We start from the raw sequence: 57671 nt of genomic DNA on the forward strand, positions 1-57671 counted from the left end.
GATGGTCTCGATCCTCTCCGACTACCACCTGCATGCGATACGCACCGCATCGCCGTACGGAGTAGCTGCGAAGCACCTCGCGCGCGAGGATGCAAGTTCCATCGGCATCATCGGCAGCGGCCGCTATGCGCGGGCGATGACTGCGGCGACCTGCGCGGTACGTCCGATCCGGAAGGTAAAGGCCTACAGCAGGGATCCAGCGAACGTACGCGACTTCTGCGAAGTCATGCAGCGCGAGCTCGGCATCGAGGTCGAGCCAGCGCCGTCCGGACGTGAAGCGGTGCGTGGTACCGACGTGATGATCACGGCGACCTCGGGCAATGTCGTGGTCTTCGAATCGGGCTGGCTGGAACCTGGTGCGCTGCTGATGTCGCTCGCCCCCGGCGAGTTCGATCCGGAGACGATCCTGCGCTCGCGCGTGTTCCTGTCGAGCACCGAGCAGGTGCTCGGCGACGACCCGCCGCGCAAGCCGTTCTCGACGGTGCTGGCCGACGGCCGCTTCCGCGCGGAGGATGTCTGCGCCGAGGTCTGCGACGTGGTGGCGGGCAAGAAAACCGGGCGCGCCAGTCCCGAGGACATCATCCTCTACGAATCGCCGGGCATGGGCATCCTCGATGCCGCCATCGGCCAGTGGGTGTATGGCCGCGCCAGGAACAAGGGCCTGGGCACCGAACTGCCTTTCGGCGAGGCACTCGGCGGGCACTGACGCCCGCGCGCCGATCCGCCAGCCTGTGCCGCACCCGGGAAGGGGACACAAGACGCTGCACCGACAGGCCACGAGCGTCCATTGACGCTGTCGCTGCCCGACGCCTACACTGGACCAGCGATCTTCGTCGAGCGGCTGCGGATCGGCCGAACGGACACGGAGGCGCAACAGGGGGAGGCAACCAGATGGCCAGCAGCAACCGGCCACGCGCCTGCCACGCGGGCCCTGCCGCCGCCCTCGCGGCACTGGCAGCCTGCGCGAGCGGCGGCGCGTCGGCACAGGAGCGGTACCCGGCACAGCCGGTGCAGGTGATCATTCCGTATTCCGCCGGGGGCAACTCGGACGTGATGGGCCGCGCGTTCCTCGAAAACCTGTCGCGCGCGACGGGTGGACAGTTCGTGGTCGCCAATCGCGACGGTGCCGGCGGCACCATCGGTTTCGCCCAGCTCGCCACTGCACGGCCCGACGGCTACACGCTGGCGTTCGGTCCGACCTCGGCGATCAGTGCGGCGCCGCACCTGATGAAGAAGCTGACCTACGGGCTGAACGATTTCACCTACGTCTGCCAGGTGTTCGAGAACATCTTCGCCGTCGCGGTTGCACCGAAGTCGCGCTTGCGCACGCTGAAGGACCTGGTGGACGAGGCGCGCGCCCATCCGGGCAAGCTGTCCTACGGCAGTTCCGGCATCGCCAGCGTGGGCCATCTGTCCGGCGAGGGCTTCGCTCGCGAACTGGGCATCCAGTTCACCCATGTGCCGTTCCGCGGGGACGCGCAGACGGTGCCGCAAGTCCTCGGCGGCCAGATCGACTTCAGCGTGTCGGGCATGGGTTCGGCGGCGACCGCGCTGCGGCCGCTGGCGATCTTCAGCGACAGCCGGGTTCCGTTCCTGCCCGACGTACCGACCACGGCCGAACTCGGCCTGCCGGCGATCCCGCCCGGCTACCAGGGCCTGTTCGCACCAAAGGGGCTTCCAGCGCGGGTGCTGGCGGTGCTCGAGAAGGGATGCGCGGAGGCCGTCGGCTCCGACGCCTTCCGTGCGTTCGGGCTGAAGGCGAAGCAGAAGGTCGCCTACGTCGAAGGCGCAGGGTTCGCACAGCGCACCCGCGACGATTTCGAATACAAGCGCCGGCTGATCGGCGCACTGGGGATACAGCCGGAATGAGACCGTACACGAAGGGACTGCACGACCTGGGCAATGGCTGCCATGCCTGGCTGCAGCCGGACGGCAGCTGGGGCTACAGCAACTCCGGTCTGGTCAGCGATGGTGGCGAGACGCTGCTGGTCGACACGCTGTTCGACCTCGCGCATACGCAGGAGATGCTTGACGGCTACCGCTCGGCGGTACCTGCCGCGCGCACCATCGGCACGCTGGTCAACACCCATTCGAACGGCGACCACACCTTCGGCAACCAGCTGGTGGCAGGTGCACGTATCGTGGCCAGCCGCGCCTGCGCCGAGGAGATGGCGGCGCGCCGCCCGGAGGGACGCGCCGAGGTGATGCGCCGATGGCAGGACTTCGGCGAGTCTGGCCGGGCGGTACACGAACTCTACGGCGGCCGCTTCGACTGGACCGGGGTCGTGTACACGCCGCCCACCGATACCTTCGACACCGAGATGACGGTGCATGTCGGGTCGAAGGCGGTGGAGCTGGTCAACGTAGGGCCAGCGCATACCCGCGGCGACGTTCTGGTGCATGTGCCAGGCGACCGCGTCGTGTTTACCGGCGACATCCTGTTCATCGGTGGCCACCCGGCGGTCTGGGCCGGCCCGGTGTCGAACTGGATCGCCGCCTGCGACCGCATCCTCGGCTGGGACGTCGAGGCGATCGTACCCGGCCACGGGCCGGTCACCGACAAGGCCGGCGTCCGGCGGCTGCGCGACTACTTCGTGCATGTCGGCGCCGAGGCGCGCAAGCGCTTCGACGCCGGCATGTCCGAGGAGGATGCCGCCGCCGACATCTCGCTCGACGGCTTCCGGGGCTGGCTGGACGAGGAACGGATGGTGGTCAACGTGCATGCGCTGTACCGCGAGTTCAGCGAAGGCAGGGCGGCACCCGTATCCCACGATGAACTGCACGCCCGGATGCGCCGCTGGCGCGAGCGGCGCGCCACTGGCGGAGCTACACGATGAACCAGGCTGCAGACCTTCCCCTCGACGAGACCCATGACGCGGCCCGGCGCAGCTGGGTCGATTCCGCCAACGGCGACACGGTGTTCCCGCTGCAGAACCTGCCCCTGGGCGTTTTCACGCCACCGGGCGGGGACGATCAAGGCCCACGCGGCGGCATCGCGATCGGCGACCGCATCCTCGACCTGCGGGCGGTGGCCGGGCTCGACCTGTTCGATGGCGATGCCGGTGCAGCGGTGCTCGCCGCAGCCGGTTCCACGCTGAATCCGCTGCTTGCGCTCGGCAGCGTGCCGCGGCGTGCACTGCGCGCAGCCGTGTTCGCGCTGCTGTGCGAAGGCACGGAAACGGGGAACGCCGCCCGGCGCAAGGCAGGGGGGCTGCTGCACCCTGCGGCGGACTGCACGCTGCACCTGCCGGCTCGCATCGGCGACTACACCGACTTCTACGCCGGCATCCATCACGCCTACAACGGCGGTCTGCGCCACAAGCGACCGTCGCCGCTTCTGCCCAACTACAAGTGGGTGCCGGTCGCGTACCACAGCCGCGCGTCCTCGGTCGTGGTTTCCGGCACGCCGCTGAATCGGCCGAACGGACAGCGCAAGCTGCCCGATGAAGAGGCACCAACCTTTGGCCCGTGCCGCAAGCTCGACTTCGAACTGGAACTGGGCGCCTGGATCGGGCCGGGGAATGCACGCGGGGAGCCGATCCCGATAACCAATGCCGGCGAGCATGTGGCCGGACTGTGCATGCTCAACGACTGGTCGGCGCGCGACATCCAGGGCTGGGAGATGCAGCCGCTAGGGCCGTTCCTGGCGAAGAACTTCACCACCACCGTGTCGCCGTGGATCGTCACCACCGAAGCGCTGCTGCCGTACCGGATCGCGCAACCGCCGAGGCCCGAAGGTGATCCCCAGCCATTGCCTTACCTGTGGGACGGTCGCGACCAGGCCACAGGCGCCTACGACATCGCCATCGAGGCACTGATCCTCACGCCGGCGATGCGCGCGCAGGGCACTGCGCCGCATCCGCTGAACGCTAGCAACCTGCGCCACCTGTACTGGACGCTGGCGCAGATGGTGGCGCACCACACCTGTGGCGGCTGCAACCTGCAGCCGGGCGACCTGTTCGGCAGCGGGACGATCTCGGCGCCGGACCGCTCCGGTTATGGCAGCCTCGCGGAGCTGTCCGACGACGGCCGCACGCAGATCGTACTGCCCTCCGGCGAGACGCGCACTTTCCTGCAGGACGGGGACGAACTGATCCTGCGTGCCAGTGCGCGGCGCGAGGGCTTCGCCACGCTCGGCTTCGGCGACTGCAGCGGCATCATCCGGCCGGCACCGGGCATTGCATGACGCGCTGCCCCGGGCCAGAATGAGGTCGTCCATCGCCGACGGCGCCATGCAGAGTGCCACGGTACAACGGAGGAGAGTCCCCATGGCCCAACCGCGCGCTTCAAGCCTGCCTGCACGTCCGATCCCATCAGTGCTGTCCGTGCTGGCTTCGCTCGCCCTGCTGGCGCTGCCGGTGGCCGGGGCCGTCGCGCAGGGCACTGGCGACTACCCGAACCGCCCGGTGCGGCTGGTCACCGGTTCGCCCGGCAGCACCGCCGACATCAGCGCGCGACTGGTGGGCCAGAAGCTGGTCGAGCGCTGGGGCCAGCAGATCGTGGTTGACAACCGTGGCGGCGCGGGCGGGATCGTCGGTGCCGAGATCGCGGTGCGCTCGCCGCCGGACGGCTACACGCTGTTCAACGGCCATATCGGCACCCATGCGAGTCCGCAGTTCCTGTTCCGCAAGCTGTCGTACGACCCGGTGCGCGACTTCGCGCCGATCACCCAGCTCACGACCTCGGGTATCTCGCTGGTGGTGAACGCCTCGGTGCCTGCGAACAACCTGAAGGAGTTCCTCGCCTACGCGAAGTCGAAGGCGGGCACGCTGACCTACGGCTCCGCCGGCGGCGGCACCAGCAGCCAGCTCTCGGGGGAACTGTTCAACCTGATCACCGGCGCGAAGCTGGTGCACGTGCCCTACAAGGGCGCCGGCTTCGCGCTGACCGGCGTGGTCTCGGGCGAGGTTCAGTCGGCGTTCCTCTCGACCACTACTGCCGCGATCCAGGTCAAGGCGGGCAAGCTGCGGGCATTGTCGGTATTCAGCCCGGAGCGCTTCCCGGTGTCGCCGGAGATCCCGACCGCTGCCGAGCAGGGGTTCCCCGGCATCGACAGCACGGTCTGGTTCGGCCTGTTCGCACCGGCGAAGACGCCGCGTGCACTGGTGCAGAAGGTCAGCAGCGATGTCGGCGAGATCCTGCGCATGCAGGAGGTGCGTACCATCCTGCTTGGGCAGGGCGCCGAGCCCTCGCCGTCCACACCCGAGGCATTCGAGAAATTCCTGAAGAGCGAGATCGTGAAATGGGGCAAGGTGATCAAGGCAGCCGGCATCGAACCGATGTGAGCGCGCGCCAGGCGCGGAGGCCGGCATGAAGCCGGCTGCGTCCGGCGGCATCCGGCAGCAGGCCTATTCCTTCATCCAGCCGCTCGAAGGCTCGACCTGGCCAGCGCACCTGACCTTCGTGCCCACGCGCGACGAACTCTACGTGCCGATCGTGCTGCGCAAGCCGGATGGCGACGGTCCGTTCCCGGTGATCACGATGGGCCGCGGCGACGGACGCGGCGGCATGCCGCACGTGCTGGAGCAGGTACAACGGCTGCGCGCGATGCAGGATGCGCTGATCCGGCGCGGATATGCCGTCGTGTACGTGAACTACCGGCACGAGATCCCGCGCGCCTACGGCCAGGGGCCGGCGGTCGACATCGCCGACGACATCAGCGGCGGCGAGAACCTCGTCCGCAAGTCCGCCGCGACGCTCGACTCCGACGACCTCGCGGCGATCTGGCAGTACCTGCAAGGCCTGCCGTTCGTGCGGCCCGAAGCGATCGGCGCGATCGGCATCAGCCATGGCGGCGAGATGATCCTGAAGGCGGCGGCCGAGGGTGCGCCGCTCGCAGCCGGCGTGGTGGCCGAAGGCGCATCGCACGAGTTCCTGTCGGTGGACACTGGACCCTCCGCACCGCGTATCGCGGGCGAACTCCAGTACCACGATATCGACGTGGTGAAGCGCCATGCCGACAAGGCCGCGGCGATGGCCCGCATCGCGCGCATCCGTGCCCCGATGCTGCACATGGGACGCTACACCGACCACCTGCAGGGCATCTTCCAGCTGGCCCACGAATGGATGCAAGAGGCTGGCAAGGCCTCCGACTGGGCCTGCTTCGAACATCCGGAGCATGGCTACTGCCTGGTCTATCCGGGCGAGGACGGCAGCTTCGGTCCGGATCCGGTGCAGCGGCTGGCGTTCGAGCTGTACATGGAGTTCTTCGACCGCCACCTGAAGCCTGAAGTGCACCAGATGGTGGCCTGATGGACAGCACGAAGCCACCGATCCTCTTCATCAACAGCAACTGGAAGCCGTGCCTGGAGGCGCTGGAAGAGCGCTATGCGGTGCTCAACTACCGGGATGCGGCCGACCGGCCGGCGCTGCTCGCGAAGGCGGCACCGATGGTACGTGCCCTGTTCACCAACGAAGGCAGCTGGGAGCCGGCCCTGATGGACGCGCTGCCGGCGCTCGAGCTGATCGTGCTGGTGTCCAACGGCTACGAGAACGTCGACCTGGCGAAGGCGCGCACGCGCGGCATCCGGATCACCAACACGCCGGACGAGACCACCGGCGACGTCGCCGACCTGGCGTTCGCGCTGATGATGGCCACCGCACGGCGCATGACCTGGGCCGAGCGCTACGTGCGCTCCGGCGACTGGCGACGTATCGGACGCGCGCCGCTGACCCGCCGGGTGCATGGTCGCCGGCTGGGCATCGTCGGCCTGGGATCGATCGGCCGCGCGGTCGCCCGGCGCGCTTCCGGCTTCGACATGGACGTCTGCTACCACGGTCCCCGCCACAAGGCCGACGTGCCGTATCGCTACTTCGGCGACCTCGCGGCGATGGCAGCGGAAGTCGACTTCCTCGCGGTTACCTGCATCGGCGGCCCGAAGACCGCAGGCATCGTCGATGCCGCCGTGCTCGAGGCACTGGGGCCGGAGGGCATCGTGGTCAACATCGCGCGTGGCAGCTGCATCGACCAGGACGCACTGATCTCCGCGCTGCGCGCCGGCAGCCTCGGCGGCGCAGGCCTCGATGTCTATGCGCATGAGCCGGCCGATCCGGCCCCGTTCGAAGGACTCGACAACGTCGTGCTGACGCCACACTACGGCAGCGGCACCGACGACACGCGGCGTGCGATGAACGAGACCGGCTTCCGCAACCTGGCCGCCTTCTTCGAAGGCCGTCCGCTGCCGACGCTGATCCCGGAGTTGCGGCCATGAACCCTGGAGACACGATGAATACGCCACTTGACCCCTACGGCGTCAACGACGAAGGCGAGGACCTGCACCCAGATGCCGTGCTCGCGCGTGCACTTGCCCGCCGGGGCGACACCTTCGACGAGTTCAAGCTGCTGATCCGCGAGCAGTCCGCGACCTACGACCTGATCTCGAAGACCGCCGGTTACGTGCACCACTACACCGGCAAGACCGGCTCCGCGCAGCAGCTCTCCGGCGTGATGCGCGAGCTGATCACGCTCTGCCAGCTGTGCGCGAAGGGCGAACACCGGTTCTCGCCGAACCATGTGCGACGCCTCTACTGCCACGGCGTCACCAACAAGGTGATGTTCGAGGCCGCATCCGCGATGGCCCCGGTCACCGGCTGGACGACGATCGCGCACGTGGCCACCGCGATCATCACCGCGAACAAGCCCGAGTATCCGTTCGGCAAGATGCCGCCGGGCGGCGAACCTGCCGAGCTGGTGCCGTTCCCGGAACTGGACATCGGACGTGACCGTATCGCCGGCGATGCCGACGACAGCGAACTGGGCAAGGACGAGTATGCATACATCGCCAGCCTCGATCCCGACCTCGCCCGCGTGGCCGCGCGCTGGGTCGACCATTGCCTGAGCCAGGGCGGGCGCAACAACAGCGGTACCCGGCTCGGTCCGGGTGCACGCGAGCTGGTGGCGATCGCCGCCGCCTGTGCGCGTGGGGAGGTCGAGTTCGCCGCCGAACACATGCGGCGTGCCTACGACCATGGCATCAGCCGCGTGCAGGTGATCGAGGCCGTGTCCTGCGTGCTGCCGATGACCGGAGCGATGACCCTGAAGATCGGCGTGCGTGCGATGAAACTGGCTGACGCGCAATCGTGAACAGGGCCGTCGCGCATGGCCTGTCGCGTGCGCTGTGCGCGCTTGCCACCGCGCTGCCGTGCGCAGCGGCGCTTGCACAGGAATGGCCCGCGGCGCCGATCACCGTCGTCTCCCCGGTGCAGGCGGGGAGCGCGGGCGATACCTCGCTGCGGCTGGTGCTGGCGAAGCTGTCGGAGAACCTGAAACAGCCGGTCGTCGTCGAGAACCTGCCGGGCGCAGCCGGCATGATCGGCTACGACCGACTCGCTCGCGCAAAGCCCGACGGCTACACGATCGGCGGCATCAGCGACAGCACGCTCACCTACGTGCCGCTGGTGCAGGGACGCAAGGGCTTCAATGCCCTAGATGCGCTCGACCCGGTGACCCTGCTGTCGACCAGCACCTGGGTGCTGGTGGCGCACCCGTCGCTGCCGGTGCGCACGGTGAAGGAGCTGGTGGCGTTCTCGAAGGCGAACCCGGGCCGGCTCGACTATGCATCGGCTGGCATCGGCGGTTCGCACCATGTCGTGATGGAAGCGTTCAAGTCTGCGAGCGGCAGCAACCTGGTGCATGTACCGTATCGCGGCGCCGCCGCGGCGCTGGCCGACGTCGACGCCGGCCAGGTGCCGGTGATGTTCTCCGCCCTGTCGGTGGCGCTCGGCCGCATCCAGGCCAAGCGGCTGGTCGCTCTCGCAGTAGCCACGCCCGCGCGTACATCGCTGCTGCCGGAGGTGCCGACGCTGCAGGAAGCCGGGCTGCCCGGGTTCACCTTCTCGACCTGGACCGGGGTGCTGGTTCCGAAGGGGACGCCACCGGCGATCGTCGAGCGCCTTAATGCAGAGCTGGCAAGGGCGCTGAAGGACCCGGGCGTTGCCGGCAAGCTGTCGGCGCTCGGTGCGACGCCGCAGCCAGGGACGCCGAGGGCGCTGGCCGAACTGATCGAATCGACCACGAACCGGATGCGCAAGGTGATCGTGGAGGCGAAGATCCGGGCGGAGTGATGGGGATCCGTGTGGTATTCACGATGCTGCTCTGCATCTGGAGCATCGCAGCACCAGTACATGCGGCGGCAACCGCGAACATCACCCGCCTGCAACCCCTCGACTTCAAACCGTTCGAAACCGCACTCGCGCGCTTCACGCCGCAAGCGGCCGCGGAGGTCGACGCAGTGTTGCGGCATGCGACGATCCCGCAGGTTCAGGCAGCCATGGCCTCTGGCGGCCTTTCCTCGGAAACGCTCACGCTGTACTTCCTGGACCGCGTTCGACGTCACGATGAAAGACTGCGCACTTACCTCGAGCTGAACCCGGCCGCGCTCGACGAAGCACGCGCCGCCGATGCGCGGCGCAAGGCCGGCCGATCGCTCGGACCGCTCGACGGAATGCCGATCAGCCTGAAGGACAACATCGAGACCGCGCCACCGATGCACACGACCGCCGGCAGTGCGCTGCTGCTCGACCATGTTGCGAAGGCCGATGCACCACTGGTCGCACGGCTGCGCGCGCAAGGCGCGGTGATCCTCGGCAAGGCGAACCTTTCCGAGTTCGCGGGCGTCATCACGCTGGGATCGCGTATCGGCGGCAGCAGTGCGGTAGGCGGACAGACGATGAATCCGCACGGCGCGGCGATCACTGGCGGCTCCAGCAGCGGCTCGGCAGCGGGCACGGCGGCGCGGCTGGCGATGGCCAGCATCGGCACCGAGACCTCGGGCTCGCTGGTAGCGCCGTCCGCCTGGAACAGCGTGGTCGGCATGAAGCCGGGCAGGGGGCTGGTGGACGGCACCGGCATCGTACCGCTGCTGTCGGCGAACGACATGCCGGGGCCGGTTTCGCGATCGGTGACCGATGCCGCCATCCTGCTCGATGCGGTCGCGCTGCAGCCCGCGCGTTTCGCGGCAGGCCTGCGCAAGGAGGCGCTGTCCGGCGTTTCCGTCGGCGTGCTGGAGCGCGACATTCTGGAAGGGCGCGGCAACGCCGTGCTGCTCGATCGCGCAAGGAAGGGTCTGGCGGCTGCGGGTGCCTTGCCGCGTGCGACCCTGCTGCCGCAGTCGCCGGCCTGGGCGGGCGGCGCACCGTTCGTGCAGTTGCTGGCATCCGGCATGCGGCTGGACATGATGGACTACGTGTCGAAACGGGGCGCCGGTGTCACGACGCTGGACGACCTGCTCGCCTGGTACCGCGCGATGCCGGACCGGCGCGCACCGTTCGGCATCGACATGATCGCCGCGCTGTCGAAGGTGCCCGCGCTCGACCGACCCGCGCACGAGGCACTCGTTCTCCGACTGCGGGGCGCTGCTGCAGCCATCCTGGATGCGACCTTCGAAAAGACCGGTGCACGCGTGCTGGTGAGCCTCGAGAACATGCACTCTACGCTGTACGCGACAGCGGGCTATCCCGCGATCACCGTGCCACTGGGGCTGCGAGAGGACAGCGGCACACCGGCCGGCATCACCTTCATCGGCCGCCGCGGCGAGGACGGCGCAATGCTGTCGATGGCCTACGCATTCGAACAGGCGACGCGGCTGCGGGTCGAGCCGCCGCTGGATTACACTGTGCGCCCCTGATATGCATGCCCAGCCCATGACCGACCCCGCGTCGCCGCCTCCGCCCGACACGCTGACCGTCGCCGCCGACACCGCCCAGGCCCTGCTCGCGCTGAAGGCGGTCCTGGTCTACGAGCGGCAGCCGTTCATCTACACCACCGGCTGGGCCAGCCCGGTGTACGTGGACTGCCGCCGCCTGATGTCGCATCCTGGCTATCGCCGCCTGCTGATGGACCATGCCGCCGGGCTGCTGCGTGCACGGCTGGGCTCGTCGATCGACGTGATCGCCGGCACCGAGACCGCCGGCATCCCGTTCGCCTCGTGGATCGCAGACCGGCTCGACCTTCCGATGGTCTATGTACGCAAGAAGTCGGTCGGCTGGGGATCGCATGCACAGATCGAGGGGGACCTGCCGGAGGGCGCACGCTGCCTGCTCGTGGACGACCTCACGACCGACGGTCGCTCCAAGATCGGCACGGCCCGCGCGTTGCGCCAGGCTGGCGCACGGCTGAGCGACATTTTCGTGATCTTCAACTACGACATCTATCCGCAGAGCCGGCAGGTGTATGAGGACAACGGCTTCACCATGCACGCGCTGGCCACCTGGAAGGACGTTTTCACCCAGACAAAGTCACTGAGCTACTTCACGCCGCAGCGCGCGAAGGAGATCAAGGATTTCCTTGCCGACCCGGTCGGCTGGTCCGCGCTGCATGGCGGCGCCGGCGTCGTACCCAGCGGCACGCCCGAACATGGATGAGGTGTGCGTAGATCGGCTCGACCCGTCCCTGAAGGCGATCGCAGGCAAGCTGTTCGACCAGGTCCGGCAGGCCACCTACGACGGCGTCGGTGTCACGCGCGCGAGCTATGGCGAGGGCGAGAACCGCGCGATGGCGATCATCGAGGCATTCGCGCGTGACGAAGGTCTCGCCTGCGAGCGCGACGCGGTGGACAACCGGATCATCCACGTGGCCGGTGAGCCCGCCGGTGCGCCGGTGCTGATCGGCTCGCACCTGGACTCGGTGCCGCAGGGCGGCAACTTCGACGGCCTCGCCGGCGTGGTGGCCGGGCTGCTGGTGCTGCTGCACTACAGCCGCCGCGGGCTGGTTCCGCCGCGGCCGATCCATGTGCTCGCGCTGCGCGGCGAGGAAAGCGCGTGGTACGGCAAGGCGTACATGGGCTCGCTCTCGCTCACCGGGCAGCTCACGGCTACCGACCTCGACCTGCAGCAGCGCGAGACCGGCCGCACGATGCGCGAGGATATGCAGGCGCTGGGCATCGACACTGCGCGCATCGAGGCGGGGGAGCGGCTGATCGATCCGGCCCAGGTCGCGGCCTACCTCGAGCTGCACATCGAGCAGGGGCCGACGATGGTCGCGCGCAAGTGGGCGGTGGCGCCGGTCACCGGCATCCGTGGCAACGTGCGGCACAACCGCATCCTGTGCAAGGGCGAGACCGGCCATTCCGGCGCGGTGCCGCGCTGGTTGCGCAAGGACGCAGTGCTGGCGGTGGCCGAACTGATGACCCGGCTCGACGAACACTGGCGCGTGTTGCAGCAGATGGGCATGGACATGGTGATGACCTGCGGCATGGTGTCCACCGACCCGAAGAGCCACGCGGTATCGGTGATCCCGGGCGAGGTCGCGTTCAGCTTCGAGGTGCGCAGCCAGGACAACGACGTGCTCGAGCGCTTCCACAAGCTGATGATGGAAGAGTGCGAACGCATCGGCCGCTCGCGCGGGGTCGAGTTCCAGTTCGACCGGCGGCTCTACACCGCGCCAGCGACGATGGACCCGGACTGGGTGGCCCGCCTGTCACGCGCCTGCGAGGCGGAGTCGATCGACATGGAACCGATGCCCAGCGGCGCAGGCCATGACGCAGCGGTGTTCGCCAACGCCGGGGTGTCGTGCGGCATGGTGTTCGTGCGCAACGACCGCGGCTCGCACAATCCACACGAGGCGATGGACCTGCAGGACTTCTTCAGCGGCGTCGAGGTGCTGCACCGGGCCATCGTGGCGGACTGATCCGCTCGGCTCGCCGCGGCGCGGGGGTCACTCCGCCTTCGCGCCGGCGAGCTTCACCAGCTTCGCGTACTTCTCGACTTCCTGCCTGAAGAACGCGGGGAACTCGTCTGGGCCCAGGTTGCGCGGGTCGGCGCCATCGCGCGCCATCGCGGCCTTCACGTCGGCGGCCGCCTGCGCCTTGCGGATCTCCTCGTACAGGCGCGACACCACCGGCGCCGGCGTGCCGGTCGGCACGAAGAAGCCGTACCAGGCATCGGTCTCGAAGCCGGGGAACATCGAGGCCATGGTCGGCACGTCGGGCAGGTTGGACGAACGCTGCGCCGTGCTCACCGCCAGCGGCCGCAGCCGGCCGGCCTTCAGGTGCGGCGTCGCGCCGACCGCACCGACAAAGCCCATGTCGACCTCGCCGCCGAGCAGGGCTGTGATCACCGCGCCGGCGCCCTTGTACGGGATGTGGGTGATCGATGACTTCGTGAGGTCGGCCAGCAGCACGCCCGACAGGTGGCTGGTGGTGCCGCTGCCGTTGGAGCCGAAGTTCAGTCCTCCGGGACGCTTCTTCGCCAGCGCGACCAGTTCCTTCACCGATTTCGCCGGCACCAGCGGATGCACCACCAGCACCAGTGGCACGGCCGCGACCAGCGCGACCGGCCGCAGGTCGGCGATCGCGTCGTAGTTGAGCTTAGGATAGAGGCTCACGTTCACCGCCATCGAGTTGGTGGTGAACATCACCGTGTAGCCGTCGGCCGGTGCCTTGGCGGTGATCTCGGCGCCGACGTTGCCGCCGGCCCCGGCACGGGTATCGACGACCACGGTGCGTCCGAGCTGCTCGGACAGCTTCTGCGCGAACAGGCGGCCGAGGATGTCGGCGCCGCCGCCGACGGCGAAAGGGACGACCAGGCGGATGGGCTTGGCGGGCCAGGCGGGGGCCTGGGCGGCAGCCGGCATCGGTCCCATGAGTACCACGGCGCCGGCAAGCGCTGCGGGGGCTGCAAGGGCGGCGATCCTGAGGCGGGAGACACGCGGGGTCATGGCTGGTCCTTCATCGTCGGGATCGGGCATATTAGGGCCATTCCCGAACGTGATCACAGGAAGTATCGCCATGACCCCTTCCCGTAAACCGCTGCTCATCCGCGGCGCCCGTGTCCTCGACCTGGACGGTGAACTCGACAACCCGCCCGCCCGGGACATCCTGTGCGAAGGCGGCGCGATCACCGCGGTCGACACCGGCCTGGTCGCCCCCGCCGGCGCGGACGTGATAGAGGCGTCGGGCATGCTGGCCATCCCCGGCCTGGTCAACTCGCACTACCACTCGCATGACGTGCTGGCCAAGGGCATGTTCGAGGACCTCTCGCTCGAGCACTGGGGCGTGCTGGCCGGACCGCTCGGCTCGAAGCGCTCGCTGGCGGAGGTCCGTGCACGCACGCTGGCCGGGGCGCTGGAATGCCTGCACAACGGCATCACCACCGTGCAGGACATGAACAGCGCCGCGCCGTTCTCCGACGCGGTGGTGGACACCATCGTCGATGCCTATGCCGAAGCGGGCATCCGGGTCATCCTGGGCATGACGGTGCGCGACCAGTCGCAGCTCGACACCATCCCCTGGATCGACACGCTCGCGCCGGCCGAGCTGCACGGCATCATCGGCACCGCACGCGACGAGCCGGCTGCGCAGATGGCCTTCCTGGAAGCCGCGATGGAACGCATCGGCGACCGCGGCGGCATGCTGCGCTGGGCACTGGCACCGTCGGCACCGCAACGCTGCTCGCCGGGCCTGCTGGAAGCGGTGGCCGACCTGTCGCGCCGCCGCTCGCTGCCTGTCTATACCCATGTCTACGAGAGCCGCACCCAGCGCATCTTCGCGCACGAGCGGCTGCAGGCGCACGGCGGCTCGGCCGTCAGGCTGCTCGAGGACACCGGGCTGCTCGGCCCGCACGTCTCGCTCGCGCATGCGATCTGGCTGGAGCCCGACGAACTCGAGAAGGTCGCCAGCACCGGCACCAGCGTGGTGTTGAACATGCTGAGCAACCTGAAGCTCAAGAGCGGCGTGGCACCGATCCTCGAGTATCGCGAGCTCGGGGTGAACATCGCGCTCGGCTGCGACAACTGCAGCTGCAGCGACGTGCAAAGCATGCTGCAGGTGATGAAGCTGTTCTGCCTGCTGGTCGCAGTCAGTACGCAGGAGCGTACCGGGGTCACCGCCGCCGAGGCACTGCGCGCAGGGACGCTCGGCGGCGCACGCAGCGCTGGCCTGGCCGGATCGATCGGCGCGGTCAAGCCCGGCCACCGCGCCGACCTGGTGCTGGTGGACCTGTCCGACCCGGCCTACCTGCCGTACAACAGCGCGATCCGGCAGCTCGTCTATGCCGACAGCGGCCGCTCGATCCGGCGGGTGGTCGTCGATGGCGAGGTGGTGGTGCAGGACGGACGCAGCACCCGCGTCGACGAGGCCGCGCTGCGCACGGAGATCGAAGGTCTGATGCCGTCGGTACGCGCCGACATCGACCGTCTCCAGGCTGGCTACGTTAAAGTACGGCCCTACATCGACGAGGTTAACAGGCGCGCATGGTCGATGCCGCTGCCGATCCATCGCCACGTCGGATTGCCGCGGCCCTGAACCAGTCCTGCCTGCAGACCCTGCACGAACCGAAGAGAAGAACGTGACCGCACATGTGATTGCCTACGACACCGCCAACCCCGGCGATGTCAGTGACTTCAGCCGCAACCTCGCCCGCTTCGAACCGGCGCGCATCCGCAAGCTCGCGCTGCTGGTGAAGACCGAGGGCAACTCCGACGTCAACGACTTCTCGCGCGAATTCGCGCTGCTCAGCCTGACCGCCGCCATCGAGGCACATGGCGGCAAGGCACTGGCCGAGCGGTCGACCTTTCTGATCTCGACCGGCTGCGAAGGCGCGATGACGCCGTTCGGCTACCTGTTCGTCGACCTGGAAGACGCGGTTGGCGAACCCGCTGCTGCGCCGTCGGCGACGGCGGGGCAGGGCAGTGCGCTCGCCTTCGGCTGCGCACGCAGCCGCTCGCTGACGCCGGAGGAGATCGGCACCCCGGCGCATGCGGTGATCGTCGCCGAAACGGTGGAAGCCGCGATGCGGGAGGCGGGCGTGAAGGCAGACGATGTGGCGCTCGTGATCGTGAAGACCCCGGTCACCAGCCACATCCCGGCCACGGCCGGGGCGGTGCGCAACACCCGGGTCACCTCAGCGCATTCCAAGGCGGTCGGCGCGCTCGGTGCCGGCCTGGCGCTGGGCGAAGTGCCGCGCGAGAAGATCGTGCAGGAGGCGTTCAACACCGACCATAGCCTGTACGCCAAACGGGCGATGGTGTTCTCCGGCGCCGAACTCGACTGCGTCGAGATCATGCTGCTCGCCAACCGGCCCGGCGCCGCCGGCGACCTCAGCGTGCACACCGGTTTCCTGCGCGACGTGCTAGATGCCAAGGGGCTGCGCGACATGTATACCGCGGCTGGCTGCACCTTCGATGCGGACGGGCAGGTCGCACATGCGGAGCGCGTGGTCGCCACCCTGATCAAGGCCGGTTCGGCGCCCGACGGCAAGGTGCGCGGCGTGCGCACCACGATGAAGAGCAGTCACCTCGACATGGACAAGCATGTGCGCGCCGCAATGAGCGGCATCATCGGATCGATCCTCGGCTCGACCCGGACCTTCATCTCGGCCAACACGGTGCACCAGGCGCCGCCCGGTGGCGGGTTGTGCGCATGCATCGTGCGCAAGGCGTCCTGACCATGGGCCAGTTGCGCATCCTCTCCGAAAAAGACGTGCGTTCGGTGCTCGACACGAGCACCGCTCTCGACCTCGCACGCCGCACCCTGATCGACCAGGCGGCGGGACACAGCCTGCTGTCCTCGCCGTCCGCGATGTCGCTTGACGCGCGGCCGGTCGGCGGGCCGAAGTTCAAGTTCAAGGCGGCCGCCGTCGGCTACCTGAACGCTTCCGGCATCCGCCTGCTGTCGCATCCCGGGCCCACCACGATGAGCACCAACTACTGCGCGGTGTACGACCACGCGGGCTACCAGCTCTCCGGTCTGGTTTCGGATCACTGGCTGAGCCGGCTGCGCACCGCTGCCTTCGGCGCGGTCTCGGCACAGGCGCTGGTGAACCCCGGGCCACTGGTCGTCGCGCTGTTCGGTACCGGCGGCATCGCGAGCGAGATCGTGCCGATGCTCGCGCAGGCGCTCGACGTGAAGGAACTTCGGGTTACCTCGCGCCAGATGAAGAACATGGAGGCGTTCATCGCCGCACAGGCGGGCGATGTCCAGGCAGCGATGCGCGCAGAACCCGATGGCCACAAGGCGGTCGAGGGCGCCGACCTGGTGGTCACGCTGACCGAGTCGCCGTCACCGCTCGTGTTCGGCGGGACGCTGAAGCCAGGTGCGGTCGTCTGCTCGATGGGCAGCTACAACGAGGTCGACTATCCGGTACTGGCCGAGGCCGAGCGCTTCATCGTGGACGACATGGACTTCGCGGCCGAGATGGGCGATGGCGGCGCATGGATCGAGCAGGGTCACCTGACCCAATCGACGTTCCGGTCACGCGTCGACGCGCTCGCCTGCGAGGTGCTGTCGGGCACAAAGCCGGGCCGGAAGACGCCATCGGACCGGATCATCGCGCTGATCCAGGGCATGGCGATCGGCGATGTCGCCTTCGCCGCCCATGCGTTGCGCGAGGGCGAACGGCGCGGCCTGGGCAGGACCGTGCCGCTCGACTGACCGTTACTGCTCGATCCTGATATTCGCCCGCTTCACGATGTCGGCGTAGCGGGTGTTCTCCGCGCGCAGGAACTTGTCGAACTGAGCCGAATCCATCGGCATCGGGTTCATGCCCTGCTTGGCGAGCGCCGCGCGGAAGTCGGGCGTCGCCACGTTGTCGACCACCAGTTTCGAGATGCGGTCGATCGCTTCCCGGGGCGACTTGGCTGGCATCAGCATGCCGTACCAGAGGCGGATGTCGAGCCCGGGGATGCCGCCTTCGGCGAAGGTCTGCATGTTCGGGAACTCCGGGTCGCGGGCCGTGCCTGTGACCGCAACCGGCTTGACCTTTCCCGACTTGAACACCGGGTTCATCGAAGCCATCGAACCGAAGTACATGTTCACATGGCCGCCCAGCAATGCCGCCATCGCATCGCCGCCGCCCTTGTAGGGGACCGGCGTCATCTTCACGCCGGTGATCAGCGTGAACAGTTCACCCGCCAGGTGCTGGTTGCCGCCGATCTGGGTCGTGGCATAGGTCAACGGCTGCGGCAGCGACTTGCCCCAGGCGATGAACTCCTTCAGGTTCGATGCGGGGACAGACGGATGCACGCCCATGCCCAGTTCCGCCACCGACATCGCTGCCACCGGCGAGAAGTCCTTGATCGGATCGTAGGGCAGTTTCATCAGCGCGCCGGCAATGGCATGCGTGGTCAGGATGGACAGCAATGTGTGGCCATCCGGGTTGGCATTGGCCACGTACTGCGTACCGATACGACCATCCGCGCCCGGTCGGTTGTCGACCAGCACCGGTTGCTTCAGCGCATCGGAAAGCCTCGGCGCGAGCAACCGGGCGGCCACGTCGGACGAGCCACCCGAATAGGGTACGACGATGCGGATCGGACGGTTCGGATACTGACCGGCCGGCTGTGCCGCCTGTGCGACGCTGGTGACGGTGGTGACGGTGGTGACGGTGGTGACGGTGGTGACGAACGCGGCCGACAGCAGAACTGCGCTGACGGCAGGGATTGCAATTCTGATCACGAAGCTGCTCCTGAGTAAGGTCCTGTCCGCCGGAGTGTTGCAAAATCCGTGCCGTTGCGCCAGCAGCGCACGGATCGCGTGATCACAGCGGCGGCAGGGCGGGCGGGGGCGGCAGGCAGCCTTCGACGGTACGGGCAAGCGCCAGCAGCAGGCGCTCATCGCCGCCCGGCGCAGCGAGATGCACGCCTGCGGGCACGCGTGCACCAGGATAGAGCCCCATCGGCAGCGAGATCGCGCAGGCATCGACGGCATTGGCCGCACGTACGAAACAGTTCCGGTGCGGATCGATCGGCACTGTACGGCCACGGACCTCGAGCGACTGCGTCTCGAGGCCGGGCGCCGCGAACGGCCAGGTGGGGGTCAGCACCGCGCCCGCACCCGCGGCCTTCAATGCCGCCGGCAACGCCTGGCGCAGCGCGGCGCACGCCGCACGCGCGGCATCCACCGTCGCGGCATCGAGTCTTGCTGCATTGGCCGCGCGCAAGCGGATGCCGTCGCTGGCGAGCGAGATGTCCATCCCGGCCAGTGCACGGCCGGATTCGAACAGCGAGACCACGCCAGCCGCATGTTCGCCCGCCATCCAGCCCGGCACCTCACCATCGACCAGTTCGAAGCCGGCTTCGGCCAAGCGTGCGCAGGCTGCCTCGAACAGAGCGAGCGTCTCGTCGTCGCACATCGTGTCCACCAGCTCGCGCAGCACCAGCAGCCGGCGCCGCGGCGCATCGATGCGCGCGCCCGGCGCGTCGGCCAGCGCGTCCCATGCCGTCTCGACATCCACGACGCTGCGGCCGATCAGCCCGATGGTCGACAGGCTTGGCGCATGGTTCGCCTTGCCGGCGATCGACAGACCACCGATGCGCGGCATGAAGCCGACCACGCCGCAATGGCAGGCCGGATTGCGAATCGAGCCCCCACTGTCGGTGCCGATGTCCACCTGGGTGATGCCGAGCGCAGAGGACACGCCACCCCCGGTGGAAGACCCTCCGGCAGTGCGCGACACATCCCAGGGATTGAGCCCCATCGGCTCGAAAGCGTTGGTCACGCCGTACATCGCGAGCTCGGACAGCGTGGTGGTGCCGAGCACGATGCCACCCGCGGCGCGCACCCGTTGCACGATGCCGGCATCGTGCGGCGCGATGCGCGTGCGGAAGATGTTCGTGCCTTCCGTCCATGGCATGCCGGCGACCGGTATGCTGCCCTTCACGCTCACCGCCAGGCCGTGCAGCGCGCTGCGGATGCGGCCTGCGTCGAGGTCGGCCTGCATGGCCTCGGCCCTGGCCATCGCATCGACGGCCAGGTGGGAGAACGCGCGGTAGGTCGGGTTGAGGCGGGCGATAGCGTCGAGCGACCGGCCGATCAGGTCGGGGATGCGCAACGCGCCGGTGACCAGGCGGGCGTGCAGGTCGGCGATCGGTTCAGGCTGCACGTGCTTGAGGTGCGACGCCCGGCTTGCCGAGCTGCTGCACCGATCCCCATGAGGTTTCCATCTGCGCGAGCGCGATCTGGCCCTGTGCGAACAGCGCGCGTTCTGCCGCTAGGGTTGCAGCCAGCGACGCGGGCAGCGCCGGCACCGGCTTGCGTAATACGGATCGAGGACGACTCATCTGGTTTCCAGCGCAGGGATGGGATTGCGGCAGACCGCTTCCTGAACGTAGCACAGCGGACGTACCCATCGCCAGCGCCGGAACGGCCGCATGGTTCTGCCATCGTCGGCAGGCCGCCCGGCGAAGCGCTACCATGCGTTCGTCGCGTGCAGCTGAGGCATTCGCCAGGAGCGCCATGCAGATACATGCACTTGCAGCCCCCTTCGGTGCCGAGATCTCCGGCGTCGATCTTTCGCAGCCTGTCCCCGCTGCCTTGACCTCGGCGATCATCGGGGCGATGGCCGAGCATTCGCTGCTCGTGTTCCGGGACCAGGCCCTCGAGCCGGAGGACATCGTACGGTTCAGCAGGTCGCTGGGAACCCTGCGCATCCCCCTGAACGACCAGTACTCGATTCCAGGATACGAGGGACTGCATCGGGTATCCAACATCCTTGAAGGCGACCGTCACGTCGGGCTCCCCGACGCCGGCGTGTTCTGGCACAGCGACGGCGCCTACATGGAGCGTCCCGACCTGTGCACCTTGCTCTACTCCGTCGAAGTCCCCAGGGACGATCGGGGCGAGCCGCTTGGCGACACCGTGTTCGCCAGCACGCGCCTCGCCTATGAAGCCCTGCCGATGGAGATGTCGGCAAAGGTCGACGGTCTCAAGGCAGAGTTCAGCGTGCAGAAGCAGTACGAGCGCAAGCGCCGGATGGGCGTACTCAAGCGCGAGGTACTGTCGGGTGGGCAGCGGGGAAACGCACCGGACCGGGTCCATCCCGTCGTGCGGACCCATCCCGTGACCGGGCAGAAGAACCTGTTCGTCAGCGATGGCCACACGACCCGGATCCTCGGCGTTCCCGAAGAGGACAGCGAGCCGCTGCTGCAGGCGCTCCAGGCACACATCCTCGACCCGAGATTCGGCTACCGGCACCGCTGGTCCGAGAACGAGGTGGTCGTGTGGGACAACTGCTCCACGCAGCACCTGGCCACCTTCGACTACAAGCTGCCGCAGCGCCGCCTGATGTACCGGACGAGCTGCATCGGTTCGATCCCCGTCTAGAGCGCGAGCGCGCACGAGTCCGATGAAACGCCAGACGATCGCGGCAACCCTCCTGCTGCACGGGCTGCTCCAGGCAGGGCTGGCGCTGGCCCAGGCGCCGGCCTATCCCTCCAAGACCGTGCGCCTGGTGCTCGGCTACGCGCCGGGCGGGACGACGGATGTCCTGGCACGGCTGCTTGCCGCACGCCTGTCACCGGCCTGGGGCCAGTCGGTCGTCGTCGACAACCGGGCCGGCGGTGGCGGCATCATCGGCGCGGATCTCGTCGCGAAGGCGGAGCCGGACGGCTACACGATCCTGGTCTGCACGCCCGCGCAGACCACGGTGAACCCGCACCTGCTGAAGTCGATGCCGTACGACCCGCTGAAGGACTTCGCACCTGTCACGCTGATCGCGACCTCCCCCAGCGTGCTCCTGACCCATCCTGCGCTTCGCGCCCGCACGCTGCCCGAGCTTGCCCGGTCGGCGAAGGCCGGCAAGGGCGGCTTCAATTTCGCGTCCACCGGGATCGGTTCGCCCAGCCACCTGCAGGGACTGGTGCTCGCGAAGGAATCCGGCATCCCGATGCAGCACATCGCGTACAAGGGAACCGGCCCGGCGATCACGGACCTGCTGGCCGGGCATGTCGAGCTCATGTTCAACACCGTCCAGGTAGCGCTGCCATTGATCAAGGCCGGCCGCCTGAACGCGCTGGCGGTGACCGGAACCACGCGCTTCGATGGCCTGCCGGACGTACCGACCATGAAGGAGTTCGGCACGCCCGAGGTGGAGTCCGGCGTCTGGTACGGCATGCTGCTGCCCGCACGCACGCAGGATGCGGTTGTCAGGACCCTGCATGCCGCCGTGGTCGCGATACTGCGCTCCCCCGACGTGGTGGAGTCCCTCAAGCGGGACGGCGCCAACGTGGTCGCAGGTTCGCCCGCGCAGTTCGGGCAGTTCATGGCCGCAGACAGTGCGCGCTGGAAGGCGGTGATCCAGCGGGAGAAGATCAGGCCGGAATGACGGGCGTGCGGACGTTGCCTGCAGTGCGAATCCCGCGATGAAACGCAGCGGCCCGGCGTGGCCGATCAGTCTCCGCGCACGCCGGCTGTCTTGATCACCTGTCGCCACTTGACGGCGTCTTCCTGCAGCAGCTTCGCAAACGCCTGCGGAGTCGTCGGGGAAGGGTCCAGGCCCTGCGCAGTGAGTGATTCCCTGATGTCCCGCATGCCCAGCGCGTCGACGATCTCGCGATTCAGGCGGGCGATGATCGCCGGCGGCGTCGCGGCCGGAGCGAGCATGCCCAGCCAGTAGACGACGTCGTAATCCGGCAGGGCAGCTTCAGCTATGGAGGGCGCATCCGGAAGCGCGGCAAGCCTGCTGCGTCCCGTGACGCCGAGCACCCGCAACCGCCCCCCCTGGATGAACGGCAGTATCGGCCCGAGCGTGCCGAAAAGCACCTGGACGTTTCCGTTCGCCACGTCGACCACCGATTGCGCCGACGTCTTGTACGGCACATGTGTCATCTTGATCCCCGCCTTCAGCGAGAACAGTTCGCCGGCAAGATGGGCGAGGCTGCCCGAGCCCGCAGATGCGTAGCTCAACTGGCCAGGTCGGACCCGCGCAAGCAAGACGAGTTCCTTGACGTTGTTCGCAGCGACCTTCTCCGACACGACGAGCACATACGGTGCCGTCACCACGTTCGAGATGGGCGCGAAGTCGCTCAACGCGTATCCAACGCCGGGGTTCACCGCCGGCGCCACCACGAGCATGCTGAGGCCCCCGAGGATCAGCGTGTGGCCATCGGGCGCTGCACGCGCTGCCGCCAATGCACCGATGCTGCCGCTTCCGCCACCCCGGTTGTCCACCAGCAGGTTCTGCCCGAGTGGAGCAGCCAGCTTCTGCGCGAGTACCCGGGCAAGCAGGTCGGTCGCACTGCCCGCCGGGAACGGCACGATCATCCGGATGGGACGCACCGGATACGCGGCGGGGCTGGCAGCCCAGGCAGTCATGGCCGGAAAGAGGCTTCCGGCCAGCATCAATGCCGGAGGCATGCACACTGAAAGCTTCAAGGTATTCATCCTCCGTTTGACGCGGCTCTTTCTTCGGATAGTATCGAAGAAAGAGCGCGCGATGACGCGTGGATGTTGTGCAGCGCGGCTGCGTTTCCACGATCTGCAATGCCATGCCAACGCACAAGCCGCCTTGCTGCATCGCAACCTGCCCATCGTCGCCAACCTCAGGAGGTCCGCATGACATTGCCCATCGGTCGCATCGTCGATATCAGCCTTGAAGTAGACGAGAAGAATTTCCGCATGCAGGTCATGGAAGGCTTCAAGCGTGACATGCAGTTCGAGGTCGAAGTCATCAAGGAACACGATGCGGAGAAGGGCATCGGACAGATCGTCCGTGGCGTCCACATGCGGTTGCATGCGGGAAGCCACATCGATGCACCCGAGCACTTCGTCAAGGGCGGCAAACAGGTGCATGAACTCCCGCTCAGCACGTTCGTGGGCGATGCCGTGGTAGCCAACTTTTCCGACAAGAAGGCTGCGGAAGGCATAACGGCCGAGAACCTGGAAGTCCGCATCGGCGACAAGATCAAGCGAGGGGACCGGTTGCTCATCCGCACGGACCTGAACAAGCGCTACTTCGACATGGAGATCGACGAGTGGAAGAAGGTCACGCCCCACCTCACACCCGATGCGCTGCAGTGGGTGATCGACCGCGGCATCGTGCTCGTAGGGGTGGACTTCTACCACGGGGCGAAGGCGCCAGGGCAGACCCGCAACTCCCTCGCGCGCGTGCTGCTGGAGGCAGGCGTCGTCACGATGCCCTACCTGACCAACCTCGACCAGATATCGAAGGATCGGGTAACGCTGGTCGCGGCACCGCTGAAGATCATGAACGTGGAAGCAACCCCGGTGCGGGCCCTCGTCATCGAATAGCCCGCCACGTCCGGGCTTTCGACGGCGGTAGCCCTTGACGCAGGCACCGCTTCGGGATCAATCGATGCGAATGCCTGCAGCCTTGACCGTCTTGCTCACGCGGGCGGTTTCGGCACGCAGGAAGTCCCGGAACTCGGTCGGGGAACTGCCGATCGGATCGAACCCGAGGCCGATCACCTGGTCGCGCGTTTCGGGATTCGCGAGCGCGCTTGCGATTTCGGCATGCAATCGCTGGATCACCGCGGCAGGTGCATTGCTGCGCGTGACCATGCCGTTCCATACGGCCGATTCGAAGCCCGGCAGGCCGCTGGCCGAAAGCGGTGCCGCCGACGTAAGCTGGGCGCTGGGCTTCTGCGCGGCGACACCAATGGCGCGCAGGCGCCCGGCCTTGATGTGCTGCGCTACCGGGGCAAGTCCGATGAACAGGATCTGGATCTGTCCGGTGATAAGATCGGTGATCGAGGGCGGATCGCCCTTGTAGGGCACATGCACGATGTCGATCGCGGCCTGGGTCCGCAGCATCTCACCGGCCAGGTGGTTGCTGGTGCCGTTTCCGGCCGAGCCGAAGCTGAGCTTTCCCGGGTTCTGTTTCGCGTAGGCGATCAGGTCGCGCACGGACTGCACCGGCAGGGATGGTGTGACCAGCAGCAGGTTGGGCGATGAGGACATCAGCGATACCGGCGCGAAGTCACGCTCGCTGTCGTAGGGCAGGCGTGCCAGCAAGCTGGGGTTGGCGGTGAATGCAGCCGTCACGACCAGCATCGTGTAGCCGTCTGGCGCCGCCTTGGCCGCGATATCCGTCGCGGTGACGGTCCCGCCGCCGGGGCGGTTGTCGAGCACCACCGGCTGGCCGAACGTGCTCGCCAGCCGAGCCCCGACCAGGCGGGCGATGGTGTCGGTCGCCCCGCCCGGTGGGAACGGAACGATCATGCGCAGCGCGCGCTGGGGGTAGACGTCGGCGGCCTGCGCCGGTCGCACGCCAAGGACGGCGAGCGGGGCCAGCACGGCCACGGAGAGCGCGGTGCGACGTTTATTGGCGATCATGGGTGTTCTCCTGTGACGCGGGGCGAGCGAGGGCGGGTGACCGGTGCGACGGCTTGCGCACTACTCCGGCTTGACCTTGGCTTCCCTGATGACCTTCGTCCAGCGGGCGAGGTCTTCCTTGAGGAAGACGCCGAGTTGCTCCGGCGTACTGCCACTGACCACGGTGGCGAACTGGTTGAACAGGTCGCGGACGTTGGTGCCGGCCAGTGCCTTGAGCGTCGCGGCGTTCAGCCGGTCGATGATCGGGCGGGGGGTAGCGGCCGGGGCGAGCAGCGCAACGAAGGTGCTTGCCTCGTAGCCGCGCACACCGGCTTCTTCGAGCGTGGGCACGGTGTCGATCCAGGGTGCGCGCCTGGGCGTGGTGACCGCCAGCGCGCGCAGCTTACCGGCCCGGATGAAGGAAAGCGACGAAGAGAGCGGGTCGAAGGCGACGGCGACATGGCCTGCCATCAGGTCGGCGAGCGCCGGGCCGCTGCCCTTGTAGGGCACATGTACCAGGCGCGTTCCGGTCAGCACCTGGAACTGTTCGCCTGCCAGATGCGCCGAGGTGCCGATGCCGGGGGAGGCGACCGTGACCTGGTTCGCTCGGGTCTTGAGCAGTCCGACCAGTTCGCCTGCGGTGCGTGCCGGGATAGTGGGATGGACCACCAGCACGATCGGCGTGTAGCCGAGCATGCTGATCGGCGCGAAGTCGCGCAGCGGGTCGTAGGGCACCTTGGGATACAGCGCGGGGCCAACGGTCAGGGGTCCGTTGGAGCCGAGCATCAGCGTGTAGCCGTCCGCCGGTGCGCGGGCGACCAGTTCGGCGCCGATCAGGCCGCCGGCACCGCCGCGGTTATCCGGGACGGTGCTTCCTCCGAGGGTCTCGGCGAAGGCCTGCGCGATCGTCCGGCCAGCGATGTCGGCAAAGCCCCCGGTGGCGAACGGGATGATCAGGCGGATCGGCTTGTCGGGATAGGACTGGGCCTGTGCCAGCGTGGCGAGCCCGAGCCCTAGCGCGATCGCACCGAGCCCTGCGCCGCGCAATGCACTCTGGTGCCGGACGAGTCGTTTCATGACGGTCTCCTGTCTCGAATCCACTAGGCGACGGAGCGCTCCCGCTTGGGCTTCGCGGTGGCGGTCCGGTACTGGTTGGCCAGCGCCGGGCGGCGCGGGCCGTCGGAGGAGCGCACGATGAGCTCCGGTACCCACACTTCCTGCAGTTGCCGGGCGGGCGTGCCGGCGAGGGAAGCCATCAGCATCTGCACCATCCGGTGCCCCGCCTCGCGCGTCTGCGCGGTGAAGCTGGTCAGCGGTGGGTCGATCAGGGCACCGATCGGATGGTTGTCGCCACCGATCACACCGATGTCGAGTCCGGGCCGCAAGCCCCGCTGGGCGATCATGCGCATCACGCCCAACGCCATCAGGTCATGGCCGCATACGATGGCCGTGGGCGGATTGGGCGCGCCGAGCAGGAGCCCGGCGGCGCGTGCGCCGCCTTCTTCGGTCAGCGCTTCCTCGACCTGCAGGACTGGATCGAAGGCGAGGCCGGCCTGCGAGAGCGCCTGCGCATAGCCCGTGCGCTGGTGGTGGGTGAACATCAGGTCGCTCGGTCCGGTGATCTGGGCGATGCGTCGATGGCCCAGCGCGATGAACCGGGCGCAGCCAGCGTTTCCGACTACGGTGTGGTCGATGTCGATGCACGGATAGGCCTTCGGCGACTCGCTGCGACCGAAGGCGACGAACGGGACCTTGCGCTCGAGCAGGTAGGCGATGCGCGGATCGTTGCGGCGGGTGCGGGCGAACAGCACGGCGTCCACCCGGTGCTGTTCCACCAGCCGCACGAAGCACTCCATCTCGCGCTCGGGGCTGCGGGCCGAGGCGATGATGGTCTGGTAGGGCGTTCCCTCGAGGGCCTCGTCGATGCCGGTGAGCATGTCGAGGAAGAAGGGGTGGGCGAAATGCGCCTGCGGCGCGGAAAGTACGAAGCCGATGGTGTCGGCGGTCTGCCGGCGCAACCGTCGACCGGCCGGGTCGGGGGTGAACTGTCGCGCCGCGGCCGCTGCCAGCACCCGGGCACGCGTCTGGGCGTTCACGTCGGCGCGGCCGTTGATCGCCTTGGATACGGTGCTGGGCGACAGTCCCAGTTGCCGGGCGAAATCTGCGAGCGACAACGGTTTGCGGACCGCGGTGCCGGCTCGGGAACGGGCCGCGGCGGTCGCTGGGGACGGCGGGGGCGATGAGGAGCCGGATCGCATCCGGACAGTCTACGTCGAAAACGTTTTCGTGCCTATCCGGGTCTGGCATCTGCGGCGTCCGCCGCGGGTGCTCCTCGAAGCCATGCCCGGGCTTGACCCGCTGCGATGAAGTCTCCTATGCTTCCGAAATCGTTTTCGAATCCGGGCCGAGCCCATTGCCGGCCCGCTGCGAGGAGCTGCCGTGATCGTCGACATGCATGCCCATGCGCTCAGTGAGCGCTTCATCGTTGATCTCGCGCACACGCCGGTGGCGGGCCTGCGCAGCCAGAGGGAAGGCGAGTACTACGCGATCCGCCGCGCCGGTGACGATCGCAAGAGCACGCTGGATCCGCATCTGTTCGACATGGAAACGCGGCTGGCAAGCCTCAAGCGGCGCGGGGTCGAGCGCCAGCTGTTCGGGCCGCCGCCCTTCCTCGTGTCCTGGCCGGGCGGTGCGGCCAGCGTCGAGCTGGTACGCGCGCTGCATGCGGCGCAGCGTTCGATCGCGGCCGAGTCCGAAGGGCTGATGGAGCCGATCGCGGTGCTCGCGCTGGGCGAGCCGGAGCGCTGTGCCGAGGAACTGCAGCGCGGCTACGACGAGTACGGCTTCCGCGCGTTGATCATGCCTTCCTCGGCCGGGGGACGCCCGCTCGATGATCCGATCTTCGAGCCGCTGTTCGCGCTGATCGAGCGACTGGGCCTGGTGATCTTCATGCACCCGACCACCGCGGTGGCCTCCGACCGTTTCGGGATGTACGGCATCCATGTGCTGGTCGGGTTCCCGTTCGAGACGACGCTCGCGGTGACGAGGCTTATCTACAGCGGCGTACTCGAGCGGCATCCGGATCTCAAGCTGGTGCTGGCGCACGGTGGTGGCGACCTTGTGTTCCTGCGTGGCCGACTCGATTCGGCCTACGAAGCGACCGGATGGGAGGCCGATCCGTACTTCCGCCAGCACATCACGCAGGCGCCAAGCAAGTACCTCGACCGTCTGTACTACGACACCTGCGCACTGTCCGAGGACAGCAACCGTTTCGTGATCCAGACCATGGGTACGCAGCGGGTGGTGTTCGGCAGCGACTATCCCTTCGACATCGGCGATCCGGAAGGGCGGCGTTCGGTGCCTGTGGTCGACGCGCTGCCGGCGGCCGACCGCGAGCAGGTGTACAGGCTCAACGCGCTGCGCCTGCTGGGCGATCGGCCCCCGGCTGCCTGAAATGGCCGCCGAGGAGACGCTGTCGGCGGAGGACGTCGCGCTGATCCGGCAGACCGCGCATCGCTTCGTGCGCGAACGTCTGGTGCCGCTTGAGGCCGGGATCGATGCGGCCGACGAGGTGCCAGCGGGGCTGCTGGCGGCGCTGCGCGCCGAGGCAAATGCGCTCGGTCTGTACGGGTTCAACCTGCCGGCCGCGCTGGGCGGGCCCGGCCTGCCGGTCGAAGCGCGCCTGGCCGTGCTGGAAGAACTGACCTATACGTCTGTGCCGTTGTCGGAAGTGCTGGGCTACCTGCCACTGTCGTTGCGCTTCTGCAGTCCGACGCAGTGCCAGACGTTGCTGCCGGCCCTTCGCTGTGGTGAGCAGACGATGACCTATGCGCTGACCGAGCCCGGTACCGGTTCGGATCTGTCGGCGCTGCGTACCCGGGGCCAGAAGGTCGAGGGCGGCTGGCAGTTGAACGGCGCAAAGCAGTTCATCTCGCATGCCGAGACGGCCGATTTCATCCTGGTGCTGGCACTCACCGATGCGACGGCCTCCTTGAAGGGTCGGCTGACGACGTTCCTCTTGCGCAAGGGCAATCCCGGCCTGGTCGGCATGACTCGCTACAGGAAGATGGGCTGGCGTGGCTATCACCTGAACGGCTTTTCGCTGGAGAACTGCTTCGTGCCGGACGAGGACCTGCTGGGTGCTCCCGGCCAGGGATTCGCGGTGATGATGGAATCGATCAACCATGACCGGATCTTTTCGGCCAGCCGGTCGCTCGGGCTCGCGCGCCGGGCGCATGAGCTGTCCTGCGCGTATGCGAAGGAGCGGCGCGCATTCGGTGCGCCGCTGGCCGACCATCAGGCGATCCAGATGATGATCGCCGACAACGACGTGGAGATCGCCGCCGCCCGGCTGCTGATCGGCGAGGGTGCGCGCAGCATCGATCGCGGAGCGCCCGATGCGCGCATCGCCGCCGCGCGCGCCAAGCTGTACGCGAGCGAGATGGGCTGCCGGGTCGCCGACCGGGCGCTGCAGATCTTCGGAGGCATGGGCTACATGGCCGAGTTGCCGCTGGAGCGCTTCTATCGCGACGCGCGCGCGTTTCGTATCGGCGAGGGGACCTCCGAGATGCAACGCATCCAGATCGCACGCAGTGCCCTTGCCTCTGCCTGATGCCATGACGCTCCCGGATACGGTGTCCTTCGATGCTGCGCGCCCGGCGTTCAACGACCGGTTCGAGTCGCTGCTGGCAACCGATCCGGCGAGCGCCGCACTGGTGCTGGGCGACAGCCAGTCGACGCGTGCCGAGTTGGTGGCCGCAGCGCGGGCGTTTGCCGCGCTGTTGCATGCACGCGGCATCGGCCGCGGCGACGTGATCAACGTCTGGTTGCCGGATGGTGCCGCCTGGCTGCAGTGCCTGTTCGGGGCAGCGCAGCTGGGCGTGCTGGTCGTGCCGATCAGTACGCGCTACCGCCGGGAGGAGGCGCGCCATGTGATCGTCACCTCGCGCTCGCGCCTGCTGCTGGTACCCGATGCCTTCCTTTCCTTCGACTATGCCGGCGAGGCGCGCGAGATCTGCCGCACGTCCGAGGCACCCCCGGCGGTGCTGGTCGTGGATACCGAACGGGGCTTCATCCCGGTCGATCCCTCGTTGCCCGAGGCACCGTACACCGGTCAGCCCGAAGATCCGCTGTGCACGTTCAGTACCTCGGGCACCACCGGGCTTCCAAAGCTCGCGATGCACGACCAGCGCGGCATCGCGATCCATGCGCTGACCATCGCGGCCCGGGCCGACATACGGTCGGGGGACCGGATGCTCTGTGCATTGTCGCTGTACGGGGTGCTCGGCTTCAACCAGGCGATGGCCGCGCTGGCCGGCGCGGCGACCTGCGTGTTCCTGCCGGTGTTCAAGCCACAGGATGCGATTGACGCGATGGTGCGCCACCGGGTCACGCATTACTTTGGCTCCGACGGCCTGTTCGCCCCGGTGCTCGCGGGCGCGCCCGGTCGATACGATCACTGGCGTTTCGGGGGCTTCGCCGAGTTTGCCGGCATGGGGCGGGCGGTGATCGACCAGGCCGAGAGCGACCATGGCACGCGGCTGGTTGCCGTCTATGGCTCGTCCGAATGCTTTGCGCTGATGGCGATGCGCAGCCCCGAGTCGCCGGCTGCCGAACGGGTGCTGCCAGGGGGTGCGCCGGTGTCGCCGGGTATCGCCTTCCGGGTGGTGGACCCGGTCACGCGCGCACCGCTGCCCGATGGCCAGCAGGGCGAGTTGCAGGTACGCGGGTACAACGTGATGACCGGCTATGTGAACAACGCGCAGGCTACGGCCTCGGTGCTCGATGCAGAGGGCTGGTACACCACCGGTGACCTGGCCTACAGCGAGCAGGAGGGTCGCGCCTTCGTCTACCTGGCACGCTTGAAGGACAGCCTGCGACTGCATGGCTACCTGGTCGATCCGGGCGAGATCGAAGCGTTCCTGTGCACCCATCCGCAGGTCGCCGCCGCGCAGGTGGTCGGTGCCAACCGCGCGGGGGAGGGTGATGTCGCGGTGGCGTTCGTGATCGCGCACCCCGGAGCCGCGATCGACCCGGCGGCGCTCACGGCCTGGTGCCGACAGGGCATCGCCGGCTTCAAGGTTCCGGGTCGGATCGTGGTGGTAGACGCGTTCCCGCAGACGGTCGGACCCAACGGCACCAAGATCCAGAAGAACCGGCTGCGCGAGCAGGCACAGGCGCTGCTCGCGGCGTCCTGAGCGTCATCCTTCCGTTCGTGTCGACCGATTTTCCTTAGACTTCATCGCAGGCTGCATCGAGGAGTGTCATGAAACGAGGCGAAGTGCGTTCCGATATCGCGTGGGCCGATCCCACCCGGGTGGTCATCCATGGCCTGGACCTTTGCAACGAGATCGTAGGCAAGGTCGATTTCGGGGACATGGCCTTCCTGCAGATCTTCGCGCGGCTGCCCGCCGATGAAGCAGAGCGCCGGATCTTCAATGCGATGATGGTGATCCTTGTCGAGCATGGCATCACGCCGTCTTCGCTCGCCACCCGGATGACCTACTGCGGTGCACCGGAAGCGGTCCAGGCCGCGGTCGCCGCGGGCCTGCTCGGGCTGGGCTCGGTGTTCGTGGGCTCGCTCGACAATGCGGCGCAGATGCTGCAGGAGGCGATCCCCGACAAGCGTGCGCCTGGCGACATCCCGGCGATGGCCAAGGCGCTCGTAGCCAGCTACCGGCAGAAGAAGCAGATCATCCCGGGCATCGGGCATCCGTTCCACAAGCCGGTGGACCCGCGTACCGGGGCGCTGTTCAAGGTCGCACGCGACACCGGCTATTTCGGCCCCTATGCCGAACTGATGACGGCCATCGGTGCCGAGGCCGAGCGCGTCACCGGCCGCGAGTTGCCGGTCAACGTCACTGGCGCGATGGCGGCCGTGGCCTCGCAGATGGATATCCCGTGGAAGGTGTGCCGTGGACTGGCGGTGGCCGCGCGTGCGATCGGCCTGGTCGGCCACATCCTCGAGGAGATGCGCAATCCGATGGCCGATGAGCTGTACCTGCGCATCGAGCACGAGGCCACTGCGCACATGATCCCGAAGCCGTGACTACCAGTGCCGGTGCTCCGAGAGCCCGAGCGGCGCTGCCGCCGCGCGAGCGCTTTGCCTGTTGGACGCGCGAGAAGCTGCGCAACCGCGACACCGACCAGTTCGGGCACGTCAACAACGCGGCCATCGCGACCTTCATGGAAGCCGGCCGCATGGAGCTGTTCGCAGGCGTGGAGATGGGCGGGGCGAACATCCTCGTCGTGCGGATGCTGAGCGAGTTCCACCGTGAGCTCTTCTACCCTGGCGAGGTCGATGTCGGGACCGCGGTGAGCGGCATGGGCAACTCCTCGTTCAGCGTCGAGCAGGGCCTGTTCGATGCCAAGGGATGCGTCGCCACGGGCGAGGCGACCTGCGTGTTCTTCGATTCGGCGGCCGGGCGGCCGGTGCGCATACCCGATGCGGTGCGCGAGCAGCTCGCACGCCATCGGCCACGTGCCGATACGGCCCCGGGGACATGACTCGATGAGCGTTCCGGAACCCTCGCCGCCCGCAGTCGAGTATGTGCTCGACGGTCCGCTGGCCGTACTGCGCCTGAATGCGCCGCGTCGGCGCAACGCGTTGTCGCGGGCGATCGTGTCCGGCATGCTGGCGGCACTCGATCGTGCGCGCGCGGACAAGGCACGCGCGATCCTGATCACCGGGGCCGGACGGGTGTTTTCGGCCGGCGCGAACATCGAGGATCTGCAGGGCGGCTGGCTCGAGGGGACCGATGAGGAAACCGATCCGACGTTCCTCTTCCGCGCGCTCATCGAGGAAACCCGTCTGGTGATCGCCGCGGTGCAGGGTCCGGCGGTCGGCGGCGGCTTCGAACTGACGTTGTGCTGCGACCTGGTGGTAGCCGCGGACACGGCGTTCTTCCAGCTGCCCGAACTGGGGCTGGGCGTGATCCCGAACACCGCGGTGGCCCGGCTGGCGCAGATCGTCGGCCTGCGTCGCGCGATGCATATCATCCTGACCCGTCGCCGTGTCTCGGCGCCCGAGGCGCTCTCGCTCGGGCTGGCAAGCGAGATCGTCACGGGCGATCGCCTGCTTGCCGCCGCGCGCACGCTCGCGCTGACGGTCGTCGGCACTGCACCGCCGGGTGCACTGTCGGTAGCCAAGCGCGCAGTCCAGCACCATGCGCAGATCGACTGGGCACATGTGCTTGCTTCGCTGCAGGCGGTGCCGCATGACGAATGGCAGGAAGGGCTGGACGCGTTCCTGCAGCATCGCGCGCCCGATTACGACCGCTTCTGGACCTAGCGGCGGCGTTCAGTTGTTCATGTACAGGCCACCGTTCACGTGGAGCGTCTGGCCGGTGATGTAGCGGCCCCTGGGTGCGCACAGCATGCGCACCAGATGGGCCACCTCGTCCACCTCTGCGAACCGTTGCAGCGGGATGCGCTTCGGGTCCGATTTCGACGGGACACTGCGTACCGTGTTGACCGGCCCCGGCGCGATGCAGTTCACGGTGATGCCGTGCTTCGCGCCCTCGAAAGCCAGCGCGCGGGTCATCCCGGCGAGACCCGCCTTCGCGGCCGAGACCGGTACGCGTCCGTCGTAGGGCATGTGGCCGGCGGAGCCGCCGATGTTCACGATGGTCCCACCGCCCTGCCCGATCATCAGCGGATAGACGGCCTTCATGCACAGGAACGGCGCCTCGAGCGCGACGGTCACCGTCTTTCGCCAGTCCTCCAGGGTCAGGTCTTCGAACGGCTTCACGCCGTGCGTGTTGGCGTTGTTGACCAGGATGTCGATCCGGCCCCAGCGCTCGACCACGGCGGCGACCATCCGCTCGACCTGGGCCGGGTCGGTGACATCGCCGATGGCCAGCATCGCCGTTCCGCCCGCCGCTGCGATCTGCCGCACGGTCTCGCTCGCGTCCGGACTCGCCTGCCGGGCATTGATGGCCACCCGGGCGCCCTGCGCCGCCAGTGCCTGTGCGATCGCGCGGCCGATGTTGCGTGAACTGCCGGTGACCAGGGCAACCGCCCCGTCCAGTTCACAGGTGGGATCCATCTAGCCTCCTGTGCCCGCCACGGTGGCCGGGAGCGTGGCGAAGTCGTCGAGCGTATCGATGCGCCAGCAGTGGTCGAGGGCTGCGTCGACGTTCGCCGACGGCAGGACACCGTCGGCGAGCGCACGGAACTTCGTTTCCAGCGCGGCGTCGCTCAGCGGATTGTCCAGGGTGCCGACGGCATGCGCCACCGTGTATTCGAACACGCGGCCATCGGTGGTCGTCACCTGCACCCAGGCCTGATCGCGCCGCAGCGCGGGGTCGGACTCGGCGTGGATGCGCGCGCGCAGGGACAGCACCTGCGCATCGTTCACCCGACCGTCCTGGAACTGCCGCTCGCCGCCGGCGCCGTCGGCCAGTGCGACCGCGGCGCAGTGGAACACGCTGAACTTGCCTTCCAGGCCGGTGCGCGGTGCCGGATTGCCGGTGATCTTGAGCACGATCGGATGCAGCCGCAGCGCGACCCGCGCGACCTCGGTGGCCAGCAGTGCGTGGCGCTCGCGCACCTGGATGCAGGCGTCGATCGCCGCATGCAGGACGATGCCGCAGGCGAAGGGCTTGAAGGTCACATACGACAGCTCATAGGTGTCGCCGAGGCCTGCGATGATCGGCGTGGGATCGGACCCGGGCAGGTAGACCTGGGCGAAGCCACGCGGAGCCTCGATCGAGCGATCGGAACTGGTGAATCCTTCCTCGGCGAGAAGCGCAGCCAGCAGGCCGCTTTCGGCTGCGCGGCCGCAGTTGAAGCTCTTGCACATGGTGCCGAACATCTCGCGCAGGCCGCTGGACTGGGTGGCGGCGATGCCTAGGGCCCAGGCCATGCGCTGTTCGTCGAGGCCAAGCAGCTTGCCGGCGGCGGCCGCCGCGCCGAACACGCCGGTAGTGCTGTTGGTGAACCAGCGGGCGTTGTCGGTCAGGTACACCGCATTGGCGATCCGGCACTCGACCTCGATGCCGAGGATGAATGCGTGCAGTACGTCCCTGCCGTGGCTGCCCCGGTGTTCGCCCAGCGCGAACGGTGCCGGTGCCACCGCGGCCGTCGGATTCAGGTTCGTGTTGCGCGGCTGGCCATCATCGAAGTCGTGCACGTGGGACGAGATGCCGTTGATCAACGCGGCCGACATCAGGTCGCTGGCGCGTCCGCGGGCGATCACGGTGGACTGCGGCGGCCCGGCGAAGCGTTCGCGCACCCGCAGGGCCGCATCGACCGCCGGATGCGTCGAACCACCCACCGCGCATCCGAGCCAGTTGAGCAGGGCGCGACGACCCTGGTGCACGACCGAAGGCGGCAGGTCCGAGAAACGGGACTCGACGACGAAGCGGGCCAGCGTGCGGGTGATCGGGGGCGTGTCGGTCATGGCGCGGCGCTCAATCGGGGGTGATGCCGGCAGCTGCGATCACCTTCGCCCATTTCGGCAGTTCGGACCGGAGGTAGGCGTCGAAGGCCTCCGGGGTGTTTCCGACCGGTTCCGCACCCAGGCTGTGCAGGCGTGCGCGAACCTCCGGCAGTTCAGTCATGCGTCGCAGCTCGCGCGCGAGCAGGTCCACGATCGGCCGAGGGGTCCTGCGCGGAGCCAGGATGCCGAACCAGGTTCCGACATCGAAGCCCTTCAGCGCATCGCCGATCGGTGGTATCTCGGGGGCGGCTTCGGAACGCTGGCCGGTGCTGATGCCCAGCGCACGCAGTTTGCCGGCCTTCACCTGCGGCAGCACCGAAGGCAGCGTGCTGAACATCAACTGGACCTGTCCACTGACCACGTCCGAGATCGCGTTGGCGGCCGCCTTGTACGGCACATGGATCAGGTCCACGCCGGCGAGCGACTTGAACAGTTCGGCGGCGAGATGGGTGCCGGTACCGCTGCCGGAGGAAGCGTAGATCAGGCCCTTGGGCGTGCTCTTCGCCAGCGCGATGAGTTCGCTCACAGAGCGTGCCGGCACGGATGGATTGACCACCAGCACATTGGGCACGGTGGCGATCAGACTGACCGGGGCGAAGTCCGCGATCGGATCGTAGGAAAGCTTCTTGTAGAGGCTGGGATTGGCGGTGTGGGTGCCGAAGCTGCCCAGCAGCAGGGTGTAGCCGTCCGGCGCGGCCCGGGCGACCACCTCGGTGCCCAGGATGCCACCGGCACCACCACGGTTGTCGACCACGAAGGGCTGGCCGAGCGCTTCGGACAGCTTCAACGCAGCCAGCCGGCCGCTGATGTCGGCAGAGCCGCCGGTGCCGAACGGGATGACGACCCGGACGGGACGGTTGGGGTAGACCTGTGCACTGACAGGCATCCAGGCATGGGTGCACAGGATCACGACGAGCGTGAGAGTGGTCCACGAAGGGCGATGCTGTCTTGAATGCATTCGTTCTTCCAGTTGCATCGCGCGGCGCAAGGCCCTCGTGCAGTCGGTGTGACCCCGTCTGGCGCCATGATACGTCCCGATGCACTGGAACAGCACTGCATGCCGCCGCCGTCGCTGCGCGAGGGCGGTTCGGATACACGTACTTTCTCCTGTGCCGGAGACGATCCTGCGAGCCGCCCCATGAAAATCGGGACGCCAAGCGGTACAGGACTTGCCTGCTAGAACCGGCTCCTGCGCACTTCCACGCGCGGCATTGGAATCCTCATTACGTTAAACCGAATTGCCGCTACCGCGCTTCAGCCACCACCGGATTGCGCAGGATCCCGATCCCCGGAATCTCGACCTCGCACACATCGCCGACCTTCATGTTCTGTGGCAAGCCGTCCGTTCCCATCCAGATGACATCGCCCGGATAGAGCGTGATGTACTTCGTGATCTCGCTTATGTAGGTCTCGACGTCGAAGATCATGTTGGCCGTGGCGAAGCGGTCGACCTCGGCTCCGTTCAGACGGACGATCGTCGTCATCGTGCGGTAGTCGAGGTCGGTGACGATCCAGGGACCCATCGGCTTGAAGGTGTCCGCATTCTTCGACCGCCACATCGTGCGGTCGTTGCGCTGCCAGGTGCGTTCGCTGACGTCGTTGCCGATGGTCCAGCCGAAGACGTGCTCGAGCGCGCGCTCCTTCGGGATGTGCTTGCCCTGCTTGCCGATGACCGCGACCAGTTCGCCCTCGTACTGGAACTGCTCGCCCGAATCGGCCGGCTTGACGATGTTCTCGCCATGGGCGATCAGGGCGTTGTTCGCCCGGTAGCCGATGTCGGGGTTGGGCGGGAACACCGGCTCGACGCCGCGGCGCTTCGCGCTCTTGATGATGTGGTCGGTATAGTTGATGCCCACGCAGTAGAACGTGGCCGGGACGACAGGCAGCAGAAGCTTCACCGCGTCCAGGGCATGCCGCTGCGCGGTGACCGAATGCGACCCGAACGGACTGCCGTCGACGGCGGTCACGACGCCATTGTCGACGATCCCGTACGACACCTTCCCATCCACCTCGAACCTGCACCAGATCATCGCGCCTGCCTCGCTGTCGTTGTATCGAACGCCCGGTCGTGGAAACCGTCCGGGAGAATGCTCCGGTCGTAGCCGATCACTCGGGCATGCGGACCAGTTCCTGCTGCGTCACGCCGCTGCGATACTGTGCCACGTATTCGCCCGGATCGATCTCGATCCCCGACACGTTGCGCCGGTAGCTCTCGGACCGATAGTAGGCAAGATAGGCCTCTTCATCGGCGTAGTTGACCGCCGACAGCTCGACCATGTTGCCGTCGGGATCACGGTAGTAGAAGCTCGTTCCAGGACCGTGGTTCCAGGCGCGCTCCGGGACGATGCCCTGCGCGCGCAACGCTTCGAACCTGGAAAACAGATGATCCAGGCCCTGATGGCGCAACTGCATGTGATGCAGTCCGGGCTCGCCCTTCAGCCCATCGGCCTTGCCGCTCACGGCAGGTACTTCGAAGAGGCCCAGCACCTGCGTGTAGGGATGCTGGTGATAGAGCCGGATGAACGCGATACCCCATGCGCCGGTCCATGAGGCCTGCTTCGCATCGTCGCGCACGAAGAACGCCTTCACCTGCAGCAGGTTCTCGTACCAGTCCTTCAGCCGTGCGAAGTTGGACGTCTTCAGCACCACTTCACTGAACTGTGGCGCCGGGAACGGCCCGTCCGTTCCCACCCCTTCGGCAGCGCTCATGTCTGTATCTCCCCGATCGGACAAACGGCCCCGGCCCTGGATCTTTTCCAGGGGATGGTCCCCCTGCGTCCGCCAGTGATCCGTGAAACGCCTCGCCTGCAACTGCAGACCGCGCGTGCACTTGATCCGTCACCACTATATATTAGCGCCGACAGGGTACGAATGCGCACCTCGATTCGACGCGGCGACCCGGTTCCAGGGAGGAACGACCATGAAGACGCGCATCCCGCAGGGGTGGCTGCTGGCGTCGCTCGTTGGCACGGCTGCGGCTGGATGCAGCCTGCACGCGCACGCACAGGGTCCTGCGCCCTATCCTGCCCGCCCGCTGCGGATCATCACCGGCTTCGTCGTCGGAGGTGTCAGCGACATCATCGCGCGCACCGTCGGCGAGCAGGTGGGGCGCCAGCTCGGCCAACAGGTCCTCATAGACACCAAGCCTGGCGCGGGCGGCATGCTGGCAATGGAGATCGCGGCTGCTGCCTCGCCCGATGGATACACGCTCCACCTGGCCACGTCGATCATGGCGCTGGGACCGCTGTTCACCGAGCGCAAGGTCTCCTTCGATCCGTTGAAGGCTTTCGCTCCGGTCGCCCGGCTCGGCACCGGGCCGACGGTCCTCGCCGTCACGCCCAAGCTCCCGGTCAGATCGGTGAAGGACCTGGTCGAACTGGGACGATCGCGACCGGAACCCCTGCTGGTCGGGCATTCGGGAGACGGTTCGATCCAGCATCTGGCTGGAGAATTCTTCCGCGTCATGTCCGGGGTGAAGCTCACGCCGATCGCCTATCGCAGCGGGCAGGCTTCGCTCACGGCAGCCTTGCAGGGCGAAGTGGAGGCGACCTTCGCGCCGCTGTCCTCGGCGCTCGCCCACATGGAAGCCGGCCGGCTGCGGGCACTGGGCGTGACCGGTGCGGTCCGGGCGAAGGCCGCCCCCGACATCCCCGCCATCGCCGAATTCCTGCCCGGCTTCAACATCGCGTCCTGGTACGGACTGGTGGTGCCGGCAGCCACGCCGGGCCCTGTCATCGCGCGGCTCAACGAAGAGACGCGCAAGGCCCTGCAAGCGCCTGCACTGCTCGACATCCTGGAGCGCCAGGGCATCGAGGTCCAGTACTCCACGGCCGCCGAGTTCGGCAGGCTGATGAGCGACGATCGACAACGCTGGAGCAGGCTGGTGAAGGAAGCAGGCGTCGTCCTGCGCTGACGCGGTCGGCCGCAACCAGGGTGCGTCGGTCGCACGCCGATCGCGCATCAGGCCACCGCAGTGGCGAGTAGGATGTGGCGCTGACCCAGCCGCGCGCCATTGCTCCCTCGCCTCGATGTCACGACCGGAGACCGCAGTCTTGCATCCACCCCTGCACGCCTCGTCCCTGCTTGCGATCTGCCTTCTGGCAGCGCCCGCCGCCCTCGCCCAGGACTACCCCACGCGCGTCATCCGCATCGTGGTCGCGCAGGCTGCCGCCTCCGGCCCCGACCTCGTGGCGCGCACGATCGCGCAGAAGCTCACCGAATCCTGGGGGCAGCAGGTGATCGTCGACAATCGTCCGGGAGCGAACGGCATCATCGGCGGCGAGCTGGTAGCACGCGCAAAGCCCGATGGCTACACGCTGCTGATCGGGGTGCCGAGCGCGATCACGATGAATCCGTTCGTCTACCGGCAGATGCCCTACGATCCGCTGCGCGACCTGGCACCGGTCACGCAGATCGCGACGAACACCTTCGGTCTCGTCGTGACACCCAGCCTGCCCGCGTCTTCGATGAAGGCGCTGGTGGCGCTCGCGAAATCCCGCCCCGGTGAGTTGCTGTATGCATCGGCGGGCCTGGCCAACCAGACCCACCTTGCGGGCGAGCTGTTCGCGAACGCGGTGGACATCCGCATGGTGCATGTGCCGTACAAGGGCTCCACGCCTGCATGGACGGACCTCATCAGCGGGCAGGTCGCGCTGATGTTCACCTCCACCCAGGGCGTGACGGGCCATGTGAAGACCGGCAAGCTGCGGCTGCTCGCCACGCTGGGCGAAAAACGCGCGCCGGCATTCCCGACCACGCCGACCGTCGTCGAATCTGGCTATCCGACCGTGGTGATCACCGGCTGGACAGGGTTGTTCGCGACCACCGGCACGCCGCCCGATGTGCTGGGGAAACTGGCACGCGAGGTCGGCAGGCATCTGGGCGCCGCGGACGTGCGTGAACGAATGGCCTCCGATGGCGCCGAACCGAGCCCCAGCAACCCGGAAGCATTTGCAGCCTTCGTCAAGGCCGAAGCGGTCAAGTGGTCCCGGGTCATCCGGGCTGCCGGCCTCGAGAACACGCAATAGCGTCGGCGAGGGCGCGCCGCTGCAGCCGGCGAATCAGAGGTCTGCGCCGCCCGCAAACCCGCGCATGTCGGCGATCCGTTCGAGCCGCAGGCTGTCGCGATAGACCGTATCGGACAGCGCCTGGCCCCATACCGGCCGCGCGAGATCGAAGAACTTCCGCTCCACCTCTCCCGGTGCATGCGGGTTGTCCGGCTCGCCACGCATGACCTCGCATCGTCCCTCCAGCCTGCGGCCGTCCTTGAGCACGACGGCCAGCACGCACATCTGCTTCTCAGGATACTGGCGGGTGAAGCCTGCGTCCTCCTGCAGGTCCACGCGCAGCATGAGCGCCTTCACCCGGGGATCGGCGACCCCCGCCTCGCCGAAGCAGTCGAGGTTCCAGCGCCGATGGACCAGCACCGTCGCCAGTGCAAAAGGCACGGAGAAGCGGGCGCCGAACGCGTTGTCCACCACCGTCTTTCCGCAGAAAACGGCGAGGCGATGCGTGCGCACCTCGACCCTGGCGATGTCGTCCACGTCGAACGAAACGGCGGGCTCTCGCTCAAGCAGGTCGCGCAACGCGTCGATCGCCGAATGCAGGTGGCGCGCGCCGGAGTACAGCTTGATGTAGCCCTCGCCTGCGTACCATTGACTGCCGAGCCCGGCAACGGCGCCAGCGGCATCGAAGGCGTCGCCCAGCACCTGGCCGAAGGTCACGTCGAGCGCCGCATGCGGCCCGGTGAAGCCAGCTTCGGCGAGCCGGACCGCCATCTGTCCCATCTGGCTGCTGTGCCCGGCATACCAGTTGCGCACGGTCGCGCCGTCGAGCATGGTCTGTCGGTTGCCTCCCATCGGCGTTGCGCCTGCGACGTTGATCAACGCGCGGACCTGGGCGCGCGACAGCCCGCGCATCTTCGCCACCGTCATCGCCGCCCCGAGCACGCCGTAGGTGCCATGCGGCTGCACCATGATGCGCATCTTCGCCGCACCGCCCACGCGTGCGCACACCTCGTATCCGACGACGCAGGCGAGCAATGTCTCTGCACCGCTGGCGCCTGTCTCCTGCGCCACGGCGAGCGCGGACGGCAGGCAATGGATGCCCGGATGCCCGTGCGACTGCGAGTTTCCCGAATCGAGCTCCAGGAACACGCCGGCCGTACCGTTCAGCCCGGCTGCATCCAGCGGGTTCATCCGGCGGCCGCTGCCGACCACGCAGGCCGCGCCGGGCGCGGTGAGCGGCGCATGCACCGCCAGCAGCGCCTTCATCTCGCTGGTCTGCATCCCCGCGGCGATCACCGCAAGGGTGTCGGCGAAGGTGATGCGCATCTCGTCGAGCACCGCATCGGGGATGTCCTCGAGGCGGGTGCGGCAGACGAAGTCCGCGATGAGGTCGAGATAGTCTCCGTCGAGCGGCGCTGGAGCGGTCATGGTCTTCATCGTGCGCCGCTCAGGATGCCAGCTGGTCCACCTTGAATACATCGGCCAGCCAGTCCATCGCCAGCTCCTGGCCGATGGTCGGGTTGTCGTGCTGGCAATGGTCGGCGCCGGTCTCCTCCGCGGTCACGATGCGCAACGTCACGTCGACCGACTTGCGCTTCGCGTACTCGTGGACCATGTTCGCCCGCTGCACGCCGTTGACGTCATGCCCGCCATGGACGATGAGGTAGGGGCAGCGCATCTTCTCCAGCACGCCTTCCAGCGTGAACGGCCGGGTCTTCTCGATGGCTGCGTCGATGTCGTCGGCGCCGAACACCCACTTCACGTGGCGGGACTTCTCCGCTGTCCGGACATCCTTCCGGCTGCTGTAGCCGTGGTGGATGCTCCAGATCGCGCCGTGCGAGATGCAGGCAGCGATGCGCGGCTCCATGCTCGCCGCCCGCGCCGAGTAGTAGCCACCGAGGCTGGAGCCGCAGACCGCGATCCGCGCAGGGTCGATCGCTGTGTTCGCAAGCAGCCAGTCGATGCAGCGACCGACCGGTACTTCATAGTCGTGCCGCGTGGGGATACCGTGCCGGCGCAGCGTGCCGCCCTGCCCCGGGCCGTCGAACATCAGTACCGAGAAGCCGCGCTGCACGGCGCCTCGGGCCATCATGAACCAGAGCTCGTCCTTGTACGAATCGAGGCCACCGCAGCAGATCAGCACCGGCTGTGGCCCGGCGCCGACCGGCGACTGCACGAAGTAGCCGTACATCGGCTTGCCATCCTCGTACGGGATCTCGACCGCCTGTCCGGCGGGGCGCAGCTGGGCCAGGAACTTCTTCGACATCGACTCGCAGCGCTCGAAGGTCGCGAGCCGGCGCGGATCAGAAGGCTTGAGGAAGAACTCCGCGTGACGGTAGTAGTTCGCTGCGCGCAGCCAGCAGTTCATCGCAGTCTGCCGATGCCCGCGCCCGATGGCCTCGTCGCCGCGTGCACGGTTGCGGTCGGCCACCCGCGTCCATTCGGCATGCCAGGACTCCAGGTCGCCCGGGATCATCCGGCTCGCGGCCTGCAGGCATTCACTGACCGCTCCGCCGCCTTCCTGCGTCTCGCCGAGGGCGCGCCGCAGCTGGAAGGACATGATCGGATGGTCGGGCCAGTGGTGCCAGCCGTAGGGCTCGTAGTGGGGCAGCCTGTTCTCGGTGATGACGCTGATCGCAACCTGTTCGACGCTTCCGTCCTGCATGCTCACGTGTCCTCTCCTCGCATCCATCCAGTCAGTTCGGCGGGCTGTTCAGCTTCATCGCCGACAGCATCGCGTTGAGTTCGCGGTGCTGCTCTTCCATGTAGCGGCGCATGTCCGCGCTGCCCAGGTAGCCCTCTTCGAGGTACAGCTTCTTCAGCATCTCCTTCCACGCGTCGGTCGCCACCGCGCGTGCGATCACGTCGTTCCAGTACGCCACCTGCTCCGGGCGCATGCCACGCGGACCGACGACGCTGTGGTAGAAGGCGACCGTCGCATCCCAGCCCAGCTCCTTCCAGGTAGGCACGTTCGCGAACACGCCGGTCATGCGATCCGGGGCGGCCAGCGCGATCACCCGCAGGCGCCCGGACGCGACATGCGGCAGCAGCACCGCCGGGGTCGCGGACACCACGTCCACGTGCCCGCCGAGCACGGCAGTCGTCGCCTCGCTGATCGACTTGTACGTGACCACTCGTAACGCCGTGATGTCCACCCCTGCCCGGCGCAGCGGCAGGGCCACGCCGATGTGGTTGACGTTGCCCAGCCCGACGCCGACGGTGATGCTCAGCGCCTGCGGGTCCTTGCGCAGCCGCTCGACGAAGTCGCGGCCGGTTCGGATGTCGGAATCGGCCTTCACCGCGACCATCAGGTATTCGGTGTAGAGCCGTGCGATCGGCGTGAACTCGAGCGGACTGACCTTGCCGGTCGCCTCGGTCGGCGTGGTGAGCAGCGTCGGCGACCCGATCAGCAGGTGCTCGCCGCTGCCGTTGTGCTGCAGCAGGTAGTTCGATGCGATCACGCCGCCGGCACCGGCCCGGTTGCTGACCATGACCGGCGTGCCTACCAGCTTCTGGTCGCGCATCAGCGTCTGCAGGAAGCGTCCGCTGCGGTCCGCACCGCCACCGGGTCCGGCCGGGATGATGATCTCCACCGTGCCGCTGGGCTTCCACCCTTGCGCGGCGACATTTCCCCCGAGCAGGAGCATCATTGAGGCGAAGATCGCGCGCGACACGCGGACGATGGCAGACCGTTGCATGCTTGCTCTCCCTCTTGCGTTCAGCCGCGCAGGTCCGTCTGGTCGATACCGAACCGGTCGGCCAGCCAGTCGCCGACGATCTCCTGCCCGAGGGTGGGGTTGTCGTGCTGGCAATGGTCCGCACCGGTCTCCTCCTCGCCGACGAGGTGGAAGGTCACGTCCACGCCGGCCTCCTTCGCGCACTCATAGACCTTGCGCGCCCGCTCTACGCCACCGGTGTCGAAGCCGCCATGGATGAGCAGGTAAGGGCACTTCATGTTGCCGAGCACGTCCCATAGCTTCGCCTCGCGCATGTGCTCGCGGGCGGCGGCGACCGTATCGGTCCCCGAGATCCACTTGATCTGGAACGCCATGTGGTAGTTCTCGCCGCGCTCCGCCCAATGGGCGTAGATGTCGCCATTGCCGCCGTGCGACACGCAGGCCGCCAGCCGCGGCTCGAAGCAGGCGGCGCGCGCCGAGTAGTAGCCGCCGAGGCTCGAACCGGACACCGCGATGCGCTTCGGGTCGATGTCGTCGCGCCCCTCGAGGTAGTCGATGCAGCGGCCGACCGGCACTTCATAGTCGAACCGCGTGCGGATCCCGTGCCGGCGCAGGCTGGCCCCCTGCCCCGGCCCGTCGACCATCAGCACCGAGATCCCGCGCTGCACCGCGCCCCGGCCGAGCATGAACCAGAGCTCGTCCTTGAACGAGTCGAGTCCGCCGAAGCAGATGAGCACCGGCTGCCTGCCGGTCGCCAGCGGCGAGCGCACGAAGTACGCAGACAGCGACTGGCCGTTCTCGTAGGGCACCTGCACTGCCTCCCCGGGCGGATCGAGCCGGGCGAAGTACTTCGCCGACATCTGCTCGCAGCGATCGAACACCCCCATCCGCCGCGGATCGTCCAGGGACATGTAGAACTCGGCGTGCCGGTAGTAATTGGCCGCCCGCAGCCAGCAGTTCATCGCGGTGCGCAGGTGCCCGTCGCGCTCGGCCGCGTCGCCGCGCAACCGGTTGCGCTCGGCGACCTTCAGCCACTCGACATGCCAGCTCTCCCTGTCGCCCGGGACCATCCGGCTGGCGGCCTGGAAGCATTCGCTGACTGAGCCGCCACCTTCCTGCGTCTCGCCCAGCGCGCGGCGGAACTGGAACGACAGCGCGGGATGGTCGGGCCAGTGGTGCCAACCGTACGGCTCGTAGTGCGGCAGCTTGTTGTCGCTGATGACATCCAGAAGCTTTTTCTCGGCGGCCATGCGATCTCCCTTTGCGGGCAGGTTACCGCAAGACATTGGGGCTTGCACCGCCGCCTGCCTTGCAGGCGCGGCTACTCCGCCTTGATCCCCACCTCCGCCACCAGCCGCTTCCATTTTGCGACCTCGGCCACGATGTGCGCGCGGAACTGCTCCGGCGAGCTGCCGATCACGTCGAAACCCTGGTCCTGCGCCTTCGTGGTGAAGTCCTGCGACTTCACCACGGCCAGCACCTCCTTGTGCAATCGCGAAACCATCGCCGCGGAGGCCTTGGGCGGAAGCAGCACGCCGTACCACTGGTCGGTGTTGAAGCCCTTCAGGCCGGACTCATGCACCGTCGGCAGGTCTGGCACCTGCGGTGCGCGGCGCAGGCCGGTAACCGCCAGCATCCGCAGGCGGCCGGTCTTTCCGTGCTGCATCGCGGCCGGCAGCGCGGCGAAGATCAGGTCGACGTGCCCCCCGAGCACATCGTTCAGCGCCGGCCCGTTGCCCTTGTACGGCACGTGCACGAAGTTCGTGCCGGACATGCTGTTGAACATCTCGCCCGACATGTGCGGCGCGCTGCCGATGCCGGCGGACGCGTAGCGCAAGGGCTCCTTGCGTCCTTTGGCGAACGCGATCAGCTCCTGCACCGACTTCGCCGGGATGGACGGATGCACGACCAGCACGTTCGGCGCCGAGGCGATCAGCGACACCTGGGAGAAATCGGTCGCGGGATCGTAGGGCAGCTTCGACAGCGCGGGGTTGATGCCATGCGACGCGGTGTACCCGAGCAGCAGGGTGTAGCCGTCCGGCGCGGCCCTGGCCACGGTCAGCGCACCGATGCTGCCACCGGCGCCGCTTCGATTGTCGACAAGCACCGGCTGGCCCAGGTTCTCGGCCATCTTCTGCGCGAGCATCCGTCCCAGGAAGTCGGTGCCGCCGCCCGGGGCGACCGGGATCACCAGCCGCAATGGCTTGGCCGGCCAGTCGGCCTGTGCGAGCACGAAGGAACACCACAGCAGGGCCGGCAGCACCGGCAGGATTCTCGAAGCCACGTTCCACTCCTCCATCAGGCAACGACCACCTCTCCGGGTGCACGCGGCCATGGTGAACCTGCGGATCAGTCGAAATGACGCGCCGACACGTAGACGGTACCGTCCATGATCCTGCGCGCGGTACGCATCACGGCCGAGCGCACCAGCCGGAATCCCCTGCCATCGGGCTCGACCTTCGCCTCCATCTCGAGGACGCCGGTCGGATGCCCGATGCGAAGGCGGCCACCGCCGGTGCAGGAAGGCCGGGCGATCTCGTTGACGATCGTACCGGGGATACCCACGGCTGCGCCGGTGCACACGGCGACCGTGCCCGCATAGGCCTGGTGCGGCGTGCCCATGCTCATGCCCCTGCCAAGCAGGTCCATGTCGTCTGCCCTTACCAGCCGGCCGTTCGAGTCGTGGTAGTCCACCGGTGGGTCGACGATGTAGAGCTTCGGGATGGTCGGCGTCACAGCATTGGCGTTGGCGGCTGCATCGACCATCTCCAGCCGTTCGGCCACCGCGCCGCGCACCGCCTCGATGCGCTCGAGCAGCGAAGCGTCCATCCGGTGAGCAGGCAGCTGGGCGCCGGTGAGGCCGAACACCGACGGACGCACGAAGGCGGTGACGTTGCCGGCATCGACGATCGATACCTCCACGGCACCGATCGCGGTGTCGATCGTCTCGCGCACCCGGCCGGTCGGCAGCAGGCCGCGGCCGAGCGTGCCGCCGACATCCGCCCAGTCGAGGATGATCGGCGCACCGGTCCCGGGGACCCCGGCGACCACCGCATCGCCGACCACCTGGCAGACGCCACCCTCGAGCACCGGCACCTCGGCCACCAGCAGTGCGCGTGAATTGGTCAGGTGGATACGCACCTTCGTGGTGCCTTCTACCGCATCGACGAACCCTTCCTCGATCGCGAACGGACCGATGCCGGCCGAGATGTTGCCGCAGTTGCCGCGGAAGTCGACCCTGGCCTCGTTCACCCGCACTTGGCCAAACGTGTAGTCGACATCTGCATCGGGTCGGCTCGAGGGCCCGATGATCGCCACCTTGCTGGTGAGCGAGGTGGCGCCGCCCAGGCCGTCGATCTGCCGGAAGTCGGGGCTGCCGTAGATCGCGAGGATCAGTTTCTCGCGCAGGGCCGGGTCCTTCGGCAGGTCCTCCTCGCGCAGGAAGGCACCGCGGCTGGTGCCTGCGCGCATGAAAACGCAGCGGATCGCGTACTGGTCGCCGCGCCGCCGGGCGCCGGGCCACGGCACCGGCGCCTTCGGCCGGCTCGGGATGTCGATGTTCGGTTCCATGGTGCCTCCCTCAGAACGCGAAGCGGTACATGCCACCGTCGACCGGGATCACCGTACCGGTGATATAGGACGCCGCCGGCGAGGACAGGAACAGCACCAGGTTCGCCAGTTCCTCCGGGTCGCCGAACCGGCCCATCGGGATCTCTTCCTTCGCGAACGCGAGTTCATCGGCCAGCGTCGGGTACCGCTTCTGGATCTGTTCGCTGCGGATGCGGCCGGGCTGGATGCAGTTCAGCGTCACGTTGTCCTTCGCGACTTCGCGCGACAGGCCCTTCGACCACGCATGCACCGCCGCCTTGGCCGAGAACGCCGCATTGACGGCGCGCGGCTCGGACGTACCGGTCAGCGAAACGATGCGCCCCCAGTTGCGTGCACGCATCTGCGGCAGCAGCGCATGGGTCAGCTCGCGGATGCGGAAGAAGTTGAGCAGCATCGCCTCGTCCCACGATTCGCGGCTGCCCTCGACGGCGAGCGGACGGCTTCCCCCGGCGGAATTGGTGAGGATGTCGACGGGGCCGAGCTTCGCCAGCGCTTCGGCCGCGAGTTTCTCTGCGGCGTCCTGCGGGTACAGATCGGCGACGATGATCACCGGTTCCCGTCCGCCTGCCGCGACGATCTCGGCTGAAAGTTCTTCCAGCAGTTCGCGCCGGCGCGCGACGATGCCGGTACGCACGCCCTGCATCGCGAAGGCCTTCGCGGTGGCGCGACCGATGCCACGGCTGGCGCCGGTGACCAACGCGGTCTGGCCGGTGTATCCGAAATCCATGAGGCTCCCCTGTCGTGGCCGCGTGACTTCGCGGCGTCCCTGGCTTCGAGCGTAGCGCACTCGACGTGCCGCAATGCCGCGAAAGCGGGCCGTATACTCCCGGCCAGCGTACTCCCTGCGTAAAAATGGAGCGATCCCGATGACGACCAGCGCCTGCGTCCTGCGCGCGGCCCGGCCCGCCGTACTGGCAGCCGCGCTTGTCCTGCAGGTTTCCGTGGCACCCGACGCGCATGCGCAAGCCCAGGCCCAGGCCCGCTTCCCGCAGAAGCCCGTGCGCCTGATCATCCCGTTCGCGCCGGGGGGCGCCAACGAACTCATGGCTCGCGGCATCGCCACCCGCTTTGCGGCCAGCGTCGGCACGCCGATGGTGATCGAGCATTTCGGCGGGGCCGGCGGCACGATCGGCAGCGCAATGGTGGCCAAGGCCACGCCCGACGGCCATACCCTGCTGATGGGCGCGGCGAGCTGCATCAGCCTCGCGCCGAGCCTGTACGCGAAGCTTCCCTACGACCCGGTGCGCGACTTCGCGCCGGTCACCAACGTCGCGGGCGGGCCGTACGTGCTGTTCGTGCATCCGTCGCTGCCGGCGCGCACCCTGCAGGAGTTCGTCCGACTGGCGAAAGCGAGGCCGGGCGCGTTGAACTATGCGTCGTCGGGGCCGGGCAGCATCTCGCATTTCGCCGCCGAGATGTTCCGCGTGGCTGCGGGCATCGACATCGTGAACGTGTCCTACAAGGGCACCGGCCCAGGTCTCACCGACGTGCTCGGCGGACATGTCGAGCTGATGTTCGCCGACCTCGGCGTGGTGATGCCGCATGTCGCCTCGGGCCGCCTGCGGGCGGTGGCGATCACCGGTGCCAGGCGTTCGCCGCAGATGGCGCAGTTGCCGACCGTCGCCGAGTCGGGATACCCGGACTACACGATGGTCAACTGGCGCGGCGTGCTGGCGCCGGCCGGCACCCCGAAGGACGTCGTCATGCGGCTCAACGCGGAGATCGTCAAGGCCATCCGTTCACCGGAGCTCACGGACGCGCTGGTGCGCGAGGGCTACGACCCGATCGCGGATACGCCCGAGCAGTTCGCGGCGGTGATCAGGGCCGAGGTGGTCCGCTTCGCCAACGCGGTGAAGGCCGCCGGGCTCAAGCCGATCTGAGCGTTGCTTCGATGAAGTCGAGCATGATCGCGTCGAACGCCGCCGGCTGTTCGATGTAGCACGCATGTCCGGCCCCGGCGATCACCTTGACCGGGATTCCTGGCCGAGCCGATGCCACCTCGAGGATGGACGCCGGCGTCGTGACGACGTCATGTTCGCCGAACACCACCTGCACCGGCAGCGACGCCGGCAACCGGGCGAGGTCGGACTTCGTGTCCGCCACGGTCAGCAGCTTCACCGCCTGGGTGAAACCTTCCGGGCGAAGCATCGACATGGTGTCGACGACCGCCTGCCGCTGTTCGTCGGTGGCCTGGTCGCTGAGCAGCCTGGGCCCGCGCTTCTTGGCCATCCCCGCCACGCCGAGCGCGGCAAGGTCGGACAGGCGAGCTTCACGCAGCCGCACACGCTCTGCCTCCGGCAGGCGCGCATGGCCGGCGGACATGCTGGCGAGCGTCAGTCCGAGGATGCGGTCGGGATGCCGGAGCGCGAAGCGCAGCGCCTGGATCGTGCCGAGCGAATGACCGACCAGATGCATCCGGCCCACGCCCAGTGCGTCGACCAGCTTCAGCAGCGCATCGCTGTAGTCATCGGCATCGGGCGCGTCCATCGGCAGCGCGCTCGAACCGCCATAGCCGGGACCGTCCCACGCGACCACCCGGCAGCGTGCCGACAGCGTGTCGAGCTGGCGGACCCAGGAGCGCGCGCCGGACCCCACGCCATGCAACAGCACCAGCGGCGTGCCGCTGCCCTGCTCCAGGTAGGTGAACGTCGCGCCGCCGGCGACGATGCTGCGCGGTTCGTGGCTCATGCCGGCTGGAACTTCACGTTCTCGCGCTCGGGGGTGCCGACCACCATCATGAACTGCGCATCGGTGAAACCGGTGTTGCGGAACGCGCGCGGCTGTCCTGGCGGGTTCAGGATCAGGTCGCGCGGCCCCAGTTGCTGCTCGACGGTACGTCCGCCTTCCTGCCAGCTGGCGGTCACGCAGCCCTCGAGCACCAGGTAAGCCTCCTCGACATCGCGTTCATAGGCCTTCACGCCCGCGCCGCGGGGCAGCGTGATCAGGTCCTTGCGGAAGGTGCCGGGCGGGGCTGCCCCCTCGCCGATGTAGATCGCGCGGCCGAACCCGGCCGGGTGCCATTCGGGCTTCAGCTGGCTGTAGCGCACGATGTGCCGTGCCATTTCACGGTGGCGCGGGTCGCTGCTGTCGAAGGACAGTGCCTGGGTATGGCCCGGCAGTGCACCGAAGTCGCGGCACAGCTGCGACGCATGGCTCTTCGGGTGGAACAGGTAGTGCGGCGGCTTCGGCAACCCCTTGCCGACCATGATCGACACCAGCACCGGCCCGAAGCCGTCGTTGCGGAAGCCGTGCGGCCGGTCGGTCGCATGCAGGCACATGTCCTTGGGACCGCAACGCGCGAGGATCACCTCGCCGTCGTACTCCCAGCCGATGGTCAGCACGCCTTCGATGACCAGGAATGCCTCGGTCACCTCGTGCGCATGCGACGCACCGTACTTGCCCACCGGCTGCTGCACCATGCTGAGCGTGAAATGGTCGGCCGGCAGCGTGCCCGGATCGTCGATCTTCGGCGAGGCACCGGCGCCGACGTAGCGGATCTGCGCGCGGTCGAGTTCGGGATAGCCGCGGCTGGGCGGGAACGCGTCCCAGTCGGGCACCTTGTCGGCGTAGCGGCCGACATTGCGTTTCATCCGGGTTGCGAGCGACTGGCCTTCCAGGACTGCTGACATGGCGTTCCTCCTCGTGCGGTCGCGCGCGGCGCGGCCGGGGTCAGTTGGACTGCTGCTTGACGTTGTACGTCCGGATGGCCTGCGACCAGCGCACGATCTCGGCCTTGAGCATGGCACCGAATGCTGCCGGTGACAGCGCGAGCGGCTCGAAGCCGCGTTCGCGCAGCGTCTGCGCCGCCTGCGGCGAGGTCAGCACGGTGTTCACCGCCGTGTTGAGGCGCGCAACCAGCGCCTGGGGCGTGCCTGCCGGCGCCAGCAGGCCATACCAGCCACGGATCTCGAACCCCTTGTAGCCCTGCTCCTCGATCGTCGGCACGTCGGGCATCTCGCGTGCGCGCGAACGGGTGGTGACCGCGAGCGCGCGCAGCTTGCCATTGCGCACCTGCGGCAGCGCCAGGCCCGGGCCGGTAAAGGTGACCTGCACCTCGTTGGCGAGCAATGCGCCCATCAACTGCGGCGCACCACGGTAGGGAACGTGGGTGAGACGGATGCCGGCGACGGCAAAGAAGAGTTCCTGGGATACGTGGCCGATCGCCGCGCCGGATCCGAAGTTGAGCTTGCCCGGGTTCGCCTGCGCCAGCTTGACGAACTCCGCCAGCGTGGCGGCCGGCACGGACGCATTGATCGCAACCACATAGGGCTGCTCGATCAGCGCGCCGACCGGGACGAAGTCGCGCAGCACGTCGAATGGTGCCTTGTCCATCATGGCCGGTGCGATCACGGTGGCGGCATCCGATACGGTGAGCGTATGGCCGTCAGCGGCCGCCTGCGCACCGATCTGCACGCCCAGCACTCCCTGGGCACCGGGACGGTTGTCGACCACGACCGGCTGCCCGAGCCCCTTCTCGAGTCCCTGCCCGAGCACCCGCGCGACATAGTCGACGTTGCCGCCCGCCGGGAACGGCACGACCATGCGCAGCGGACGGGTCGGGAATGCAGGCGCGTCTGCGGCAATCGCGGACGGCGCGGTGCAACCCGCGGTTGCGCCGAACAGCGCAAGACCGACCGCTGGCAAACGGCCCGCCTTCCCGCGTCGTGCACGCATGACCATCGCATCGCCCCCCCGCGTCGCCGGATTCAGGTAAGGGTACTGCCGCCGATGTCGGCGAACAGGTCTTCAACCGGCATCGCCTGCGCGAGGATGCCGTGCTCCACCATGTACTGCTGGAAGGCTTCGAAGTTCCTGCGGCCCGCTTCGATGCCGTAGGGAAACGGATCGCGTCCGAACACCGCGTCGATCTCGTCGATGTCGTCGTGCATCCACGGCAGCATGTAGCGCGGGATGGCGATGTAGCGCATGTGCCTGATGGCGATGTGCTTGGACTCGCAGAACGCCTCGAACAGGCTCTTCGCGATGAACGGATGACGTTCGTACAGGCTGCGCCGGATGACGATGCAGTGCATGATCGGGAACTGTCCGGTGCGCCGGAAGTATTCCTTCTCGCGCTCGCGGAAGTCGGGGAACAGGCGGACGATGTCCGGGTTGTGGTGGCGCGAGTCGGGCACCGAGGTGCCGATGACCGCATCGATCTCGCGCTTGTCGATCAGGTCGCTCAGCGAGCGACCGGTCTGGTTGACGGTGATCGGCACGTCGCGCAGCAGCGGCATCACGCCCGGTTCGCCATGCAGGCCGGGCCCGTTGATCTGCCCTTCGACCCAGTGGATCTTCGACAGGTCGACGCCGAACTCGTGCTGCAGGATGCCGCGGATCCACACCGTCGCGGTCATCGTGTAGCGCGGCAGCCCTACCCGCTTGCCCTCGAGGTCCTTCGGCTCGCGGATGCCGGCGCGCCGGTCGACGGTGATGTAGCCGTGCCGGAAGCAGCGTGCGGGATACACCGGGATGGCGATGAACGGCGTCTTTTCCTTCTGCACCGACAGCCGCGCGATGTAGTCCGAGCACGACATCTCGGCGACGTCGAATTCCTGCGTCGCCGACATCCGGTTGAAGATGTTGCGCGGATCATCGTTGATGATGAAGTTGAGGTCGATGCCGCGCGGCTTCACTTCGCCGGTGTACAGCGCCTGCATGCGATCGTAGAGGCCGCTGGCGAGGTTCACGCGCACCGGGGCGCCTTCGGGTCCGTCAGCGCGGGCCGCTGTTGCCTGGGTGCTCATGGCTGGGTTCCGGTCATGCTTCGTCCTTGCTGGCGGTACGTCATCGTCATGGTAAGGCAACCGGCGCGTTGCCGCGGCGGATCAGTTCCCAGATGCGCGGCGGGGTCAGCGGCAGTTCGTCCGGTTGCACACCGAAGGAGGACAGCGCCGAGGCGATCGCATTGGCGATCACCCCGCCGACCGGGATCACGCCGCCTTCACCGGCACCCTTCACGCCGAGCGGGTTCAGCGGCGACGGATGGTTCTCGAGCACGAAGGAGCGGATGACCGGGAAGTCGTCTGCGGCCGGCACCAGGTAGCTCGCGAGCGACCCGGTCAGCAGCTGTCCCTGCCCGTCGTACACCAGATGCTCGAGCAGTGTCCCGCCCAGGGCCTGGACGATCGCGCCGATCACCTGGCCATGGAGCGTCATCGGGTTGATGATGCGCCCGACATCCTCGACCGACACATAGTCGAGCAGGCGCACCTGCCCGGTGGCGGCATCCACGGTCAGGTGCGCTGCGTGGCTGCCGTAGCTGTACGTGCGCCGGTCGTTCTCGAACAGGCCATCGGCCTCGATGCCGCCCCCGGCCAGTCCCGACGGCCCGGCGAGCGCCAGCACGCGACCGCGTGCGGCGGCGCTGCGCAGGCCGTCCTCGAGCGAGACTTCCTCGGGTGCACAGCCCAGGCGCGCGGCGGCGAGCGTACGGATCGCGTGCTGGAGGTTGTTCGCCGCATCCAGGATGGCCGAGCCACCCATCACCGTCGAGCGTGAGCCGAGCGAACCGTATCCCATCTTCACGATGCCCGACGAACCGTGGCGTACGGCGCTGATGCGGTCCATCGGAAGGCCGAGCGCATCGGCCGCGATCTGCGCGAAGATCGTCTCGAGTCCCTGCCCGACGGCGGACGAGCCGACATGCACCGCCACCCGGCCATCGCCTTCGTACACCAGCCGTGCATGTTCGCGCGGGCCGGAGCCACCGCCCTCGATGTAGCAGCCGATGGCGATCCCGTGGAACACGCCGTCGATCTGCCGGCCGGCCAGCGCGACCTTGTCGTTCCAGCCGATCTCCGCCAGGCAGCGCTCGAAGGTCTCGTGGTAGTTGCCGCTGTCCGTCTCTCCGCCGGACCCGTAGGGCATCACGATCGGCAGCCGGCTCGGCATCTCGTCCTGGCGCAGCAGGTTGTGTCGGCGGAACGCGACCCGGTCGATGCCCAGTTCGCCGGCGGCGATGTCGAACAGCCGCTCGCGGAAGCAGTCGGTCTCGAACCGGCCGGGTCCACGATAACTGCCCGCCGGCGTCTTGTTGCTCACCAGCAGCGCGACCTCCATGTGCAGCGCCGGTATCCGGTACGGGCCGCCGGCCATCTGCGCGAAATTGCGCGGCGCGGTCACGGCATTGGGCCGGATGTAGGCACCCAGGTCGTAGGCACCCTGGCCGCGCAGGCCGCGGATCGTGCCGTCGCGATCGCAGGCGATCTCGAGTTCGCATTCCACCTCGCGCGCATGGGTGATCGCCAGCAGGTGCTCGTTGCGGTCCTCGATCCACTTCACCGCCCGGCCGAGCCGGCGCGCGGCGAACGGCACGAGGAAGTCCTCCGGGTAGAACTCGCCGCGCATGCCGAAGCCACCGCCGCAGTCGCTCTCGACCGCGTCGATCGCCGACTCCGGCATGCCGAGCAGGGTAGCCAGCAATGCGCGGATCGCGAACGGCACCTTCACCAGCCCCGATACGGTCAGCCGCTGCCGCGCCGCGTCCCACTCGGCGAGCAGACCGCGGGTCTCCATCGGAGCCGCGGTATGCCGGTGGACCTTGAAGCGTCGGCGGCAGGTGTACGGCGCGTCGCGGAACGCGGCATCGAGCGCGGATGCGTCGCCGCGGAGCGCCTGCAACGCGAGGCCACGGTTGCTGCCGGCCTGCTCGAACAGCAGCGTGTCGCCGCGCTCGGCGCCGGTGCGGTCGAGGACCACCGGCAGTGGCTCGATGTGCGCTGCCACCAGGCCGGCCGCATCCTCGGCGATCGCCGGCGTGTCTGCCACCACCAGCGCCAGCGGCTCGCCGACATAGCGCACCTTGCCGTGCGCCAGCACCGGCTGCTCGAAGCGGGCGAGATCGGCATTGGCTTCCATGCGCATCGGAATCATCGGTACCTTCGCACCGAGGTCCGCGGCCGTGTACACCGCATGCACGCCGGGCAGTGCCAGCGCGGCCGCGGTGTCGATCGCCCGGATCGTCCCGTGCGCGAGCGCGCTGCGCACCAGCGTCGCATGCAGCATCCCGTCGACCGAACGGTCATCGACATACTGGCCGCGTCCGGTCAGGAAGCGGAGATCTTCCAGCCGTTCGACCGGCTGGCCGACCAGGATGTCGTGCCGGGTCATCGGTCGGGACGGCCCTTGCCTGCGCCGGCCTTGTACGCGGCACGCGCATCGAGCACCGCCTCGACGATTCCGATGTAGCCGGTGCATCGGCACAGGTTGCCCGACAGGGCTTCGCGCACGCGCGCCACGTCGGCATCGGGTTCGCTGCTCAGCAATGCGTGCGAGGTCATCAGCATGCCCGGCGTGCAGAAGCCGCACTGCAACGCATGGTGGCGGCGGAACGCGGCCTGCAAGGGGCCGAGCGCCTCTCCGTCGACGAGCCCTTCCACGGTCTGCACGGCGCAGCCTTCGGCCTGCACCGCGAGCATCAGGCAGCTGCGCACCGCCCGGCCGTCGACGATGACAGTGCAGGCGCCGCAGACGCCGTGCTCGCACCCGACATGCGTGCCGGTGAGCTCGAGCGCGTGGCGCAGGCAGTCGGCCAGGGTGAGCCGGGGCTCGACCTCGACCGTGGCCGGCACGCCATTCACGGTGAAGCGCACGGTGCGCGCGGGGGGATTGCCCATGTCTTGAGTCCTCGCTTATGCAGCCACTGGCCGCGTCGCAGCTGCAGCCAGTGCCCGCTCGACCATCGTGCCGACCAGGGAACGACGGTAGGCGCTGCTCGCCTCGGCATCCTCCGGCGGATCGACCTCCGCGCGTGCCGCAGCGACCGCGGCCGCGATGCCGGCCGCATCCACCGCGCGTCCTTCGAGGGCCGATTCCGCCGCCGGCAGCCGCTGCACGACGCCGGTCGCGCCGATCACGCCGAGATGGACGCCGGTGGCCACGCCGTCGCGCTCGTCATAGAACGCCGCGATCGCCGCCAGCGCGAAGGCGCCGCGCTGGCGCGCGAACTCCTCGAAGCCCCAGCGCCGCGCGACAGGCCATGCCGGCAGCCTGACCTCGACCAGCAGTTCCGCCGGCCCGATCACGGTCTCCAGCGGCCCGGTGAAGAAGTCGCGTGCAGCCACCGTGCGCGTACCGGCGCGGCCGGCGATCACCATCGTCGCCTCGCAGGTGTATGCGATGCCCGGCATCTCGGCGGCCGGATCGGCATGCGCCAGGCTGCCGCCGACCGTGCCGCGGTTGCGGATCGGATAGTGCGCGACATGGCCGATCGCCTCGACCAGCAGCGGATGCGCGGCGCGCAGCGACGGATGCTCGAGGATGTCGCACCAGCGCACGCGCGCGCCAAGGCGCACGCCGTCTCCGCCGATCGTGATCGCATCGAGCCCGGGGATGCGGCCGATATCCACCAGCATCGAAGGTTGCGCCAGGCGGAAGGCCAGCACCGGCATCAGGCTCTGTCCGCCGGCCAGTGGACGGGCATCGCCCGCGTGCTGTTCCAGCAGCTCGAACGCCTCGTCGAGCGTGGCCGGTGCGGCGTAGTCGAAGGCGGGGAGTTTCATCGGCGCGCGAACGCCGCGGCGCCGGTGCCGGCGGTACGGCCGAATACGGCGCCGCAGGTCAACCCGGTGCCGCTCGGATAATTGCCGTAGAACAGGCCGCCGACCATCTCGCCGGCCGTGAACAGTCCGGGGATCGGATCGCCGGCGTCGTCCTCGACCTCCGCACGGGTACTGATCTTCAGGCCACCGAACGTGAAGGTGATGCCGGCGGTCACCGCGTAGGCCTCGAACGGTCCCTTGTCTATCCTGCGTGCCCAGTTCGACTTCGGCAGCGCCAGGCCGCGCGTCGACAGACCATCCTTGATGCTCGCGACCAGCGGCGACTCGTCGTCGGGTGCCGCGCGGTTGTAGGCTTCCATCGTCTGCAGGAAAGCCTGCGCATCGACGCCTTCCATCTTCGAGGCGAGTTCCGGCAGCGTGGCCCCCTGGACCTTCGTCACCTGGCGGATGCG

Annotated in this window: 55 protein-coding genes (1 of these 55 running past the window's edge); 27 read left to right on the forward strand and 28 right to left on the reverse strand. The window is 68.1% G+C overall.

The genetic code is table 11. The features are described from left to right. The 12 genes from ING98_00005 to ING98_00060 all read left to right on the forward strand — a co-directional run. Positions 1–706 (forward strand): ornithine cyclodeaminase family protein (locus ING98_00005; protein ID MCA3100233.1); only part of this gene is annotated, 706 nt, incomplete at its 5' end. Between the two features lie 185 nt (positions 707–891). Beyond that, on the forward strand, positions 892–1869 hold the full coding sequence (locus ING98_00010; protein MCA3100234.1) for a tripartite tricarboxylate transporter substrate binding protein: 978 nt from the start codon (positions 892–894) through the stop codon (positions 1867–1869). After that, on the forward strand, positions 1866–2837 hold the full coding sequence (locus ING98_00015) for an MBL fold metallo-hydrolase (protein MCA3100235.1): 972 nt from the start codon (positions 1866–1868) through the stop codon (positions 2835–2837). The genes ING98_00010 and ING98_00015 overlap by 4 nt, the downstream gene beginning before the upstream one ends. Continuing rightward, entirely contained in the window at positions 2834–4186 is a 1353-nt protein-coding gene (fahA, locus tag ING98_00020; GenBank protein ID MCA3100236.1) for a fumarylacetoacetase, read from the forward strand. The genes ING98_00015 and fahA overlap by 4 nt, the downstream gene beginning before the upstream one ends. A gap of 82 nt (positions 4187–4268) precedes the next feature. Next, positions 4269–5285: a tripartite tricarboxylate transporter substrate binding protein gene (locus ING98_00025; GenBank protein MCA3100237.1), complete on the forward strand. Its 1017-nt coding sequence runs from the start codon at positions 4269–4271 to the stop codon at positions 5283–5285. A gap of 25 nt (positions 5286–5310) precedes the next feature. Further along, positions 5311–6252 carry a prolyl oligopeptidase family serine peptidase gene (locus tag ING98_00030; GenBank protein MCA3100238.1) on the forward strand — a complete coding sequence of 314 codons (942 nt, stop codon included), beginning with the start codon at positions 5311–5313 and terminating at the stop codon, positions 6250–6252. Continuing rightward, positions 6252–7211 carry a 2-hydroxyacid dehydrogenase gene (locus ING98_00035; GenBank protein MCA3100239.1) on the forward strand — a complete coding sequence of 320 codons (960 nt, stop codon included), beginning with the start codon at positions 6252–6254 and terminating at the stop codon, positions 7209–7211. Before ING98_00030 ends, ING98_00035 begins: the two co-directional genes overlap by 1 nt. A gap of 14 nt (positions 7212–7225) precedes the next feature. Further along, on the forward strand, positions 7226–8083 hold the full coding sequence (locus ING98_00040; protein MCA3100240.1) for a hypothetical protein: 858 nt from the start codon (positions 7226–7228) through the stop codon (positions 8081–8083). Then, positions 8080–9063, forward strand: a complete 984-nt coding sequence (locus ING98_00045; protein ID MCA3100241.1) for a tripartite tricarboxylate transporter substrate binding protein — start codon at positions 8080–8082, stop codon at positions 9061–9063. Before ING98_00040 ends, ING98_00045 begins: the two co-directional genes overlap by 4 nt. After that, entirely contained in the window at positions 9063–10625 is a 1563-nt protein-coding gene (locus ING98_00050; GenBank protein ID MCA3100242.1) for an amidase, read from the forward strand. The genes ING98_00045 and ING98_00050 overlap by 1 nt, the downstream gene beginning before the upstream one ends. A gap of 16 nt (positions 10626–10641) precedes the next feature. Then, positions 10642–11361, forward strand: a complete 720-nt coding sequence (locus ING98_00055; protein ID MCA3100243.1) for an orotate phosphoribosyltransferase — start codon at positions 10642–10644, stop codon at positions 11359–11361. Beyond that, a complete protein-coding gene (locus ING98_00060; GenBank protein ID MCA3100244.1) occupies positions 11354–12625 on the forward strand; it encodes a hydantoinase/carbamoylase family amidase in 1272 nt (423 codons plus the stop codon). The genes ING98_00055 and ING98_00060 overlap by 8 nt, the downstream gene beginning before the upstream one ends. 27 nt (positions 12626–12652) lie before the next feature. On the opposite strand, the gene ING98_00065 is transcribed toward ING98_00060, so the two are convergent. Next, positions 12653–13579: a tripartite tricarboxylate transporter substrate binding protein gene (locus ING98_00065; GenBank protein MCA3100245.1), complete on the reverse strand. Its 927-nt coding sequence runs from the start codon at positions 13577–13579 to the stop codon at positions 12653–12655. Between the two features lie 145 nt (positions 13580–13724). Between ING98_00065 and ING98_00070 the strand changes: the two genes are divergently transcribed. From ING98_00070 to ING98_00080, 3 genes are read left to right on the forward strand one after another with little or no spacing between them, the layout of a single operon-like run. Next, positions 13725–15239 (forward strand): amidohydrolase family protein, encoded by a 1515-nt coding sequence (locus tag ING98_00070; GenBank protein ID MCA3100246.1) that lies wholly within the window; start codon positions 13725–13727, stop codon positions 15237–15239. A 43-nt stretch (positions 15240–15282) separates the two neighbouring features. Beyond that, entirely contained in the window at positions 15283–16380 is a 1098-nt protein-coding gene (locus ING98_00075; GenBank protein MCA3100247.1) for a ring-opening amidohydrolase, read from the forward strand. Continuing rightward, a complete protein-coding gene (locus ING98_00080) occupies positions 16356–17366 on the forward strand; it encodes a hypothetical protein (GenBank protein ID MCA3100248.1) in 1011 nt (336 codons plus the stop codon). The genes ING98_00075 and ING98_00080 overlap by 25 nt, the downstream gene beginning before the upstream one ends. Before the next feature lie 3 nt (positions 17367–17369). Here ING98_00080 and ING98_00085 read toward each other — a convergent pair whose 3' ends face one another. From ING98_00085 to ING98_00095, 3 genes are all read right to left on the reverse strand, one after another. Continuing rightward, positions 17370–18389, reverse strand: coding sequence for a tripartite tricarboxylate transporter substrate binding protein (locus tag ING98_00085; protein MCA3100249.1), 1020 nt, complete (start codon positions 18387–18389; stop codon positions 17370–17372). A gap of 82 nt (positions 18390–18471) precedes the next feature. Further along, the gene (locus ING98_00090; protein MCA3100250.1) at positions 18472–19815 is read right to left on the reverse strand and encodes an amidase; all 1344 of its coding nucleotides are present in this window, start codon (positions 19813–19815) and stop codon (positions 18472–18474) included. Next, complete coding sequence (locus ING98_00095) at positions 19805–19993, reverse strand: hypothetical protein (GenBank protein MCA3100251.1); 189 nt, start codon at positions 19991–19993, stop codon at positions 19805–19807. Before ING98_00095 ends, ING98_00090 begins: the two co-directional genes overlap by 11 nt. Positions 19994–20168: 175 nt before the next feature. Between ING98_00095 and ING98_00100 the strand changes: the two genes are divergently transcribed. Both ING98_00100 and ING98_00105 read left to right on the forward strand, forming a co-directional pair. Next, positions 20169–21035 carry a TauD/TfdA family dioxygenase gene (locus ING98_00100; GenBank protein ID MCA3100252.1) on the forward strand — a complete coding sequence of 289 codons (867 nt, stop codon included), beginning with the start codon at positions 20169–20171 and terminating at the stop codon, positions 21033–21035. A 22-nt stretch (positions 21036–21057) separates the two neighbouring features. Beyond that, complete coding sequence (locus ING98_00105; GenBank protein MCA3100253.1) at positions 21058–22035, forward strand: tripartite tricarboxylate transporter substrate binding protein; 978 nt, start codon at positions 21058–21060, stop codon at positions 22033–22035. A gap of 65 nt (positions 22036–22100) precedes the next feature. On the opposite strand, the gene ING98_00110 is transcribed toward ING98_00105, so the two are convergent. After that, positions 22101–23084, reverse strand: coding sequence for a tripartite tricarboxylate transporter substrate binding protein (locus tag ING98_00110; protein ID MCA3100254.1), 984 nt, complete (start codon positions 23082–23084; stop codon positions 22101–22103). A 180-nt stretch (positions 23085–23264) separates the two neighbouring features. Here ING98_00110 and ING98_00115 point away from each other — a divergent pair, with 180 nt between their 5' ends. After that, complete coding sequence (locus tag ING98_00115; GenBank protein MCA3100255.1) at positions 23265–23960, forward strand: cyclase family protein; 696 nt, start codon at positions 23265–23267, stop codon at positions 23958–23960. Between the two features lie 57 nt (positions 23961–24017). Here ING98_00115 and ING98_00120 read toward each other — a convergent pair whose 3' ends face one another. Genes ING98_00120 through ING98_00130 form a run of 3 tightly spaced genes read right to left on the reverse strand, consistent with a single transcriptional unit; the run spans position 24018 to position 27157 of the window. After that, entirely contained in the window at positions 24018–25004 is a 987-nt protein-coding gene (locus ING98_00120; GenBank protein ID MCA3100256.1) for a tripartite tricarboxylate transporter substrate binding protein, read from the reverse strand. 60 nt (positions 25005–25064) lie between these two features. Beyond that, complete coding sequence (locus ING98_00125; GenBank protein ID MCA3100257.1) at positions 25065–26060, reverse strand: tripartite tricarboxylate transporter substrate binding protein; 996 nt, start codon at positions 26058–26060, stop codon at positions 25065–25067. A gap of 23 nt (positions 26061–26083) precedes the next feature. Next, positions 26084–27157: a substrate-binding domain-containing protein gene (locus ING98_00130; protein MCA3100258.1), complete on the reverse strand. Its 1074-nt coding sequence runs from the start codon at positions 27155–27157 to the stop codon at positions 26084–26086. A gap of 265 nt (positions 27158–27422) precedes the next feature. Here ING98_00130 and ING98_00135 point away from each other — a divergent pair, with 265 nt between their 5' ends. From ING98_00135 to ING98_00160, 6 genes are all read left to right on the forward strand, one after another. Continuing rightward, positions 27423–28436: an amidohydrolase gene (locus ING98_00135; protein MCA3100259.1), complete on the forward strand. Its 1014-nt coding sequence runs from the start codon at positions 27423–27425 to the stop codon at positions 28434–28436. Position 28437: 1 nt separating this feature from the next. Next, entirely contained in the window at positions 28438–29595 is a 1158-nt protein-coding gene (locus ING98_00140) for an acyl-CoA dehydrogenase family protein (protein ID MCA3100260.1), read from the forward strand. 4 nt (positions 29596–29599) lie between these two features. Continuing rightward, positions 29600–31180, forward strand: a complete 1581-nt coding sequence (locus tag ING98_00145) for an AMP-binding protein (GenBank protein MCA3100261.1) — start codon at positions 29600–29602, stop codon at positions 31178–31180. A 68-nt stretch (positions 31181–31248) separates the two neighbouring features. Beyond that, on the forward strand, positions 31249–32031 hold the full coding sequence (locus tag ING98_00150) for a citryl-CoA lyase (protein ID MCA3100262.1): 783 nt from the start codon (positions 31249–31251) through the stop codon (positions 32029–32031). Between the two features lie 35 nt (positions 32032–32066). Continuing rightward, a complete protein-coding gene (locus ING98_00155; protein ID MCA3100263.1) occupies positions 32067–32489 on the forward strand; it encodes an acyl-CoA thioesterase in 423 nt (140 codons plus the stop codon). Between the two features lie 4 nt (positions 32490–32493). After that, on the forward strand, positions 32494–33273 hold the full coding sequence (locus ING98_00160) for an enoyl-CoA hydratase/isomerase family protein (GenBank protein ID MCA3100264.1): 780 nt from the start codon (positions 32494–32496) through the stop codon (positions 33271–33273). A gap of 9 nt (positions 33274–33282) precedes the next feature. Here ING98_00160 and ING98_00165 read toward each other — a convergent pair whose 3' ends face one another. The 5 genes from ING98_00165 to ING98_00185 form a co-directional block, all read right to left on the reverse strand. Further along, on the reverse strand, positions 33283–34029 hold the full coding sequence (locus tag ING98_00165) for a 3-oxoacyl-ACP reductase FabG (GenBank protein ID MCA3100265.1): 747 nt from the start codon (positions 34027–34029) through the stop codon (positions 33283–33285). Continuing rightward, complete coding sequence (locus ING98_00170) at positions 34030–35385, reverse strand: MmgE/PrpD family protein (protein ID MCA3100266.1); 1356 nt, start codon at positions 35383–35385, stop codon at positions 34030–34032. 10 nt (positions 35386–35395) lie between these two features. Further along, positions 35396–36310 (reverse strand): tripartite tricarboxylate transporter substrate binding protein, encoded by a 915-nt coding sequence (locus ING98_00175; protein MCA3100267.1) that lies wholly within the window; start codon positions 36308–36310, stop codon positions 35396–35398. Positions 36311–36668: 358 nt separating this feature from the next. Beyond that, entirely contained in the window at positions 36669–37454 is a 786-nt protein-coding gene (locus tag ING98_00180; protein MCA3100268.1) for a fumarylacetoacetate hydrolase family protein, read from the reverse strand. A 76-nt stretch (positions 37455–37530) separates the two neighbouring features. After that, complete coding sequence (locus ING98_00185) at positions 37531–38133, reverse strand: VOC family protein (protein ID MCA3100269.1); 603 nt, start codon at positions 38131–38133, stop codon at positions 37531–37533. 211 nt (positions 38134–38344) lie between these two features. On the opposite strand from ING98_00185, the gene ING98_00190 reads away from it, so the two are divergent. Further along, the gene (locus ING98_00190) at positions 38345–39337 is read left to right on the forward strand and encodes a tripartite tricarboxylate transporter substrate binding protein (GenBank protein ID MCA3100270.1); all 993 of its coding nucleotides are present in this window, start codon (positions 38345–38347) and stop codon (positions 39335–39337) included. Positions 39338–39476: 139 nt separating this feature from the next. Further along, on the forward strand, positions 39477–40451 hold the full coding sequence (locus ING98_00195; protein MCA3100271.1) for a tripartite tricarboxylate transporter substrate binding protein: 975 nt from the start codon (positions 39477–39479) through the stop codon (positions 40449–40451). Between the two features lie 33 nt (positions 40452–40484). Here ING98_00195 and ING98_00200 read toward each other — a convergent pair whose 3' ends face one another. The 7 genes from ING98_00200 to ING98_00230 all read right to left on the reverse strand — a co-directional run bounded on the left by ING98_00200 (position 40485) and on the right by ING98_00230 (position 48443). Continuing rightward, positions 40485–41867: an MmgE/PrpD family protein gene (locus ING98_00200; protein ID MCA3100272.1), complete on the reverse strand. Its 1383-nt coding sequence runs from the start codon at positions 41865–41867 to the stop codon at positions 40485–40487. A 10-nt stretch (positions 41868–41877) separates the two neighbouring features. Continuing rightward, the gene (locus ING98_00205) at positions 41878–43095 is read right to left on the reverse strand and encodes an alpha/beta fold hydrolase (protein ID MCA3100273.1); all 1218 of its coding nucleotides are present in this window, start codon (positions 43093–43095) and stop codon (positions 41878–41880) included. A gap of 31 nt (positions 43096–43126) precedes the next feature. Beyond that, complete coding sequence (locus ING98_00210) at positions 43127–44128, reverse strand: tripartite tricarboxylate transporter substrate binding protein (GenBank protein ID MCA3100274.1); 1002 nt, start codon at positions 44126–44128, stop codon at positions 43127–43129. A gap of 20 nt (positions 44129–44148) precedes the next feature. After that, the gene (locus tag ING98_00215; GenBank protein ID MCA3100275.1) at positions 44149–45357 is read right to left on the reverse strand and encodes a prolyl oligopeptidase family serine peptidase; all 1209 of its coding nucleotides are present in this window, start codon (positions 45355–45357) and stop codon (positions 44149–44151) included. 71 nt (positions 45358–45428) lie between these two features. Beyond that, entirely contained in the window at positions 45429–46391 is a 963-nt protein-coding gene (locus ING98_00220; GenBank protein ID MCA3100276.1) for a tripartite tricarboxylate transporter substrate binding protein, read from the reverse strand. A 65-nt stretch (positions 46392–46456) separates the two neighbouring features. Beyond that, positions 46457–47677, reverse strand: coding sequence for a 3-methylitaconate isomerase (locus tag ING98_00225; GenBank protein MCA3100277.1), 1221 nt, complete (start codon positions 47675–47677; stop codon positions 46457–46459). A 10-nt stretch (positions 47678–47687) separates the two neighbouring features. Then, a complete protein-coding gene (locus ING98_00230; GenBank protein MCA3100278.1) occupies positions 47688–48443 on the reverse strand; it encodes an SDR family oxidoreductase in 756 nt (251 codons plus the stop codon). A gap of 139 nt (positions 48444–48582) precedes the next feature. On the opposite strand from ING98_00230, the gene ING98_00235 reads away from it, so the two are divergent. Continuing rightward, positions 48583–49596, forward strand: a complete 1014-nt coding sequence (locus ING98_00235; protein MCA3100279.1) for a tripartite tricarboxylate transporter substrate binding protein — start codon at positions 48583–48585, stop codon at positions 49594–49596. On the opposite strand, the gene ING98_00240 is transcribed toward ING98_00235, so the two are convergent. The 8 genes from ING98_00240 to tcuA all read right to left on the reverse strand — a co-directional run. After that, entirely contained in the window at positions 49583–50404 is an 822-nt protein-coding gene (locus ING98_00240) for an alpha/beta hydrolase (protein MCA3100280.1), read from the reverse strand. The two genes, ING98_00235 and ING98_00240, sit on opposite strands and share 14 nt — an antisense overlap. Next, on the reverse strand, positions 50401–51345 hold the full coding sequence (locus tag ING98_00245; protein ID MCA3100281.1) for a cupin: 945 nt from the start codon (positions 51343–51345) through the stop codon (positions 50401–50403). The genes ING98_00240 and ING98_00245 overlap by 4 nt, the downstream gene beginning before the upstream one ends. A 40-nt stretch (positions 51346–51385) precedes the next feature. Then, positions 51386–52360, reverse strand: coding sequence for a tripartite tricarboxylate transporter substrate binding protein (locus ING98_00250; protein ID MCA3100282.1), 975 nt, complete (start codon positions 52358–52360; stop codon positions 51386–51388). Between the two features lie 62 nt (positions 52361–52422). Beyond that, positions 52423–53463, reverse strand: a complete 1041-nt coding sequence (locus tag ING98_00255) for an ABC transporter substrate-binding protein (protein MCA3100283.1) — start codon at positions 53461–53463, stop codon at positions 52423–52425. A 46-nt stretch (positions 53464–53509) separates the two neighbouring features. Further along, positions 53510–55828 carry a xanthine dehydrogenase family protein molybdopterin-binding subunit gene (locus ING98_00260; protein MCA3100284.1) on the reverse strand — a complete coding sequence of 773 codons (2319 nt, stop codon included), beginning with the start codon at positions 55826–55828 and terminating at the stop codon, positions 53510–53512. Further along, entirely contained in the window at positions 55825–56334 is a 510-nt protein-coding gene (locus ING98_00265) for a (2Fe-2S)-binding protein (protein MCA3100285.1), read from the reverse strand. The genes ING98_00260 and ING98_00265 overlap by 4 nt, the downstream gene beginning before the upstream one ends. A gap of 15 nt (positions 56335–56349) precedes the next feature. Beyond that, positions 56350–57219, reverse strand: a complete 870-nt coding sequence (locus ING98_00270; GenBank protein ID MCA3100286.1) for an FAD binding domain-containing protein — start codon at positions 57217–57219, stop codon at positions 56350–56352. Next, on the reverse strand, positions 57216–57671 hold the end of the coding sequence (gene tcuA, locus ING98_00275; GenBank protein MCA3100287.1) for an FAD-dependent tricarballylate dehydrogenase TcuA. The gene runs 1038 nt beyond the window's last position; the window shows 456 of its 1494 coding nt (coding positions 1039–1494); its start codon lies beyond the right edge, outside the window; its stop codon occupies positions 57216–57218. Before tcuA ends, ING98_00270 begins: the two co-directional genes overlap by 4 nt.

It is taken from the genome of Rhodocyclaceae bacterium (assembly GCA_020248265.1).
In the GTDB taxonomy this organism is placed as follows: domain Bacteria; phylum Pseudomonadota; class Gammaproteobacteria; order Burkholderiales; family CAIKXV01; genus CAIKXV01.

Coding starts and splice junctions, on each gene's coding strand:
- ING98_00095 (MCA3100251.1), bottom strand. CDS start 19,993: ATGAGTCGTCCTCGATCCGTATTACGCAAGCCGGTGCCGGCGCTGCCC.
- fahA (MCA3100236.1), top strand. CDS start 2,834: ATGAACCAGGCTGCAGACCTTCCCCTCGACGAGACCCATGACGCGGCC.
- ING98_00230 (MCA3100278.1), bottom strand. CDS start 48,443: ATGGATTTCGGATACACCGGCCAGACCGCGTTGGTCACCGGCGCCAGC.
- ING98_00265 (MCA3100285.1), bottom strand. CDS start 56,334: ATGGGCAATCCCCCCGCGCGCACCGTGCGCTTCACCGTGAATGGCGTG.
- ING98_00040 (MCA3100240.1), top strand. CDS start 7,226: ATGAATACGCCACTTGACCCCTACGGCGTCAACGACGAAGGCGAGGAC.
- ING98_00210 (MCA3100274.1), bottom strand. CDS start 44,128: ATGCAACGGTCTGCCATCGTCCGCGTGTCGCGCGCGATCTTCGCCTCA.
- ING98_00145 (MCA3100261.1), top strand. CDS start 29,600: ATGACGCTCCCGGATACGGTGTCCTTCGATGCTGCGCGCCCGGCGTTC.
- ING98_00200 (MCA3100272.1), bottom strand. CDS start 41,867: ATGAAGACCATGACCGCTCCAGCGCCGCTCGACGGAGACTATCTCGAC.
- ING98_00030 (MCA3100238.1), top strand. CDS start 5,311: ATGAAGCCGGCTGCGTCCGGCGGCATCCGGCAGCAGGCCTATTCCTTC.
- ING98_00065 (MCA3100245.1), bottom strand. CDS start 13,579: ATGGGACCGATGCCGGCTGCCGCCCAGGCCCCCGCCTGGCCCGCCAAG.
- ING98_00170 (MCA3100266.1), bottom strand. CDS start 35,385: ATGACCGACACGCCCCCGATCACCCGCACGCTGGCCCGCTTCGTCGTC.
- ING98_00060 (MCA3100244.1), top strand. CDS start 11,354: ATGGATGAGGTGTGCGTAGATCGGCTCGACCCGTCCCTGAAGGCGATC.
- ING98_00055 (MCA3100243.1), top strand. CDS start 10,642: ATGACCGACCCCGCGTCGCCGCCTCCGCCCGACACGCTGACCGTCGCC.
- ING98_00105 (MCA3100253.1), top strand. CDS start 21,058: ATGAAACGCCAGACGATCGCGGCAACCCTCCTGCTGCACGGGCTGCTC.
- ING98_00125 (MCA3100257.1), bottom strand. CDS start 26,060: ATGAAACGACTCGTCCGGCACCAGAGTGCATTGCGCGGCGCAGGGCTC.
- ING98_00240 (MCA3100280.1), bottom strand. CDS start 50,404: ATGAGCCACGAACCGCGCAGCATCGTCGCCGGCGGCGCGACGTTCACC.
- ING98_00080 (MCA3100248.1), top strand. CDS start 16,356: ATGCATCGTGCGCAAGGCGTCCTGACCATGGGCCAGTTGCGCATCCTC.
- ING98_00225 (MCA3100277.1), bottom strand. CDS start 47,677: ATGGAACCGAACATCGACATCCCGAGCCGGCCGAAGGCGCCGGTGCCG.
- ING98_00070 (MCA3100246.1), top strand. CDS start 13,725: ATGACCCCTTCCCGTAAACCGCTGCTCATCCGCGGCGCCCGTGTCCTC.
- ING98_00120 (MCA3100256.1), bottom strand. CDS start 25,004: ATGATCGCCAATAAACGTCGCACCGCGCTCTCCGTGGCCGTGCTGGCC.
- ING98_00235 (MCA3100279.1), top strand. CDS start 48,583: ATGACGACCAGCGCCTGCGTCCTGCGCGCGGCCCGGCCCGCCGTACTG.
- ING98_00215 (MCA3100275.1), bottom strand. CDS start 45,357: ATGGCCGCCGAGAAAAAGCTTCTGGATGTCATCAGCGACAACAAGCTG.
- ING98_00260 (MCA3100284.1), bottom strand. CDS start 55,828: ATGACCCGGCACGACATCCTGGTCGGCCAGCCGGTCGAACGGCTGGAA.
- ING98_00010 (MCA3100234.1), top strand. CDS start 892: ATGGCCAGCAGCAACCGGCCACGCGCCTGCCACGCGGGCCCTGCCGCC.
- ING98_00025 (MCA3100237.1), top strand. CDS start 4,269: ATGGCCCAACCGCGCGCTTCAAGCCTGCCTGCACGTCCGATCCCATCA.
- ING98_00115 (MCA3100255.1), top strand. CDS start 23,265: ATGACATTGCCCATCGGTCGCATCGTCGATATCAGCCTTGAAGTAGAC.
- ING98_00015 (MCA3100235.1), top strand. CDS start 1,866: ATGAGACCGTACACGAAGGGACTGCACGACCTGGGCAATGGCTGCCAT.
- ING98_00185 (MCA3100269.1), bottom strand. CDS start 38,133: ATGAGCGCTGCCGAAGGGGTGGGAACGGACGGGCCGTTCCCGGCGCCA.
- ING98_00160 (MCA3100264.1), top strand. CDS start 32,494: ATGAGCGTTCCGGAACCCTCGCCGCCCGCAGTCGAGTATGTGCTCGAC.
- ING98_00035 (MCA3100239.1), top strand. CDS start 6,252: ATGGACAGCACGAAGCCACCGATCCTCTTCATCAACAGCAACTGGAAG.
- ING98_00050 (MCA3100242.1), top strand. CDS start 9,063: ATGGGGATCCGTGTGGTATTCACGATGCTGCTCTGCATCTGGAGCATC.
- ING98_00140 (MCA3100260.1), top strand. CDS start 28,438: ATGGCCGCCGAGGAGACGCTGTCGGCGGAGGACGTCGCGCTGATCCGG.
- ING98_00270 (MCA3100286.1), bottom strand. CDS start 57,219: ATGAAACTCCCCGCCTTCGACTACGCCGCACCGGCCACGCTCGACGAG.
- ING98_00180 (MCA3100268.1), bottom strand. CDS start 37,454: ATGATCTGGTGCAGGTTCGAGGTGGATGGGAAGGTGTCGTACGGGATC.
- ING98_00150 (MCA3100262.1), top strand. CDS start 31,249: ATGAAACGAGGCGAAGTGCGTTCCGATATCGCGTGGGCCGATCCCACC.
- ING98_00175 (MCA3100267.1), bottom strand. CDS start 36,310: ATGCCTGTCAGTGCACAGGTCTACCCCAACCGTCCCGTCCGGGTCGTC.
- ING98_00165 (MCA3100265.1), bottom strand. CDS start 34,029: ATGGATCCCACCTGTGAACTGGACGGGGCGGTTGCCCTGGTCACCGGC.
- ING98_00190 (MCA3100270.1), top strand. CDS start 38,345: ATGAAGACGCGCATCCCGCAGGGGTGGCTGCTGGCGTCGCTCGTTGGC.
- ING98_00205 (MCA3100273.1), bottom strand. CDS start 43,095: ATGCAGGACGGAAGCGTCGAACAGGTTGCGATCAGCGTCATCACCGAG.
- ING98_00100 (MCA3100252.1), top strand. CDS start 20,169: ATGCAGATACATGCACTTGCAGCCCCCTTCGGTGCCGAGATCTCCGGC.
- ING98_00245 (MCA3100281.1), bottom strand. CDS start 51,345: ATGTCAGCAGTCCTGGAAGGCCAGTCGCTCGCAACCCGGATGAAACGC.
- ING98_00255 (MCA3100283.1), bottom strand. CDS start 53,463: ATGAGCACCCAGGCAACAGCGGCCCGCGCTGACGGACCCGAAGGCGCC.